Origin of the sequence: Xanthomonas sp. LMG 12461, from assembly GCF_009192935.1 — a bacterium.
In the GTDB taxonomy this organism is placed as follows: domain Bacteria; phylum Pseudomonadota; class Gammaproteobacteria; order Xanthomonadales; family Xanthomonadaceae; genus Xanthomonas_A; species Xanthomonas_A sontii.
This window is the reverse complement of the sequence record NZ_NQYT01000031.1, coordinates 1-46,664: the sequence shown is the minus strand read 5'-3', so window position 1 is coordinate 46,664 and position 46,664 is coordinate 1. Positions and strand designations below refer to the sequence as shown.

The following is a 46,664-nucleotide window of genomic DNA, read 5'->3' as shown; positions in this document are numbered from 1 at the left end:
CAGGCGGGCGACAACGCGGGCTTGCTGCTGCGCGGCACCAAGCGTGACGACGTGGAGCGCGGCCAGGTGCTGTGCAAGCCGGGTTCGATCAAGCCGCACACCGAGTTCGAAGCCGAGGTGTACGTGCTGTCGAAGGACGAGGGCGGCCGTCACACCCCGTTCTTCAAGGGCTACCGTCCGCAGTTCTACTTCCGCACCACCGACATCACCGGTGCGGTGCAGCTGCCGGAAGGCGTGGAAATGGTGATGCCGGGCGACAACGTCAAGATGGTGGTGACGCTGATCAACCCGGTGGCGATGGACGAAGGCCTGCGCTTCGCGATCCGCGAGGGCGGCCGTACCGTCGGCGCCGGCGTGGTGGCCAAGATCATCAAGTAATGCCTTCCGGCGGCGAAGGCCGCCGGCTGGAATCGCCAGCGACCTCGGTCGCCGGCATCGCGAGGGGTCGGCGTAAGCCGGCCCTTCGTCGTTTTCGAGTGTGCGAACGTTCTGGCGATTTGTTGGCGCGAGGTGTTGCGGAGGCGTGAAGTCGTCGCTATAATGCGCGGCTCGGCGTTCCTGGGTAGGGCGCCGGTAAGACAGCGAAAAGAGAGGCAGGACGCCGCTCGTGTTCGCAGGACCGGGAAGGTCGCGTTGCATGGAGCACTCAACAGCCCTGGGTTGTTGACGCTGCTCTAGCTGCGCATTATACTTTTCCGTCTGGGCAGGCCGGGTCGACTGGTCTGCCCCAGTTTTTGGGGCGGAGGAATGCCCCCGCCGAGCCGGATGCTCTGCGGTACGACATCAGGAAACAACCGGGGCAGGTATCCCAGAGGCCTTGCCCGTCGCTCTTTTAACGAAGGAACCCACCGTCATGGCGGACCAAAAGATCCGGATTCGGCTGAAGGCGTTCGATCATCGTTTGATCGACCGTTCGGCCAGCGAGATCGTCGAGACGGCCAAGCGGACCGGCGCGCAAGTGCGTGGCCCGATCCCGCTGCCGACCAAGATCGAACGCTACACCATCCTCGTTTCCCCGCACGTCGACAAGGACGCGCGTGACCAGTACGAGACCCGCACGCACAAGCGCGTGCTCGACATCGTCGACCCCAACGACAAGACCGTGGACGCGCTGATGAAGCTCGAGCTCGCGGCTGGCGTCGATGTCCAGATCAAGTTGACCTGAGGACTACGACCATGACGAAGAAGTATTCGTTGGGCTTCGTGGGCCGCAAGGCCGGCATGAGCCGCGTCTTCACCGAAGACGGCCGCTCCATCCCGGTCACCCTGATCGAAGCGACCCCGAACCGCATCACCCAGCTCAAGACCGTCGAAGCCGACGGCTACAGCGCCGTGCAGATCACCGTGGGCGCCCGTCGCGCCGCGCTGGTCAACAAGCCGGCGTCCGGCCATTTCGCCAAGGCGAAGGTCGAAGCGGGTCGCGGCCTGTGGGAGTTCCGCGTCGAGGACGCGCAGCTGGGCGAGTTCGCCGTCGGCGGCGAAATCAAGGCGGACATCTTCGCCGTCGGCCAGAAGGTCGACGTCCAGGGCGTCACCAAGGGTAAGGGCTTCCAGGGCACCATCAAGCGGCACAACTTCCGCATGGGCGATGCCACCCACGGTAACTCGCTGTCGCATCGCGCGCCGGGTTCGCTGGGTCAGCGCCAGACCCCGGGTCGCGTTTTCCCGGGCAAGAAGATGTCCGGCCACATGGGCGCGGTGCAGCAGAGCACGCAGAATCTGGAAGTGGTCAAGGTCGACGTCGAGCGTGGCCTGATCGCCATTCGCGGCGCTGTGCCTGGCGCTGCCGGTGGCGACGTGATCGTGCGTCCGGCTAGCAAGGCATAAGGAGAGATGACGATGGAACTCGTTATCACGGGTAGCAACAACAAGGTCTCGGTCTCCGACGCCGTGTTCGGCCGCGATTTCAGCGAGGATCTGGTTCACCAGGTCGTCGTCGCCTATCGCAACGCCGGCCGCGCCGGCACCAAGGCGCAGAAGACGCGTTCGGAAGTCAACGGCACCACCAAGAAGTCGAAGAAGCAGAAGGGCGGTGGCGCTCGCCACGGCGCGCTGACCGCTCCGATCTTCGTCGGCGGTGGCGTGACCTTCGCGGCCAAGCCGCGCAGCTTCGAGCAGAAGGTCAACCGCAAGATGTACCGCGCGGCCATCTGCGCGATCCTCTCGGAACTGAACCGCCAGGGCCGCCTGATGGTCGTCGACGCGTTCGACGTCGAGGCCAGCAAGACCAAGGGCCTGGTCGAGAAGCTGAAGGGTCTGGAAGTGGGCAAGCGCCCGCTGATCGTGACCGAAGAAGCGTCCGAGCATCTGTACCTGTCCGCCCGCAACCTTCCCTACGTGGAAGTGCGCGACGTGCAGGGCCTGGATCCGGTGTCGCTGGTCGGGGCCGATACGGTCGTGATCACCGCCGATGCGGTCAAGAAGGTCGAGGAGTGGCTGGCATGAGCAGCAACGAAAAAATCTTCAGCGTGCTGCGCGCTCCGCGTGTCTCCGAAAAGACCGCGCGCCTGCAGGAACTCTCCAATCAGTACGTCTTCGAGATTTCGAACGAAGCCACCAAGGCCGATGTCAAGGCCGCGGTCGAGCAGCTGTTCGACGTCAAGGTCGAGTCGGTCAACGTGTTGAACGTCAAGGGCAAGAACAAGTCCTTCCGTTCGCGCAGCGGTCGTCGCGGCGATTGGCGCAAGGCGTACGTGCGTCTGGCCGAAGGCCAGTCCATCGACGTAACGGCCAAGGCCTGAGGTACATCCCATGCCATTGATGAAATTCAAGCCCACCTCCGCAGGCCGTCGTTCGGCCGTGCGCGTGGTCACGCCCGATCTGCACAAGGGCGCCCCGCACGCTGCACTGGTGGAAAAGCAGAGCAAGTCCGGTGGTCGTAACCACCACGGCCGCATCACCACCCGCCACGTCGGCGGTGGCCACAAGCAGCACTACCGCGTCATCGACTTCAAGCGCAACAAGGAAGGTATCCCGGCGCGCGTGGAGCGGATCGAATACGATCCCAACCGCACCGCCCATATCGCCCTGCTGTGCTACGCCGACGGCGAGCGCCGCTACATCATCGCGCCGAAGGGCCTGAAGGCCGGCGATCAGGTGATCGCGGGTTCGGATGCGCCGATCAAGACCGGCAACACCCTGCCGCTGCGCAACATCCCGGTCGGTACCACCGTCCACGGGATCGAGCTGAAGCCGGGCAAGGGCGCGCAGATCGCGCGTGCCGCCGGCGCCGCGGTGCAGCTGGTCGCGCGTGAAGGCATCTACGCCACCCTGCGTCTGCGCTCCGGCGAAATGCGCAAGGTGCCGTCCGAGTGCCGCGCCACCATCGGCGAAGTCGGCAACGACGAGCACAACCTCGAGAAGCTGGGCAAGGCGGGCGCCAAGCGCTGGCGCGGCGTGCGTCCGACCGTTCGCGGTGCGGCCATGAACCCGGTCGACCACCCGCACGGTGGTGGTGAGGCGAAGGCCGGTCAGGGTAATCCGCATCCGGTCACCCCGTGGGGTGTCCCGACCAAGGGTTACAAGACGCGCCATAACAAGCGCACCGAACAATTCATCGTCCGCGATCGTAGGGGCTAATCGACCATGGCACGTTCACTCAAGAAGGGCCCGTTCGTCGATCACCACCTCGTCAAGAAGGTGGAGGCCGCGGCCGGTAGCAAGCGTCCGATCAAGACCTGGTCGCGTCGCTCGATGATCCTGCCGGAGATGGTGGGTTTCACCATCGCCGTGCATAACGGCAAGAACCACGTTCCGGTGCTGGTCAACGAGAACATGGTCGGCCACAAGCTCGGCGAATTTGCCGTCACCCGGACCTTCAAGGGTCACGGTGGCGACAAGAAGTCGGGCCGGTAAGGAGAGATGACGATGGAAGCGAAAGCAATCCTGCGCACCGCGCGCATCTCCCCGCAGAAGGCCCGCCTGGTCGCCGACCAGGTCCGTGGTCTTTCCGCCGAGCGGGCGGTCAACCTGCTGAAGTTCTCGGACAAGAAGGCTGCCCACCTGATCAAGAAGGTGGTGGAGTCGGCGATCGCCAATGCCGAGAACAATCAAGGCGCGGATGTCGACGAGCTGAAGGTCAAGACCATCATGGTTGATGAAGGTCCGACCCTGAAGCGTTTCATGGCGCGGGCGAAAGGCCGCGGTACCCGCATCCTCAAGCGCACCAGCCACATCACTGTGGTTGTGGGCGCCGCCAAGTAAGCGGAAAGGAAAAGACGATGGGTCATAAAGTTCATCCGATCGGAATCCGCCTGGGTATCGCCAAGGACTGGAATTCCAAGTGGTACGCCAACAAGGCCGAGTTCGCCGGTTACCTGGCAGCCGACCTCAAGGTCCGCGAAATGCTGCGCAAGAAGCTGGCGCAGGCGGGCATCAGCAAGATCCTGATCGAGCGTCCGGCCAAGACCGCGCGCGTGACGATCCACACCGCCCGTCCGGGCGTGGTGATCGGCAAGCGCGGTGAGGACATCGAGAAGCTGCGCAAGGAAGTGAGCGAGATGATGGGCGTCCCCGCCCACATCAACGTCACCGAAGTGCGCAAGCCGGAGCTGGACGCGCAGCTGGTCGCCGAGTCGATCGCGCAGCAGCTGGAGCGTCGCATCATGTTCCGCCGCGCGATGAAGCGCTCGGTCGGCAACGCGATGCGCCTGGGTGCCCTGGGCATCAAGGTCAACGTCGCCGGCCGCCTGAACGGTGCGGAAATCGCCCGTTCCGAGTGGTACCGCGAGGGCCGCGTGCCGCTGCACACGCTGCGTGCCGACATCGACTACGGCTTCGCCGAAGCCAAGACGACCTACGGCATCATCGGCATCAAGGTCTGGATCTACAAGGGCGAGATCTTCGATTTCTCCCAGGTTGGCCAGGAAAAGCAGGACGATTCCCCGCGCAACGATCGTAACGATCGCGGCGACCGTGGCGACCGTCCGTCGCGTCCGGCCCGTGAAGCGAGGTAACGGCAATGTTGCAACCCAAGCGAACCAAATACCGCAAGATGCACAAGGGTCGTAACGACGGCCTGGCGTGGAGCGGAAACGCCGTCAGCTTCGGCGAGTACGGGCTGAAGGCCACGGCGCACGGTCAGCTGACCGCGCGCCAGATCGAAGCGGCGCGCCGCTCGATCAGTCGCTACGTCAAGCGCGGCGGCAAGATGTGGATCCGCGTGTTCCCGGACAAGCCGATCACCAAGAAGCCGATCGAAGTGCGAATGGGCTCCGGTAAGGGTAACGTCGAGTACTGGGTCGCGCAGATCCAGCCCGGTCGCATGATCTATGAAATCGAAGGCGTCGGCGAAGATGTCGCGCGCGAGGCGTTCCGCCTGGCCGCTGCCAAGCTTTCGGTGACCACCACCTTCGTGACCCGGACGGTACGCTGATGGACATCAAACAACTCCGCGAGAAGTCGGCCGACGATCTGAAGGCCCACCTGACCGATCTGCGCAAGGAGCAGTTCGCCCTGCGCATGCAGCAGGTCACCGGGCAGCTGCCGAAGACTCACGAAACCCGCCGGGTGCGCCGCGAGATCGCTCGCGTCAAGCACCTGCTCGGCAGCACGAAGTAAGGATGGCCGCGATGAGCGACAATAACGAAAGCAAGACGCTGCGCACGGTCGAAGGCCGTGTGGTCAGCAACAAGATGGACAAGACCGTCACCGTGCTGGTGGAGCGTCAGGTCAAGCATGCGCTGTACGGCAAGTACATCAAGCGCTCGACCAAGCTCCACGCCCACGACGCCGACAACGCCTGCAACGAAGGCGATGTCGTGCGCGTGACCGAGATTGCGCCGATGTCCAAGACCAAGAACTGGCGGGTGGTGGAAATCGTCACCCGCGCGGCCGAATAAGGGAGATCTGAATCATGATCCAGATGCAGAGCTACCTCGACGTCGCCGACAATTCCGGTGCCAAGGAAGTGATGTGCATCAAGGTGCTCGGCGGCTCCAAGCGCCGCTACGCGCACATTGGCGACATCATCAAGGTCACCGTCAAGGACGCGATCCCGCGCGGCAAGGTCAAGAAGGGCGAAGTCTACGACGCCGTCGTCGTGCGTACCCGCAAGGGTGTGCGTCGTCCGGACGGTTCGTTGATCCGCTTCGACGGCAACGCCGCGGTGTTGCTCAACAACAAGCAGGAGCCGATCGGCACGCGCATCTTCGGGCCTGTGACCCGCGAGCTGCGGTCCGAGAAGTTCATGAAGATCGTCTCGCTCGCTCCCGAAGTGCTGTGAGCGGAGGACATACACATGGCTAACCGTATCAAGAAGGGCGACCAGGTCGTCGTCACCACCGGCAAGGACAAGGGCAAGCAGGGCGAAGTCGTCCGCGTCGACGGCGACCGCGTGGTCGTCTCCAACGCGAACATCGTCAAGCGCCACACCAAGCCGAACCCGCAGGCGGGCGTCGCCGGCGGCGTGGTCGAGCGCGAAGCGTCGATCCATATTTCCAACGTGGCGATCCTCAACCCGGCCACGGGCAAGGGCGACCGCGTTGGCTTCAAGGTGCTGGAGGATGGACGCAAACTGCGTGTGTTCCGCTCCAGCGGTGAGGCGCTCGACGCCTGAGGAATGACACAATGACTTCCCGTCTCGAAAAGATCTACAAGGAAGAAGTGGTACCGGCTCTGATGAAGAAGTTCGGTTACACCAATCCGATGGAAGTGCCGAAGCTGGTCAAGGTCACGCTGAACATGGGCGTGGGCGAGGCCGCGACGAACAAGAAGATCCTGGAAAACGCCGTCGCCGACATGGCCAAGGTCTCCGGCCAGAAGCCGGTGGTGACCAAGTCGCGCATCTCGGTGGCGTCGTTCAAGATCCGCGATGGTTGGCCGATCGGCTGCAAGACCACGCTGCGTCGCGCCAAGATGTACGAGTTCCTGGACCGCCTGATCAACATCTCGCTGCCGCGCGTGCGCGACTTCCGTGGTGTCTCGGGGCGTTCGTTCGACGGCCGCGGCAACTTCAACATGGGCGTGAAGGAGCAGATCATCTTCCCGGAAATCGACTTCGACGCCGTCGACGCGATCCGCGGTATGGATATCGCCATCACCACCACCGCCAAGACCGACGCCGAAGCCAAGGCGCTGCTCGAAGCGTTCAAGTTCCCGTTCCGTAACTGATTGACAGACGGGATTCGGGATTCGGGATTCGGGATGGAAGGGCGCTGCGCCCGTCACATCCCGGGTTCTGGAAATCTCCAATCCCCAATCTCGAATCCCGAGGATTTACAGATGGCAAAGACCTCCATGGTCAACCGCGACATCAAGCGCAAGAAGCTGGCGAAGAAGTTCGCCGACAAGCGTGATGCGCTGAAGAAGATCATCGCCTCCGGCACCGCCTCGTACGACGAGAAGGCCGAGGCCGTGACCAAGCTGCAGAAGCTGCCGCGCGATTCGTCGCCGAGCCGCCAGCGCACCCGTTGCGAACTGTCCGGCCGTCCGCGTGGCGTGTACGGCAAGTTCGGCCTGGGCCGCAACATGCTGCGCAAGGCGACCATGAACGGCGACGTTCCGGGCCTGCGCAAGGCCAGCTGGTAATGCCAGCGGCGCCGGTCCCGTTCGCGGGGCCGGGCAGGGCGGTCTAGCCGCCCGCGTGTCGTTCAGACAACGAGTCCGACGCAAGTCGGACTTTTTGTCGTATACTCCCGCTCCTTGCCTCGCGGCAGGGACGGGTATGGCAGCCGCCGCGGGTTCCTCCGGCGGCTGCGCGCTTCACCCCCTGCGTCATTCCACCGCTCCACCACACAAGATTTTCGCGAAAGCGGATATCGGTGCACTCAAAGGTAGACACCATGAGCATGACTGATCCCATCGCCGACCTGCTGGTCCGCATCAAGAATGCGGCCGCGGTTGGTAAGCCGACGGTGAAGATGCCGTCCTCCAAGATCAAGGTTGCGATCGCCGAAGTGCTGAAGGCCGAAGGCTATATCAGCGATCTGCGCGTCAACGCGATCGAAAACAACAAGTCCGAACTGGAAATCGTGCTGAAGTATTTCGAGGGCCGTCCGGTCATCGATACGCTCAAGCGCGTTTCGCGTTCGGGTCTGCGCCAGTATCGCGGCAAGACCGAGCTGCCGAAGGTTCTCGGCGGTCTGGGCGTTGCCATCATTTCCACGTCCAAGGGCATCATGACCGATGCGCAGGCCCGTCAGGCCGGCGTCGGTGGCGAAGTCCTGTGCTTCGTGGCCTAAGGGAAGGAGTACTCACATGTCCCGCGTAGCCAAGAAGCCGATCTCCCTCCCGAAGGGCGTCGAACTCACCGTCCAGGCCGATCAGGTCAGCGTCAAGGGCCCGAAGGGCACCCTGTCGCTGCCGAAGCCGGCCGGCGTCGAAATCAAGCAGGAAAACGGTGTCGCCACGCTGTCGGCGAACGATCCGTCGCACATCGCCATCACCGGCACCGTCCGCGCCATCCTGGCGAACATGGTGCAGGGCGTGTCCGCGGGCTTCGAGCGCAAGCTCGAGCTGGTGGGCGTCGGCTACCGTGCCACGATGCAGGGCAAGGACCTGAGCCTGGCGCTCGGTTTCTCGCACCCGATCGTGTTCAGCGCGCCGGAAGGCATCACCCTGGCCGCTCCGACCCAGACCGAGATCCTGGTGCAGGGCGCCGACAAGCAGCGCGTCGGCGAAGTCGCCGCCAAGATCCGCGGTTTCCGTCCGCCGGAGCCCTACAAGGGCAAGGGTGTGAAGTACGCCGGTGAAGCCATCATTCGCAAGGAAGCCAAGAAGGCCTAAGGCAGGTCCTTCTGCGAGGAGCCCGGCCATCCATGGCCGGACTCTCCACTGCAAAAGCCTGTTCCCCTTCAGCTTTCCTAGGACACATACCATGAGCATCAACAAGAACATCGCCCGCCTGCGTCGCGCCAAGTCGACCCGCGCCCACATCCGCGAGCTCGGCGTCGCCCGCCTGTCGGTGCTGCGCACCGGCCAGCACCTCTACGCGCAGGTCTTCACCGCCGACGGCTCCAAGGTCCTCGCCGCGGCGAACACCCTGCAGGCCGACGTCAAGGACGGCCTGAAGAACGGCAAGAACAGCGACGCCGCCGCCAAGGTGGGCAAGCTGATCGCCGAGCGCGCCAAGGCCGCGGGCGTCGAGAAGGTCGCCTTCGACCGCTCGGGCTACCGCTACCACGGCCGCATCAAGGTGCTGGCCGACGCCGCGCGCGAAGGCGGCCTGCAGTTCTGATCCTTGCGGGCGCGGCGATGCCGCGTCCGTCCTGCCGATGCGGGCTGCATCGGACCTTGGCGCGCCTTCTGCGCGCGTCCGGGGAACACGGCTCCAGACCACAACCACAAGCGGCAACGAAGCCGTAAATCTTTTCCTCTATCAAGGACATCACAATGGCTGAAGAACAGCGTGCACCGCGGGGTCGTGATCGCGACCGCAACCGCGAAGAGAAAGTCGACGACGGCATGATCGAGAAGCTGGTCGCGGTCAACCGCGTCAGCAAGACGGTCAAGGGCGGTCGCCAGTTCACCTTCACCGCGCTGACCGTGGTCGGCGACGGCAACGGCAAGATCGGCTTCGGTTACGGCAAGGCGCGCGAAGTGCCGGTCGCGATCCAGAAGTCGATGGAGTATGCACGCAAGGGCATGCTCAACATCGATCTGAACAACGGCACCCTGTGGCACCCGGTGAAGTCCGGCCACGGCGCTGCGCGCGTGTTCATGATGCCGGCCTCGGAAGGTACCGGCGTGATCGCCGGCGGCGCCATGCGCGCCGTGCTGGAAGCGGTGGGCGTGAAGAACGTGCTGGCCAAGGCCGTCGGTTCGCGCAACCCGATCAACCTGGTGCGCGCCACCCTGCGCGGCCTGGAAGACATGCAGTCGCCGGCCCGCATCGCGGCCAAGCGCGGCAAGAAGGTGGAGGATCTGACCCATGGCTAATGAATCCACCAAGACCGTCAAGGTGCGCCTGGTGCGCGGCCTGCGTGGTACCCAGTCGCGTCACCGCCTGTCGGTGCGTGCCCTGGGCCTGAACAAGCTCAACGATGTGCGCGAACTGAAGGACAGCCCGCAAGTGCGCGGCCTGATCAACAAGGTTCAGTACCTCGTCCAGGTTGAGGAGTAATCGACCATGACTTTGCATCTGAATGATCTGAAGCCCGCACCGGGCGCGCGTACCGAGCGCACCCGCGTCGGTCGCGGCATCGGTTCCGGCCTGGGCAAGACCGCCGGCCGCGGCCACAAGGGTTCGTTCGCGCGCAAGGGCGGCGGCAAGATCAAGGCTGGCTTCGAAGGCGGCCAGACCCCCATGCAGCGCCGTCTGCCGAAGATCGGCTTCCGTTCGAAGATGGCCAAGGACACCGCCGAAGTGCTGTCCTACCAGCTCGACAACCTGCCGGCCGGCGAGATCGATTTCGCTGCGCTGCGCGCCGCGAAGCTGGTCCCGAGCACCGCGAAGAAGGCCAAGGTGGTCCTGAAGGGCGAACTGACCAAGAAGTTCGTGCTGAAGGGCGTTGCGGCGACCGCCGGTGCCAAGGCGGCAATCGAAGCTGCCGGCGGCAGCGTGCAGGAGTAACACGCAGATGGCGCAGGCTGGCATGGGTAACCTCGGCGGCGGGCTCGGCAAGTTCACGGAACTTCGCCAGCGCCTGTTGTTCGTTCTCGGCGCATTGATCGTCTATCGCATCGGCTGCTACGTGCCGGTGCCGGGCGTCAATCCCGAAGCCATGCTTGCGCTGATGCAGGCGCAGGGCGGCGGCATCGTGGACATGTTCAACATGTTCTCGGGCGGCGCCCTGCACCGTTTCAGCATCTTCGCGCTGAACGTGATGCCGTACATCTCGGCGTCGATCGTGATCCAGCTGGCCACGCACATCTTTCCGTCGCTGAAGGCGATGCAGAAGGAAGGCGAGTCGGGTCGGCGCAAGATCACCCAGTATTCGCGCATCGGCGCGGTGCTGCTGGCGGTGGTGCAGGGCGGCAGTATCGCCCTGGCGCTACAGAACCAGACTGCACCGGGCGGCGCGCCGGTCGTCTACGCCCCCGGCATGGGCTTCGTGCTCACCGCAGTGATCGCGTTGACCGCCGGCACCATCTTCCTGATGTGGGTCGGCGAGCAGGTGACCGAGCGCGGCATCGGCAACGGCGTCTCGCTGATCATCTTCGCCGGCATCGTCGCCGGCCTGCCGGCGGCGGCGATCCAGACCGTGGAAGCCTACCGCGACGGCAACATGAGCTTCATCTCGCTGTTGCTGATCGTCCTGACCATCCTCGCCTTCACCCTGTTCGTGGTGTTCGTCGAGCGCGGACAACGGCGGATCACGGTGAACTACGCGCGTCGCCAGGGCGGTCGCAACGCGTACATGAACCAGACCTCGTTCCTGCCGCTGAAGCTCAACATGGCCGGCGTGATTCCGCCGATCTTCGCTTCAAGCATCCTCGCCTTCCCGGCAACGCTGTCGATGTGGTCGGGCCAGGCCGCTTCCAACAGCACGTTCGGTATGTGGCTGCAGCGCATCGCCAACGCGCTGGGCCCGGGCGAGCCGGTGCACATGATCGTGTTCGCCGCGCTGATCATCGGCTTCGCGTTCTTCTACACCGCGCTGGTGTTCAACTCGCAGGAAACCGCGGACAACCTGAAGAAGTCCGGCGCGCTGATTCCGGGCATCCGTCCGGGCAAGGCCACCGCCGACTATGTCGACGGCGTGCTGACCCGCCTGACCGCGGCCGGCTCGGTGTACCTGGTGATCGTGTGCCTGCTGCCGGAAGTGATGCGTGCCCAGCTCGGCACCTCGTTCCACTTCGGTGGCACCTCGCTGCTGATCGCGGTCGTGGTGGTGATGGACTTCATCGCGCAGATCCAGGCGCACCTGATGTCGCACCAGTACGAAAGCCTGTTGAAGAAGGCCAACCTCAAGGGCGGCTCGCGCGGCGGCGGTTTTGCCCGCGGTTGATTGCTATACTGTTTGAATCCTTCCGCGAAGACGCCCCCGGCTCCCGGGCGCAGTCTTCCGACTTGAAGGGCGGCCCGTGCAGCGGTCTCGTGCGCGGGTGAGACGTGGTGGTCCTGCGCTGGAGTAGCGCGGGCGGCAAGGTGGATACATCGCCTCGCCAACGACGTCCGGCGCCGGAGCATGGGCACACTCCCCATGCCGGGCTTGCGGAACCTTGCGGTTCCGCGGGCTTCCATGTAACCCGAGACCTTGCTAGACTTACAAGTTCACTTTTTGATCCATCCTGCCGGATGGCGCCGTGGTGCGCCGTCGGGCCATCACTCAGTTGGAGAACCGCGTCATGGCGCGTATTGCAGGCGTCAACCTGCCAGCCCAGAAGCACGTCTGGGTCGGGTTGCAAAGCATCTACGGCATCGGCCGTACCCGTTCGAAGAAGGTCTGCGAAGCCGCAGGCGTGACCTCGACCACCAAGATCCGCGACCTGTCCGAGCCGGAAATCGAGCGCCTGCGTCTCGAAGTCGGCAAGTACATCGTCGAAGGCGACCTGCGTCGCGAAATCGGCATCGCCATCAAGCGACTGATGGACCTGGGCTGCTACCGCGGCCTGCGTCACCGTCGTGGCCTGCCCCTGCGCGGTCAGCGCACCCGTACCAACGCCCGCACCCGCAAGGGTCCGCGCAAGGCGATCAAGAAGTAAGGGACCGACATGGCTAAGCCCGCAGCAGCAAAGACCAAGAAGAAGATCAAGCGCGTCGTCACCGACGGCGTCGCCCACGTCCACGCTTCGTTCAACAACACCATCGTGACCATCACCGACCGTCAGGGCAATGCGTTGTCCTGGGCGACCTCCGGTGGCGCCGGTTTCCGCGGTTCGCGCAAGTCCACGCCGTTCGCGGCGCAGGTGGCCGCCGAGAAGGCCGGGCGCGCTGCGCTCGACTACGGCGTGAAGTCGCTGGAAGTGCGCATCAAGGGCCCGGGTCCGGGTCGCGAGTCCGCCGTCCGTTCGTTGAACAACGTCGGATACAAGATCACCAACATCATCGACGTGACGCCGATCCCGCACAACGGGTGCCGTCCGCCGAAGAAGCGTCGCGTCTAAAGGAGCGATAAGAAATGGCTCGTTATATCGGTCCTACCTGTAAGCTCGCGCGCCGCGAAGGCGCCGATCTTTCCCTCAAGAGCCCGGCGCGTGCGCTGGACTCCAAGTGCAAGCTGGAGCAGAAGCCCGGCCAGCACGGCGCGACCGCCCGCAAGGGCAAGCTGTCCGACTACGCCACCCAGCTGCGCGAGAAGCAGAAGGTCAAGCGTATCTACGGTCTGCTGGAGCGTCAGTTCCGCAACTACTACAAGAAGGCCTCGACCAAGAAGGGCAACACCGGCGAGAACCTGCTGCAGCTGCTGGAAACCCGCCTGGACAACGTCGTCTATCGCATGGGCTTCGCCGTCACCCGTCCGGCCGCGCGCCAGCTGGTGTCGCACCGTGGCGTGCTGGTGAACGGCAAGTCGGTGAATCTGGCCTCGTACCAGGTCAAGGCCGGCGACGCGATCGCCCTGTCGGAAAAGGCGCAGAAGCAGCTTCGCGTGCAGGAAGCGCTGACCGTTGCCGAAACGCACGACCTGAACCCGTCGTGGGTCGAGGTCGATTCGAAGAAGTTCAGCGGCATCTTCAAGGCCGTGCCGGACCGTGCGGACCTGCCTGCCGACATCAACGAAGCGCTGATCGTCGAGTTGTATTCGAAGTAATCACATCGGAGAGCCTCCGGTCCACGGAGGCTCGTCAGGAGAACCCGCAACATGACGGTTACCGCCAACCAGGTTCTGCGCCCGCGTGGGCCGCAGATCGAACGCCTTACCGACAACCGCGCCAAGGTCGTGATCGAGCCCTTGGAGCGCGGGTATGGGCATACGCTGGGCAACGCCCTGCGTCGCGTGCTGCTGTCCTCGATTCCCGGCTTCGCGATCACCGAAGTCGAGATCGACGGCGTGCTGCACGAGTACACCACGGTCGAAGGGCTGCAGGAGGACGTGCTGGAAGTCCTGCTGAACCTCAAGGACGTGGCCATCCGCATGCATACCGGTGACAGCGCCACGCTGTCGCTGTCCAAGCAGGGTCCGGGCACGGTCACTGCCGCCGACATCAAGACCGACCACAACGTCGAGATCCTCAACAACGACCACGTGATCTGCCACCTGACCAAGGACACGGCGATCAACATGCGTCTGAAGATCGAGCGTGGCTTCGGCTACCAGCCGGCCGCTGCGCGTCGCCGTCCGGACGAAGAGACCCGCACCATCGGTCGTTTGGTCCTGGATGCCTCGTTCTCGCCGGTGCGCCGCGTCGCTTACGCGGTCGAATCGGCCCGCGTCGAGCAGCGTACCGACCTGGACAAGCTGGTCCTGGACATCGAAACCAACGGCACGATCGATGCCGAGGAAGCCGTGCGCACCGCCGCCGACATCCTCAGCGACCAGCTGTCGGTGTTCGGCGACTTCACCCATCGCGACCGTGGCGCGGCCAAGCCGGCCAGCAACGGCGTGGATCCGGTGCTGCTGCGTCCGATCGACGATCTGGAACTGACCGTGCGTTCGGCCAACTGTCTGAAGGCCGAGAGCATCTACTACATCGGCGATCTGATCCAGAAGACCGAAGTCGAGCTGCTCAAGACCCCGAACCTGGGCAAGAAGTCGCTCACCGAGATCAAGGAAGTGCTGGCCCAGCGTGGCCTGTCGCTCGGCATGAAGCTGGAGAACTGGCCGCCGGCCGGCGTCGCCCAGCACGGCATGCTCGGCTGAGTTTTGCGCATCCGGCCGGTGCCGCAAGGCATCGGCCGCGTGTCGTTCGCTTCATCCGCATCACCACGTCGACGGGTCGCCAAGCCCGCGGCGTCGCCCGGTCAGGGACGGCCGGCACGGACCATCCGCAGTCCACTTTCAACGCCAGGACGGCGACAGCGATCTCCAACAGTCACACTCTTCCATAGGAATCCCAACCCATGCGTCACCAGAAATCCGGCCGCAAGTTCAGCCGCACCAGCGCCCACCGCGAAGCGATGTTCAAGAACATGGCGGCGTCGCTGATCAAGCACGAGCTGATCAAGACCACCCTGCCGAAGGCCAAGGAACTGCGCCGCGTCGCCGAGCCGCTGATCACCCTGGCCAAGGTCGACAACGTCGCCAACCGCCGCCTGGCGTTCGCCCGCCTGCGCGACAAGGAAGCGGTCGGCACCCTGTTCACCACGTTGGGCCCGCGCTACCAGGCGCGCCCGGGTGGCTACCTGCGCATCCTCAAGTGCGGCTTCCGCGCCGGCGACAACGCGCCGATGGCGTACGTCGAGCTGGTCGATCGCCCGGCCGTGGCCGAGGAAGTGGCCGAGTAATCGGTTCGCATCTGCAGCAGCAAGAAGCCCGGCATGTCCGGGCTTTTTTGTTTTTGGGGGATCGCGGAGTCGGGATTGGGGATTTGGGAGAGCGCGGTCGCGGCGCGGGCTAGGGCGGACGACAGCGCCATGACACATGGTGATGGAGCGCACGATCGCGGATAATGCGTGGATCGTCGATGCGAGTTCGAGTCCGATGAATCCGTTACGTTGGGGTTTCCGCGCGCAGTTCCTGCTCGGCTTTCTGATCTGTGCCGGCCTGCTGGGCTATGCGATCTTCGTGCAGCTGCAGCTGGGCATCGAGCCGTGCCCGCTGTGCATCTTCCAGCGCATCGCGTTCGCCGCGCTGGGCGTGCTGTTCCTGCTCGGTGCCCTGCACGGGCCGCGCAGCGCCGGCGGGCGCAAAATTTATGGCGTCCTGGCGTTCCTGGCCGCGCTCGTGGGAGCCGGCATCTCCACCAAGCATGTCTCGGTGCAGCTGTTCCCGGACCCGATGGCGTCCTGCGGCCCGCCTCTGAGCTTCCTGCGCGAGACCATGGGACCGTTCGAGGTGCTGCGCCGGGTGCTGACCGGCACCGGCGACTGCGGCAACATCGACTGGCGCTTCCTCGGCCTGTCGATGCCGATGTGGTGCCTGATCTGTTTCGTGTTGCTGGCGGTGTTCGCGCTGTATGCCGGGTTCAAGAGCCGCAAGCGCACGCTGATCTGACCGTCTTGCCGCTGCGCGTCGGTCACTTGGTCTGATGGCGACCGTCGGCAACCCGCCGGGCGCTGCTGCAGTCGTCGCGGGCAGCGCTGACGTATGCCGCTGACGCGCACCGACGTTGCCCATCCTGTCCGTCCGGCGCCCCCGGTGTTTGTGCAGTGCCGGGCTGTCGGTCAGCGCGACGCGCTGGCCGACGCCCGCGCTCCGTCGGCCTGCGGAACCACCTGGGCGAGGAATGCCGCCACCGGCCTGGCCCAGACCGACGGATCGGCCTGCGCGAAGGTCTTGTGGCCATCGTCGCCGAACGGCGGCAGATCGACGAAGGTCACCGGCGGGGTCGAGCCCGCGCGGTAGGCCTCGTACATGCGATGCGCCAGGTCGCGCCGGAAGAAGTGATCGTTCTCGGCGTACAGCCACAGCTGGGGCAGCGTATTCGCCGCGCCCAGCGTCTTCTCCGCCTCGACCAGGCGATCCTCGCCGGCGCAGATGACCTCCTTGCCGTTGCTGCCGCGCCCGCCGGCGAAGCTGATCACGCCACGCACGCCGGGTGGCGGCGCATCGGCCAGCGCCACCGCGCCGAGGCCGCCGGCGGACTGGCCGACCACGACGATGCGTTGCGGGTCCACGTCGGGAAGATGTGCGGCGGCGTCGACGATCGCCGCTTCGGCCGCCGCGATCTTGCGCCCGGCGACGACGAAATCGACGTCGTGGCAGTTGCCCGCGCCTTCCAGGTAGGTGCCGCTGGAACCGCCGTAGCCAGGCCGTAAGGCCAGTACCACCATGTCGCCGCGGGCGGCGAACCAGCGCGCGGCGCGGGCGAAACCAAGCCGGGTGTCGGCGAGCTTGCGCTTGTCCGCCGGTGTGCCGTGATGGATGACGATCAGCGTGAACGGGCCGGGGCCTGTCGGTCGATACACGCGCGCGGCGAGATCGTAGTCGACGCCTTGCACGACCACCGGCATTCGGAAGTCGGTGACGCGTTCGGCGTGCGCCGGCGGCGGTGCGGCGAGGGTGAGGATGGCGGCCGCGAGGGCGGCGGCGAACAGATGTCGACGCATGGCTGGCACCTGCCTGGACGGATGCGTGGCAACGCGTCGTGGCGGTCCGGGCGCGGGGATGCCGCTGCGGGGCGCCTCCCTCGGGCGCGGCGACGCCATGGCCACGACGCGGCACATGGTGCCACGGTAGTGCCGGACGGGCCACGGCGTGTTGCCGGACCCGTCACCTGCGGCTGAACGCGAGGCCTGCGGCGTGCCAGGTGGCACGCCGCAGGCCGTCGCCGTGGCTGGCTCAGAAGTCCTGCTGCAGGCTCAGGTAGACGCCGCGGCGCGGCGCCCACTGCGGCGCGAACACACCGATGCCGCCGCCGTCGCGCAACTGGTAGTGGCGGTCGAGCACGTTGAGCACGGCCAGCTGTGCGTGCAGCGGGTGGCTGCTGGCCAGGGCGAAGTCGTGGCCGGCGCTGAGGTTGAGCTGGAAGTAGGCCGGCAGCTCGCCGCCGTTGGGTACGCCGTCGGCGTCGGTGCGCAGGCCGCTGCCGAACAGGTAGTCGGCGCCGATGCGGCTGTCGTCGGCCAGGGCGTAGTTGATGCCGCCGGAGGAGGTCAGCTTCTGGTCGTGGTCCAGGTGGATCCAGTGGTCGTAGGCGTAGGCCAGCGCGTCCGGGTCGAAGTTGTACAGGCTGGTCATCACCCGCTTGCCCATGGCCTTGCTGTAGGCCGCGTTGAAGTAGGCGTTGATCGGGCCGTTGCTGTAGTCGGCGCTGAACTCGGCGCCGCGGATGCGGCCGTAGCGGTAGTTGAAGGTGGAGTAGACGTAGGCGGCGCCGAACTGGCCTTCGTCCTGCAGGCGATCGGCCTTGCGGTAGTAGGTGTCCAGGCCCAAGGTCAGGTGGTCGCCGACCATCTGCGAGATGCCCAGGTCGTAATAGTCGCTGCGCTCGCTCAGCGGCTTGGTCGGGCCGCCCGCCGCCGACTGCTGGTTGGTGGTGCCGTCGTACAGGGCGATGTCGCTGGTGGAGATCAGCTCGGTGGCCGGCGGGGTGAAGTAGCGCGCATAGCCGGCGTGCAGGGTGGTGCTGTCGCTGGCGTGCCAGACCACGCCCAGGCGCGGGCTGAGCTGGCCCTCGGTGGTGCCGAAGGCCTTGTAGCGGTCGCCGCGCACGCCGTAGTTGATGGTCCAGGCGTCGCTCGGCTGCCATTCGTCCTGCAGGTAGACCGCGTAGGTGCTGGCGTGGAAGCGGCTGCTGTCGGGAATGAACAGCGGCACGTCGCTGCTCTGGCTGCCGTCGTCGTTGGCCGGGAACACATAGGCGTTGTTGCTGGCGTTGGCGTGTTCGAAGTTGCCGTACACGCCGTAGCGCAAGGTGTGGGTGCTGCCCCACGGCGTGGAGAAGTCGGCCTGCAGGGTGCTGGCGCGGTTGGCGCGCTGCACCTGCGAGGCGATGCCGTTGAAGATCAGGTCGCCGGCGATGTCCGGGGAGAAGGCGACGCTGCTGTAGCGCTGGCCGGCCGACAGCTGGTAGCTGGTGTCGCCGAGCGCGCCCTGTAGCACCAGGGTGCCGAAACGGGTGTTCTCGCGCTGGTTCTCGTCGAGCTGCGCCGAATCGAAGGTGCTGTTGCCCTGGTAGGTGAACGCCGGCGTCTGTCCCGGGTTGTTGGGGATCTGGAAGCGGTTGTTGGCGTAGCCGACCAGCAGGCTGAGCCGGGTGTTCTCGTTCAGCAGATAGCTGAGGTCGGCGAAGCCCTTGCCCTGGTGGGTCTTGTCGTGGATCGGGTTGTCGCTGTCGGTCGGGTTCTCCATGCCGATGCGGTTCTGCAGGTAGTTGCCGCTGGCGAACCAGCTGAAGCGACCGTCGCTGCCCCACCACGAGGCGTTGGGGTTGAGCGTGCCGTAGGAGCCGCCGGTGATGCCGACGCTGCCGCCGTTGCCCAGTTCCACGCCGTTCTTGGTGGTGATGTCGACCACCGCCGCGGTGCGGTCGCCGAACTGCGCCGGCAGCGCGCCGTCGAGCAGGCGGATGTTCTTGATCGTGCGCGGATCCAGGGTCTGGCCGAAGCCGGAGATGGATTCGGGGATCATCACGCCGTTGATGCGGTACTGCAGGTTGGCGTGGTCGCCGCGCACATGGATGCCGCCATAGGAATCCTGGACCACGCCCGGCGCCTGCAGCAGCACCTGGTTGAGCGGGGTGGAAGCGCCCAGCGGCAGGCGCGCGATGTCCTCGGCGCTGATCGCGTACTGGCTGCTGCCGATGTCCGGCGACAGCGCGTTGCGCGCGGCTTCCAGCTTGGCGGTGACGGTGACCGGATCGAGATCGACGGTCGGCTCGGCGGCAGCGGTGCTGTCGGCGGCCGCATCTGCGGCGAGGGCGAGGCCGGGGGCGACCAGGAGGATCAGGGCGATGGCGGAGGAGAGGGGGCGACGTGTCATGGCGAGGTGGACCGAATGGAAAAGAATTGTTACTTAATAACAGTGTGCTTTCGCAAAAACGCCGGCGTAGGCCGGAAGTCATGGTGGCATCGCGATGTTGCTTGCCGTTCATGTCCTGGCGCTGCCAGCGTGACCGGCGTGCGGCGCTATGCGGCGCGCCCCGGCTCTGCGAACATCGCACACTGCCAAGGAGTCCTTTCATGAATCTGTCCGCCGCCGCCGTGTCCGCATCCGCCTCGTCGTCCTGGTTACCTGCCAGTTGGCGTGACAGGCCGGCGCTGCAGATGCCGGTGTATCCGGACCCGCAGGCGCTGGAGACCGCGCTGACGGAACTGCGGCAGTTGCCGCCGCTGGTGACCTCCTGGGAGATCTTCGCGCTGAAGAAGCAACTGGCCGAGGCGCAGGAAGGCAAGCGCTTCCTGCTGCAGGGCGGCGATTGCGCGGAGAACTTCAGCGATTGCGAATCCGGCACCATCTCCAACCGGCTCAAGGTGCTGCTGCAGATGAGTCTGGTGCTGGTGCACGGCCTGCGCCTGCCGGTGGTGCGGGTCGGTCGCTACGCCGGGCAGTACGCCAAGCCGCGCTCGGCCGATACCGAGACCCGCGACGGCGTGACCCTGCCCAGCTACCGCGGCGACGTGGTCAACGGTCCGGAGTTCACCGCGCAGGCGCGGGTGCCGGACCCGCGGCGCATGATCACCGCGCACTCGCGTTCGGCGATGACCATGAACTTCGTGCGCGCGCTGATCGACGGCGGCTTCGCCGACCTGCACCATCCCGAGTACTGGAACCTGAGCTGGGTCGGCTGCTCGCCGCTGGCCGAGGACTACCAGAAGATGGTGGCCTCGATCGGCGATGCGGTGCGCTTCATGGAGACCCTGTCCGGCGCGCAGCTGTACAACCTCAATCGCGTCGATTTCTACACCTCGCACGAGGCCTTGCTGCTGCCCTACGAGGAAGCGCTGACCCGAGAGGTCCCGCGGCAGTGGGGCTGGTTCAACCTCAGCACGCACTATCCGTGGATCGGCATGCGCACCGCGGCGCTGGACGGCGCGCATGTGGAGTACTTTCGCGGCATCCGCAATCCGATCGCGATCAAGGTCGGGCCGTCGGCGCAGCCGGACCAGTTGCTGCGCCTGATCGACGTGCTCAATCCGGAAGACGAGCCGGGCCGGCTGACCTTCATCCACCGCATGGGCGCGGCGCAGATCGCCGAGAAGCTGCCGCCGCTGCTGGACGCGGTGAAGCGCGACGGCCGCCGCGTGCTGTGGGTGTGCGATGCGATGCACGGCAACACCGAAAGCACCAGCAACGGCTACAAGACCCGGCGCTACCAGAACGTCCTGGGCGAGGTGGAGCAGTCGTTCGACATCCACGCCGCGGCCGGCACCCGCCTGGGCGGCGTGCATCTGGAACTGACCGGCGAGGACGTCACCGAGTGCACCGGCGGCGCGCGCGAACTCACCGAGCGCGACCTGGAGCGGGCCTACCGTTCCAGCGTCGACCCGCGCCTGAACTACGAGCAGTCGCTGGAGATCGCGATGGCGATCGTGCGCAAGCAGAACGGACGCAACGTCGCCACGCCGCTGGCGTAGTCGGTTGGTGTAGTCCGCCGCGCGTGCCGCTGCCGCACGTGCGGCGCCTTGTCGTGCCGTGGCCCGAGGGCTGCGGCATCGCTGCGTGCGATGCCGCGCATCGGCTTCGCGTCGCCAGCGGCATGCGCCGCTTTTCGGACGCGTTTGCACGCGCGCCTGTATGCCATGCGGCTGCCGTCGCTCGGCGCCGCTGCGCGTGCTCGACATCGCGCTAATCCCTCCACTGCCAGACTGTCGCGACTCCTCCCCCCGACAAAGGAGCGCATCTTGACCCTCGATCTTCATTGGGTGCCCTGGCGTGCCTATACGCTGCCGATCGGCGCCGCACTGATTCTCGGTTTCCTGGCCTGGTGGCTGCTGTTGCGCATCGCCCAGCGCATGCGCGGCCGCGACTACCGGCGTGCGCGCATCGTGCGCGTGATCAGCGTGCCGGTCGCCTTCCTGCTGCCGATGCTGATGCTCAGCTTCGCGCTCGAATCCACGCCGCTGGACGCGAAGGCGCTGACCGACCTGCAGCACCTGCTGCACATCGGCATGATCGGCTGCGTGACCTGGCTGCTGGTGCGCGGCGTGGCGGCGCTGGAAACGGCGATCCTGCGCAGCCATCCGATCGAGGTGGCGGACAACCTCACCGCACGCCGCGTGCAGACCCAGACCCGGGTGCTGGCGCGGGTGGCGATGGGCACGATCATCCTGGTGGGCACCTCGATCGTGCTGCTGACCTTCCCGGCGGTGCGGCAGATCGGCACCACCTTGCTGGCCTCGGCCGGCATCATCGGCCTGGTCGCCGGTATCGCCGCCAAGCCGGTGTTCGGCAATCTGATCGCCGGTCTGCAGATCGCGCTGACCCAGCCGATCCGGCTCGACGACGTGGTCATCGTCGAAGGCGAGTGGGGCCGCATCGAGGAGATCGGCAGTTCCTACGTGGTGGTGCGGATCTGGGACGAGCGGCGCATGGTGGTGCCGCTGACCTGGTTCATCGAGAACCCGTTCCAGAACTGGACGCGCAACAGCGCCGACCTGCTCGGCACCGCGTTCCTGTGGCTGGACTACCGCACGCCGATCGCACAGGTGCGCGCCGAACTGGAGCGGATCTGCAAGAGCGAGCCGCTGTGGGACGGGCGGGTCTGCGTGACCCAGGTGACCGACACCAGCGAGCGCACGATCCAGGTGCGCCTGCTGGTCAGTGCGCGCAACTCCGGCGACGCCTTCGACCTGCGCTGCATCGTGCGCGAACGCATGCTGGATTTCCTGGTGCGCGAGCATGCCTACGCGTTGCCGCTGCTGCGCGCGGAAGTGGCGCCGGAGCCGGTGCGGCTGTCGCACCCGCCGGTGCGCGCCAGCGACTCGGAGGCGATGCGTTCGCCCGGTGCCGAGGATGGGGCGCCGGCAGTGAATGCGACAGCGGGCGAGGCGCGCGCGTCTCGCTGATCGCTGAGCGGTCTTGCCGCATGGTCATACTGCGTGGGACGGATTCTCTGCGCGACCGCCAGCGGTGCCCGCCGAATGCCAGGAACACCAATGCGCCCACCGGTGACTGGCAGGCGCAGATCGCTTGAAGAAAGCCGGCACCGCCGCGGCGCGGGGTGCGGCTAGGCCGCAGGAGGATGCCGGCGCCGCCGCACCAAATCGCGGGCGAGGATGCCGACCACGGCGAGATTGATCGCCAGCACCGCCCACGACGCCCAGCCGGGGTGGCGCACGATCGCGTAGACGTCGAAGGGCAGATAGATCGCCGCGGAGATGCAGCCCAGCAGCGAGGCCCAGGCCTTGGCGCGCCACAGGCCCCAGGCCTCGATGATGTGCAGCACGCCGTAGGCGAGCATGCCGGCGGCGGCCAGGTGCACCGCGCCGGGGTTGATCATGGTCAGCAGCGAGGGCAGGGCGCCGTGGTCCGGGTCCAGGCTGAAACGCACGATCAGCTTGTCCACCCCCGCGCGCAGTGGGGCCGGACCCATCAGTTCCAGCCCCGTGGCCGCCAGCACCGCGAGCAGACCCTTGCCGGCCTCCAGCAGTGCGATCAGGTGCAGACCCGGATGCGCGTGCGGATCCGGGTTGTACGCCTTGTCGGCGGCCATGGGCGTGCGCTATCCCTTAACCCGCGCGACCGGCGCGCTTGCGCTCGTTTTCGGTCAGGTGCTTCTTGCGCAAGCGGATCTCCTTCGGGGTGACTTCGACCAGTTCGTCGTCCTCGATGAAGTCCAGCGCCTGCTCCAGCGTGTACTTGATCGCCGGAGTCAGCTTGATCGCATCGTCCTTGCCCGAGGCGCGCATGTTGGTCAGCGGCTTGGTCTTGATCGCGTTGACGGTCAGGTCGTTGTCCTTGGAGTGGATGCCGACCAGCTGCCCTTCATACACGTTGTCGCCTTCGGCGGCAAACAGGCGGCCGCGCTCTTCCAGCGGGCCCAGCGCGTAGGCGGGGGTGGCGCCCGGCGCATTGGCGATCATCACGCCGTTCTGGCGCTTGGCGATGGCGCCCTGCTCCTTCGGGCCGTAGTGGTCGAACACGTGGAACAGCAGGCCCGAACCCTGGGTCAGGGTGCGGAACTCGTTCTGGAAGCCGATCAGGCCACGCGCCGGGATCATGTAGTCCAGGCGCACGCGGCCCTTGCCGTCCGGCTCCATGTTCTTCAGCTGGCCCTTGCGGATGCCCAGCTTCTCCATCACGCCGCCCTGGTGCTGCTCCTCGATGTCCACCACCAGCTGCTCGACCGGCTCCATCAACTGCCCGTCGATCTCCTTGATGATGACTTCCGGGCGCGACACGGCCAGTTCGAAGCCCTCGCGGCGCATGTTCTCGATCAGCACCGACAGATGCAGTTCGCCGCGGCCGGAGACCAGGAACTTGTCGGCGTCTTCCAACTGCTGCACCTTCAGCGCCACGTTGTGCACGGTCTCGCGCTCCAGCCGGTCCTTGAGCTGGCGGCTGGTCAGGAACTTGCCGCCGGACAGGTCCTTGTTGCCGGCGAACGGCGAGTTGTTGACCTGGAAGGTCATCGAGATGGTCGGCTCGTCCACGGTCAGCGGCGGCAGCGCCTCGGGGGCTTCCAGCGCGCACACGGTGTCGGAGATGGTCAGCTCCTGGATGCCGGAGATGGCGACGATGTCGCCGGCCTGCGCGCTGTCCTGCTCGATGCGCTCCAGGCCCAGGAAGCCCAGCACCTGCAGCACCTTGCCCTGGCGCTTCTTGCCTTCGCGGTCGATCACCGCCACCGGCATGTTCTTCTTCAGCACGCCGCGCTGGATGCGGCCGATGCCGATCACGCCGACGAAGTTGTTGTAGTCCAGCTGGCTGATGCGCATCTGGAACGGGCCGTCCGGGTCCACATCCGGCTTCGGCGCGTGCTGCATGATCGCTTCGTACAGCGGGGTCATGTCGCCGTCGCGCACGCTGTCGTCCAGCGAGGCGTAGCCGTTCAGCGCCGAGGTGTAGACGATCGGGAAGTCGAGCTGCTCGTTGGTGGCGCCGAGCTTGTCGAACAGGTCGAACACCTGGTCGATCACCCAGTCCGGGCGCGCGCCGGGGCGGTCGATCTTGTTGACCACCACGATCGGCTTGAAGCCCATCGCGAACGCCTTCTGGGTCACGAAGCGGGTCTGCGGCATCGGGCCGTCCATCGCGTCGACCAGGATCAGCACGGTGTCCACCATCGACAGCACGCGCTCCACCTCGCCGCCGAAGTCGGCGTGTCCGGGGGTGTCGACGATGTTGATGCGGTTGCCCTGCCAGGTGATGGCGGTGTTCTTGGCCAGGATGGTGATGCCGCGTTCCTTTTCCTGGTCGTTGCTGTCCATCACGCGCTCGGCCAGCACCGTGCGCTCGGACAGGGTGCCGGACTGCTTCAGCAGGCAGTCGACGAGGGTGGTCTTGCCGTGGTCGACGTGGGCGACGATGGCGATATTGCGAAGATTTTCGATGGACATGCGAAAGGGGGCCAGCCGGCGCCAGAAGGAAGGAAAGGAAGCCACCTAGTATACCCGGATCCCGTGACGCCTGCCGGCGGCCGGCGGCGGTGGGCCGGGCGGGGGCATTCAGGCGCCGGCGGCGGGCGCGGGCAAAGCCTGAACGAAGCGACGTGTATCCTATGCGCCCCTCATGACGCCCCCGTTTCCAAGGAATCCCATGTCCCTGATCGCCCATTTCGACACCGCCCGCGGCCCGATCAAGATCGAGCTGTATCCCGACAAGGCCCCGCTGACCGTGGCCAACTTCGTGAACCTGGCCAAGCGCGGCTTCTACGACGGGCTGAACTTCCACCGCGTGATCGCCGACTTCATGATCCAGGGCGGTTGCCCGGAAGGCTCCGGCCGCGGCGGCCCGGGCTACCGCTTCGAGGACGAGACCAACAACGGCGTGCGCCACGAGCGCGGCGTGCTGTCCATGGCCAACGCCGGCCCCAGCACCAACGGCAGCCAGTTCTTCATCACCCACACCGCCACCCCGTGGCTGGACGGCAAGCACACCGTGTTCGGCAAGGTGCTCGAGGGCCTGGACGTGGTCGACAGCGTCGCCCAGGGCGACGTGATCAACAAGATCACCATCGAAGGCGACGCCGACGCGGTGCTGGCGGCCAAGGCCGACCGCGTCGCCGAGTGGAACCGCACCCTCGACGCCTGATCCGGCGCTGTCCGCGCGACCGGTCCTGCGGCCGGGCGCGCGGAACCTGCGTGCTACCATTTTCCCGATTGATTGCCGCACCCGACCGCCGATGACGATGCGCCCCCTTGTGTTGTGCCTGCTGCTGCTCGTGATCGGCGGCGGCGTGCACGCGTGGTGGCGCAGTGCGGCCTCGACACCGTCGGCCGCACTGGCCGCCGGCGACCCGCGGTTGCTGACCGGCGAGGCCGGCATCGTCATGCTCGCCGCCGACTGGTGCGGCTACTGCCGCCGGCAACAGGCCGATTTCGCCCGCGCCCAGGTCCGCTACACCGTCCTGGACGTGGAGCAGGAGGCCGGCCGCCAGGCCGCCGCCGCGCTGGGCCTGGAAGGCGTGCCGATCACCGTGATCGGCCAGCATGTGGTCGAAGGCTACGACACCACCGCCCTGGACCTGCACCTGCAGCCGCTGGGCTATCGCGTCTACTGATCCACCCCACCCACTTTCTTAGCAGAGGAATCCCCCATGAAAGCACCCGTTCGTGTTGCCGTGACCGGCGCCGCCGGCCAGATCGGTTATGCCCTGCTGTTCCGCATCGCCTCCGGCGAAATGCTGGGCAAGGACCAGCCGGTGATCCTGCAGTTGCTGGAACTGCCGATGGAGAAGGCCCAGGCCGCGCTGAAGGGCGTGATGATGGAGCTGGAAGACTGCGCGTTCCCGCTGCTGGCCGGCATGGTCGGCACCGACGACGCCGAAGTCGCGTTCAAGGACGCCGACATCGCCCTGCTGGTCGGCGCGCGTCCGCGCGGCCCGGGCATGGAGCGCAAGGACCTGCTGCTGGAGAACGCCAAGATCTTCACCGCGCAGGGCGCGGCGCTGAACAAGGTGGCCAAGCGCGACGTCAAGGTGCTGGTGGTCGGCAACCCGGCCAACACCAATGCCTACATCGCCATGAAGTCGGCGCCGGACCTGAACCCGAAGAACTTCACCGCGATGCTGCGCCTGGACCACAACCGCGCGCTGAGCCAGCTCTCGCTCAAGCTCGGCAAGCCGGTCGGCGGCATCGAGAAGCTGGTGGTGTGGGGCAACCACAGCCCGACCATGTACCCGGACTACCGCTTCGCCACCGCCGACGGCGCCTCCATCGCCGATGCGATCAACGACCAGGAATGGAATGCCGGCACCTTCATCCCGACCGTGGGCAAGCGCGGCGCGGCGATCATCGAAGCGCGCGGCCTGTCCTCGGCCGCCTCGGCCGCCAACGCCGCCATCGACCACGTGCGCGACTGGGTGCTGGGCAGCAACGGCAAGTGGGTGACGATGGGCGTGCCGTCCGATGGCTCCTACGGCATTCCCGAAGGCGTGATCTTCGGGTTCCCGGTCACCACCGAGAACGGCGCCTACACCATCGTCAAGGATCTGCCGATCGACGACTTCAGCCAGAAGTACGTCGACAAGACCCTGGCCGAGCTGGAAGAAGAGCGCAGCGGCGTGGCCCACCTGCTGGGCTGATCGCCAACGCGATCGCGTCGTCACGGAACGCCGGGCCCCGCCCGGCGTTTCGCGTTGTGGGAGTCCGACATGATGAATCTGATCCACTGGCGGCTGTACGTCGCCGTGGTCGAGTGCGGCAGCATCAGCGCCGCTGCCGCGCGCTGCGGCATCACCCAGTCCGGCGCCAGCCAGGCCATCGCGCAGATGGAGCACGTGCTGGGCGCAGCGCTGCTGCTGCGCGAGCGCGGGCGGGTCCGGCCGACCCCGTTCGGCGTGCGGGCGCTGGCGCATGCACGGGCGATGCTGGCCGAGCTGGGGCAGATCCAGGCCCTGGCCAGGGCGCAGCGTGCAGCGGGTGCGACCTCGCTGCGGGTGGCAGGCTTCGCCTCGTCGCGGCCGTGGCTGGCGCCGCGCCTGCGCGCGTTCGAGCGGGCGCATCCGGACACGGGTGTGGTCTGGCTGGAAGGCAGCGACGAGGAGGTCGAGGCCTGGCTGGCCGCCGGGACGGTCGACCTGGGCGTGGTACTGGATCCGGCGCCGGAGCGCGACGCCATGGTGTTCGGCATGGACGAGTGGCTGGCGGTGCTGCCGCCGGCGCTGGCGCGTCCGCAGGCGCGCGACATCGCCCTGGCGGAACTGCTGGCGCTGCCGTTCGTGCTGGCCACCGGCGGTTGCTGGCTGCATGCGCAACGCCTGGCCGAACGCGCTGGGCTGGCGATCGCCGACCTGCGCCTGCAGGTGCGCGACTGGTCCAGCGCCTGGGCGCTGGTGCGCGACGGCGCGGGCGCCAGCCTGCTGCCGGCGTCGGTGCTGCCGGCCGAGCGCGACGGCGTGCAGGTGCTGCCGTTGCAGCCGCGGCTGCAGCGCCGCTTCGCGCTGGTCGCCGCTGCACACGCGGCGCCGGCCGCGCTGCAACTGCGCCGGTTCCTGGGCGAGGCCATTAGCGGCGCTACTGACCCGGCCTGACATTCTTGTTTCTCCGCAGGGCGCCGTGCCGCGCACACTGCGCGCGCCGACTGTCCGGCGCCCCTGCGAGACCGTTCCGATGCTCCTCTATGCCGCTCCTGGCGCCTGTTCCCTGGCGCCGCACATCGTGCTGCGCGAACTGCAGTTGCCGTTCCGGTTGGTGCACGTGGACAACCGCAGCAAGCGCACCGACGAGGGCGAGGATTACCTCGCGATCAACCCCAAGGGCTACGTGGCCGCGCTGCAACTGGAGGACGGCCAGGTGCTGACTGAGGGGCCGGCGATCCTGCTGTACCTGGCCGACCGCTGCCCACAGGCGGCGCTGGCGCCACCGGCGGACGCAGACACTTTGCCGCGCTACCGCCTGTACGAGTGGCTGGCCTTCATCAACAGCGAACTGCATGCCGGCAGCGTGCCGCTGTTCGATGCCGGGCTGGCACCGGCGCGGCGCACCGCGGTCGCCGCTCGCCTGCTGCAGCGCTATGCCCATGCCGAGGCCGCGCTGCGCACGCAGCCGTACCTGCTCGGCGAGCGCTTCGGCGTGGCCGATGCCTATCTGTTCACCGTGCTCGGCTGGCTGCCGCGGTTCGGCCTGTCGCTGGACGCGCTTCCGGCGTTGGCGGCGTACGCGGCGCGCATCGCGCAGCGTCCCAGCGTGGCGGCGGCGCTGGCCGCCGAGCAGGCGCTGCGCCCGGCCTGAGCGCGGCGCGCTGGCGGGGAGAGCATGACCTTCGGCGCTCGGCCGCGGCGCGGCGGCCGTGCTAGGTTGCCCGGGCCATTCGAAAGGGGATTTCGACCATGCTCATGCCGTTCCGCTGGATCGGCGCCCTGGCGCTCGCCAGTGCGTTGCCTGTCGCCGCCCACGCCGCCACCGCCGACAGCGGTTACCGGCAACCGCCCGAGCCGCTGCTGGGCGTGATGCGCGCCCCGCTCAATCCGACGCCGCGGCTGGACCCGACCGGGCGCACCCTGTTGCTGGTGGAGCGCCAGGCCTACCCGCCGATCGCGCGCGTCGCCGAGCCGTACCTGAAGCTGGCCGGGGTGCGCGTGGAACCGCGCACCCACGCCCGCCACGACATGTCCAACGGCTACGGCATCCGCGCCTGCCTGGACGGCTTCAGCCTGGTCGACGTGGCCAGCGGCAAGCAGACCGCGGTGACCCTGCCGGCCGGCGCCTGCCCGGCGCAGCCGGTGTGGTCGCCGGACGGGCGTCGCTTCGCCTTCAACAACACCGCGGCCGACCGCGTCGAACTGTGGCTGGGCGACGTCGCCACCGGCGCGGTGCATCGCATCGACGGCGTGCAGCTCAACCCGGTACTGGGCGGCGAGATCCAGTGGCTGGGCGGCAGCGACACGCTGCTGGTGCGTGCGGTGCCGCAGGACCTCGGCCCCGCGCCTGTGAAGGCGGCGGTGCCGCCGGGGCCGGAGGTCAAGGAAGCGATCCGCGGCAAGGGCGAGAGCAGTACCTACGAGGCCCGCGACACCCTGTCCAGTCCCGAGGACGAGGCCCAGTTCACCTACTACGCCACGGCGCAGCTGGTCACCGTGGATGCCGCCAGCGGCAAACTGCGCACGGTCGGCAAGCCGGCGGTGTACTCGGTGGTCGACGGTGCGCCGGACGGCCGCCACGTGCGCGTGGAGCGCCTGCAGCGCCCGTACTCCTACGTCACCACCTACGGCCGCTTCGCCCACGACGTGGCGGTGCTGGACCTGGCCGACGGCAGCGAGCGGGTGCTGGCGAACCTGCCGGTGGCCGATCGCGTGCCGGTACACGGCGTGCCCACCGGGCCGCGCGCCTACGGCTGGCGCGCCAACCAGCCGGCCACCCTGGTCTGGGCCGAGGCGCTGGACGGCGGCGACTGGAAGACCACTGTGCCGGCGCGCGACAAGCTGCTGACCCTGTCGGCACCGTTCACCGGCAAGCCGCGCGAACTGGCCAAGGTGACCCAGCGCTACGCCGGCCTGAGCTGGTTCGCGCAGGGCGGGCAGGCGCTGCTGGACGAGTACGACGAGAACCGCCACTGGCGCCGCACCACGCTGCTGGACGCGGACCGCCCCGGCAGCGCCGGGCGGGTGCTGTTCGACCTGTCCACCGACGACCTCTACGCCGATCCCGGCACGCCCGAGCTGCGTCGCCTGGCCAACGGCGAATACGTGCTGCGCGAGGACAACGGCGCACTGTTCCTGAGCGGGCAGGGCGCCACCCCGGCCGGCGACCTGCCGTTCCTGGATCGCTATGATCTGGCGAGCGGCAAGACCCAGCGTCTGTTCCGCAGCGGCGCCGACGTCGATGAGGCCTTCGCCGGGTTTGCCGGCGAGGACACCACCCGCCTGCTGACCTGGCGGCAGTCGCCGAGCGACCCGCCGAACGTCTACCTGCGCACGCTGGGCCAGCCGCAGCCGGCTGCGGCAGCCGGCGAGGCGGTGGTCGCCTCCACCCTGGCGCCGGTGACTCGCTTCCCCGATCCGACCCCGGTGGTGCGGCAGATCAAGAAGCGGCTGGTGACCTACAAGCGCAAGGACGGCGTGGAACTGTCCTTCACCCTGTACACGCCGCCCGGCTACAAGGAAGGCACGCGGGTGCCGGCGATCCTCTACGCCTATCCGCTGGACTACGCCGATGCCTCCAAGGCCGGCCAGGTCAGCGGCGCCAACGACCGCGACTTCACCCGCCTGCATTCCTACCAGCTGTTGCTGCTGGCCGGCTACGCGATCATCGACGATGCCGCGTTCCCGATCGTCGGCGATCCCAAGACCGCCTACGACACTTACCTGCAGCAGCTGGTGGAGAACGCGCAGGCGGCGGTGGACAAGGCGGTGGCGCTGGGTGTGGTCGACCGCGACCGCATCGGTGTCACCGGCCACAGCCACGGCGCGCTGATGGCGGCCAACCTGCTGGCGCACACCGACCTGTTCCGCGCCGGCGTGGCGACCAGCGGCAGCTACAACAAGACCCTGACCCCGTTCGGCTTCCAGAACGAGCGGCGCTCGTTCTGGGCCGCACCGGAGGTGTACGCGCAGGCGTCGGCGTTCTTCCACGCCGACAAGATCAACGAGCCGCTGCTGCTGGTGCACGGCATGGACGATGCCAACCCCGGCACCGAGACCACCCAGGCCCCGCGCATGTTCCAGGCCATCCGCGGCCTCGGCGGCACCGCACGGCTGGTGCTGCTGCCGTTCGAACCGCACTGGTACACCGCGCGCGAATCCAACGAGGACGTGGTGGCGGAAATGCTGGAATGGTTCGACCGCTACGTGAAGCAGGCGCCGCCGCGTGCGGCGTCGGCGGACAAGGCGAAGGCGCAATAGTCGGCCGACCTGGGAGCGCACGATGACATGGCGTTTGCTCTGCGCGCCGGTGTTGCTGGCGCTCACTGCATGCGGTGCGGTCGACACGGTGAAGAATGCGTACGCGTATTCGCGGGAGGTGGCTGCCGACTTGGAGAAATCGGTCGGCAGCTTCAGCAGGCGCCGGCGAATGTGGTAGTGATGTTTGCGGTGCCGGGGAAGTAGGTCCGTCTCCGGGGATTCATCCAGCTGACGCCACGTTGCGGCGCAACGTTGCTACCCGTAGTGCTACTACACGCATGTTTTTGCGAGACTAAGCTATGTCAGAGCAAAGTTGGCTTGCTTATGCTGGATCAATTGCAGGCATGGTAGGAGGAGTGACCGGCGTTATAGGAGCAGTGGTTGCAATTCTGGCATTTCGCCGAACCGGCGAAATCAAAGCTCTTGATCTCCGTGTGGAGCTTAGACGCATGGAGAGCACACTGCGATCCGACATCCAAGGCTTAGTTCCGCTTCTTGAGCGCGCAAAGAAATCCCATACAAGGTTAGCCGCTGCTCAAGGTTGCTACCGATCAGGCGCCGTGGTCCATTGGCTGTCCGAGTGGGATATAGACTTCGCTGAATCTAATCAATTGGTCGCCGGCGCTTCTGTACTGGACCTAGACTGTTCTAAGTTCTCTCAAAAAGACCTTGAGACAAGGCTGGTCACTGTTTACAAGCTGCAGCGCCAGGTTGCTGAACTTTCTGACAAGTATCGAACATGTCTTGCAACTGATGATGCGGATCGGCAGCAGCTTCGAGCAGATCAGAGGCTAATCACTCAAGCGCGCCTCGACGGAAAGCTATAGATCGGCATCCTTCGACCAAGGTCGGAACGACGCCCTCCCCGCCGAAGGACTATGCTCGGAGCCGGTGCACCGGCCTTGGGAGGGGCGGCATGGACTACGCGACGCTGTACCGACGTTCGATCGAGCGGCCCGAGGAGTTCTGGGCCGAGCAGGCCAGGGCGATCCACTGGGAGCGGCCGCCGCAGGCGATCCTGGAGTACGACACGCCGCCGTTCCGGCGCTGGTTCGTCGGCGGGCTGACCAATCTGTGCCACAACGCGGTGGACCGGCATCTGCCCGAACGCGCCACGCAACTGGCGCTGGTCGCGGTGTCCAGCGAAACCGGGCAGACCCAGGAGATCACGTATGCGCAGCTGTACCGTGAGGTCAACGCCTTCGCCGCGGTGCTGCAGCGGCTGGACGTGCAGCGCGGCGACCGCGTGGTCATCTACATGCCGAACATGGCCGAGGCGGTGTACGCGATGCTGGCCTGCGCGCGCATCGGCGCGGTGCACTCGGTGGTGTTCGGCGGCTTCGCCGCGCACAACCTGGCGCTGCGTATCGACGATGCGCGGCCCAAGCTGTTGATCGCCGCCGATGCCGGCAGCCGCGGCGGCAAGCGCATTCCCTACAAGCCGCTGGTCGATGCCGCCTGCGCGGAGGCCAGTGCGCCGCCGCCGACGGTACTGATCGTCTCGCGCGGGCTGGATCCGGCGCAGCCGCGCGTGCCCGGGCGCGACGTCGACTATGCCGAGCTGCGCGCCGAGGTCGGCGATGCGCAGGTGCCGGTGGTGTGGCTGGAATCCAACGAGCCCAGCTACCTGCTGTACACCTCCGGCACCACCGGCAAGCCCAAGGGCGTGCAGCGCGATGTCGGCGGGCATGCGGTGGCGCTGGCGTTGTCGATGCGCACGGTGTTCGACTGCGGCCCGGGGCAGACCATGTTCTCCACCTCCGACGTGGGCTGGGCGGTGGGGCATTCGTACAACGTGTACGGCCCGCTGATCGTCGGCGCGACCTCGCTGCTGTACGAAGGCCTGCCGGTGCAGCCGGATCCCGGCGTGTGGTGGGCGCTGTGCGAGAAGTACCGGGTGCGCACCATGTTCTCTTCGCCGACCGCGATCCGCGTGCTGAAGAAACATCCGGCGCGCTACCTGCGCGAGCGCGACCTGAGCGCGCTGCGCTATCTGTTCCTGGCCGGCGAGCCGCTGGACGAGCCGACTGCGTTGTGGATCGGCGAAGCGCTGGGCAAGCCGGTGATCGACAACTACTGGCAGACCGAAACCGGCTGGCCGGTGCTGACCCTGTTGCCGGGCGTCGAGTTGCGGCCGGTGAAACCGGGATCGCCCGGCTTTCCCAATCTTGGGTACCGCACGCGCATCGTCGACGAGCACGGCGTCGAGGTGCCGGCCGGGCGCAAGGGCGTGCTGGTGATCGAGCCGCCGTTGCCGCCGGGCTGCATGACCACGGTGTGGAACGACGACGCGCGCTTCCTGCGCAGCTACTTCAGCCATTTCGATACGCTGCTGTACAGCTCGCTGGATTGGGCGATCCGCGACGAGGACGGCTATACCTTCATCCTCGGTCGCACCGACGACGTGATCAACGTGGCCGGACATCGCCTGGGCACGCGCGAGATCGAGGAAGCCATCGCCGGCCATGCCGACGTGGCCGAGGTCGCGGTGATCGGCATGCACGACGAATTGAAGGGGCAGGTGCCGGTGGTGTTCGCGACGCTGAAGCAGGTCGCGCCGGATGCGGCGGCAGTGATCGAGGAACTGCGCCAGTGCGTGGTGGAGCGTCTTGGCGCGGTGGCCCGGCCGGCGCAGGTGTATCTGGTGCAGGCCTTGCCGAAGACGCGGTCGGGCAAATTGTTGCGGCGCTCGCTGCAAGCGCTGGCCGAGCAGCGCGATCCGGGCGATCTGTCGACGCTGGACGATCCCGGCGCGCTGGAGGAAATCCGCCGCGCCTTGCGCGGCTGACGTGCGACCGGCGACGCCGGCGCAGCCGCGCCGGCGTTCGCATCATCGCTTAGCTCAGGCCTTCGGCTTGCAACGCCGCCTGCACCTGCGGATCGGCGGACATGCGTTCGAAATGCAGCTGCAGATTGGGACCGAGCGCGATCTGCTGCGCGCGCGCCCAGCGCAGGGTGACGAACAGGTAGGCATCGGCGATGGAACGGCGCGCGCCGCCCAGCCAGGTCTGCTGTTCCAGCGCAGCTTCCACGCGCGCGTACAGCGTGCGCACGCGTTCGCGTGCATGTTCCTGGGTGCGGGCGATCACCGCGGCATCGTCGAGATAGCGGGTGCTGCCGAACAGCGGATGAAACGCCGGGTGCAGATCGGCGTTGAGGAAGGCCAGCCAGCGCTGCACTTCGGCACGGCTGCGCGGGCTGCCGTCGCCGGCCAGGTGCGCGTCGGGCGCGAGATCGGCGATGTAGTTGAGGATCGCCGAGTTCTGGGTGAGCACCCAGTCGTCCATCTGCAGCGCAGGCACCGCGCCGGCCGGATTGATCGCCAGGTACGCCGGCGCCTTCATCGCCGCGGCATCCAGCAGCTTCAGTTCGAACGGCAATCCGGCCCAGCGCAGCGCGATGTGATCGGCCAGCGAACAGGCGCCGGGCTTGGAATACAGTTTCATGGCAGGCGGCTCCGCATCGGTCAGGACGGCAGAGCGTACCTGCTGTGCGGGGCGCTTGGCGATGAAGACGCGCCATGCGTGGCGCGCGCGCCTGCGTCAGGGCATCCTGTGTGGCGAACGATCAGGACGCGTTGCGCGGGCGCAGCTTCTGCACGCGATAGAACGTGTGGTCGCCGATGGTCGCGACCTGATAGGCATTGCGCCAACTCGGGCTGGCGATGGCATGCGCGGCGAAGTGGCTGGCGCCCGGCACGATCTCCTTGCGCTGGCCCTGCGGCAGCGCCCAGTTGCGCTCGGCGGCGAAGGCGACCTTGACCGCATCGGCCCAGGCGTCGTCGTTCTTCAGTTCGGTGCCCGGCTTCACCAGGCCTGGCGCGAACTGTTTGCGTGCGGTGACCACCTGGCACATCGAATCGCCCCAGAGGCCACTGTCCAGGCGACGCAGCGCCACTTCGGCGACGGCTTGTTGTCCGCGCAGCGTCTGGTCGCGCGCTTCCAGGTACACGGTGGTGCTGAGGCAAAGCGAATCGGCAGCGGGTTGCGGCAACAATTGCGAGAGCCAGAGAATCCAGGCCAGTTTCATCGTACTCCTTGCTCCGTATGGGCCGTTGTCGTGGCGCTGCGCCGGGATGGCGCGGCAAGCGATGCGGCTTGGCGTCATGGGGAGGCGGCCTGTCACGGGCCGCCCGGATGCCGGCAATCTGAAGTCCGGCGGATCCGCCAAGATGGGCGGATCGAGAAGAGGCGCGAACGATAGGGGCCGGTTCCCGAATCGCAACTGAATCCCGAGTGTTGACAGGGTTCACATCTCGCTGTGTCGAGATGCCGTCGTGCCTGGCCGCACGACGGCATTGTGCAGCGCCGCACTGCGGCGCATGAGGCTCAGGGAAACTGCTTGCGCTGCATCAGCATGGCGTACACCTTCACCACCGGATCGGCGTGTCCGCTCAGTTGCGCCAGGCGTTGATCGCGATCCGGCCAACGCTGCGCCTGATCGGCGAGCACGCGCAGATCGCCGAACCAGATGTCGTGATCGCGTGCGTAATACGGGCCGCTCAGCAGCGTGGCGAGCAGGTTCATGCCGCGGTCGCGCGCCGCGCCCGCCGGCGCGTACTCGAGATAGCGCAACAGTTCGCGCAGGCGCGCGCGCTGCACGCGGCCGCTATCGTCGCTGGCTGCGGTCTGCTGCAGCACGCCGTGGTCGAGTTGGTCGAGGAACTCGATCGATGCTTTTTCCGTCGCCGCATCGCCTGCACCAGCAGCCGCATCCAGCAACTGCGTGCGGATGTTGTAGCCGGCCTGGCGGATCAGCGAGATCGCATCGGAGTCGATCGACTGCGCGGGGAGCTGCGGTGCCGGCACGATGCGCTCGGCCGGCAGCTCGGCGACGAAGCGCTGTTCCAGCAGCCAGTGGTTGCCGAGCACGCTGGAAGGGCAGCGCGTCTGCGCAAGATGCGCGGCGACGTAGCCGCGGTAGGCGGCGTGCAGGCGCTCGCGCAGGGCGCTGTCGGACATTTGTTGCAGCACCAGCGGCATGTCGCCGGCCACGCTGAGTTCGGTGGCGGTGAAACCGGCGTCGTCGCCGCGGATGCGTTCGAACATGCGCACCAGGCTGTCGGCGAGCTGTGCCTGTCCCGCGCTGTCCAGCGGCGCCGCGGCGAGCGCCATCTTCAGCGCCGGGGCGGTGTCGGTTTCGTGTTGCGCCGCGTCCAGGCGTGCGGCGATTGCGCTGGCGCGCGCTGCCGGTGACGCCGGCTGCAATGCGCTGGCCAACGCATAGGTCGGGCTGGGGTCGTCGAGATAGTCCGCATCGCAACTGCCGGCGTGCGGCGTCGGCAGTGCGGCGAACACCGTCTGCGCCTGCGCCGGTGTGGCGCGCTGTGCGGCGCGTGTCTGCAGCGTCAGCCGATCCAGACCAGCGGTGCGCGGTGAGCGCAGTTCGTCGTCGTGCTCTTCGTCGATGCTGCCGACGCGGGCCAGGCCAGGCAGGCGCCGTTGCGCGCGCTCGGCCAGTGCCACAGCCTGTTGGGTCAGCCGCTGCGCGGCAGCGGCCCGGTTGCCGTCGGCTGGAAGATCGGCGGATGCAGCCAAGCGCAGCAGCACATCGGCCTGGAAGTCGGCAGGCAGCGCCTGCGCCGCGGCCAGCACCGCACTCGCAGGTGGCCCGGGCACGGCGCTACCGTTCATCGAATCGGCGCCAGTGGACGGCGGCGTCTGCGCACTGGCCGGGCCGGCAGGCGGGTGTGTTGCGAGGGAAGCCGGCGCTGCGGGTTGCGCGCCGTGGGCGGTGGCCGCGCGTTGCAGCAGCGGCACGCACGCGCCGGCGACCAGCAGCGCGAGAAGCAGATGGCGGGGACGTGGGGCGGAACGCATGGGAACTCCTGAAGGCGGGCGACGGACTGCACGGCGCATGGGCGCCGTGCAGGACCGGGGAGCGCACTCCCCGGGCGACCATCCAGTGGTCAGTTGTAGCGCGCGGTGTTGCGCGGCACGTTGGCGCGAATCACCCCGAGCGGATCGTCGGTGATGATGCTGGTGAAGCCGGCAGTGACCTGTGCGCGGAAGTCCGGACGGTCGTCGGCGGTCTCGTTGCCGAAGTACTTGGTACGGGTCAGGTAATCGTCGAGCGAGGCACAGCAGGTGCCATTGCTGCGCACGTAGTGCTGGCCGTCATGACTGCTGAGGCGGTACTCGGGCACCGGCGAGAACGCGCCGATCGCGCGTTTCTGCGCCTGGTTCTCGGCCAGCAGTTCGGCGGTCGGGTCGCCGCGGCGGGGCTGCTTGTTGCCGATTTCCAGCCAGGCGAAGCCGTTTTGGCGACGCGCCTCGTTGATCCAGGCGTTGACCCGGCACGCCGGCGTGTCGCCGCGCCCCGAGCCGCACTCGCCGACGTAGCCGCCGTCGGCCAGCCTGTCCATGTCGCCGGCGTAGATGGTCGGCGCGAATGGCACACCCTTGGTGAAGCGGGTGATCTCGCTGGGCGTCTTCGGCAGCAGCGAGGCGCTGAATTTCAGCACCACCTGGTTCTCCATGCGGAACGCATGGACCTGGTCGGCCGCGCGCGAGACTGCATCCAGGTTCTTCAGATCAAGCACCACTACCATGTGGTTGGCGTAGGTCACCACGGTGTTCAGCGCCTTGGCCAGCGAGGTCGGATTGTCGTTGGTCTTGGCGAAGTTCTTGTCGCGCAGGAACGAGTTGACCAGATCATGACTGGTCAGGGTGCTGATGTCCGGATTCCAGCCCTTCGGATTGGTTGCCGGCTGGAAGATATAGAAGCCGGGCTCGTGATACACCACGCGACCGGCGTTCTGGTCGTGGAACAGCCAAAGGATGCCGTCGGAGGCTTGCTTGACATCGAGTTCGATCGCTTCGATGTTGTTGTTGTAAGTGCTGAGGATCGAGCAGGTGGAGTTTTCCGCGCAGCCGTTGCCGACCAGCCCGCGATGCGAGATCACCACGACATCGGCGTGATTCCCCTGGTAGGGATTCTTCATCACGTTGAGGATATGTTGCGGGTTCCAGTTGCTGGCGGCCGACGCCATGCCGGACAGCGTGGCCAGCGACGCGCAGGCCAGCGCCAGGGCGAGAACCTTGGCGGGTTTCTTGGGCAGTTTCATGTGCTCTCTTCCGTTCGGGGTTGATGGAATGAAGTGAAGCAGCGCAGCGCGCGGCAACCGCCGCGCCCATGGGCGCGGTTGTCTGCAGCGCAATGCTCGAAGCGACGGGGATCGTCCTGGCGTTGCATGCCACCCGTCTGAAACTGGACTCCCGGCGACACCGCGCGTGGGCCACCGCGCGGTGTCGCCGGGATTTGGACCGAGGCCCGCTACCGGGGCGTGTCCGTGCCGTGCAGGTAGCGTTGCAATGCCAACGGCTCGTCGGTTTGGATCATGCTGACGCCATGCTTGCGCAGCCCGCCCCAGACCGCGGCCGGATCGCGCAGCGCGCGCTGGTCGGTGTAGTGCGCGGACAGCCGCATCGGTCTGCCGCTGGCGATGTCGTTGGTCATGGTGTTGACGAACAGGCGCACGTGCGGCGCCAGTTCGCGCTGCGCGATGTCCAGCACCACCGGGTCGTCGAACATCAGCTGCACCACCGCCGGCTGCAAGCTGGCGGCGCGGCGCAGGGCCTGCTCGGGCGGCAGCGTCGACGCGCGCTGCAGGTACAGCGCCTGCACCGCGATGTCGGCCTTGCGCGCGCGCTGCAGCGCCGCGTCGGGCACGTCCAGCGGCACGTTGAGCAGCACGTCGCGTTGCGCGCCGGCCGCGTCCACCGCGTCGATCACCTGGTCCAGCGCCGCGGCCTTGACGTCCAGGTTCACCAGCACCTTGCCGCGCGCCACGGCCAGCGCCTGCGCCAGCGTCGGCGGATGCCGCGCGGTGAGCGTGCTGTCGCGGCCGCCACCCCGGCTGCGCACGCGCAAGGCGGCGATCTGCGCCGCGTCCAGATCGGCCACCGCGCCGTGCCCGTCGGTGGTGCGGTCCACCGTCTCGTCGTGCATCAGCACCAGCGCGCCGTCGCGGGTGGTACGCACGTCGATCTCGACCATGTCCACGCCGCGCGCGATGCACGCGGCGATGCCGTCCAGGGTGTTCTCCGAGGCGAACGTCCAGCAGGCGCGGTGCGACACCACCAGCGCCGGCCCATGCGGGTCGCGCAGCCGGTCGGGCAGGCTCGGCGTTGCCGCCATGGCCAGGACCGGCATCGACAGCACGGCGCTCATCAGCAGTCTCCGGCAGCGCATGCTCACCATCTCCAGGTCAGCGACGCGTTGTAGTTGCGGCCGAAGATCGGCCGCGCGTAGATCGCGTCGGCGGTGCCCTGGCCGGACAGCGTGTCCACGCGCGCATTGCCTTCGGTCAGGCCGAGCGCGTTGCCGACGTTGGCGGCGTGCAGCTGCAGCTCCAGGTGCTCGCTCAACCGCGCGAACAGGCCCAGGTCGTAGGTGGTGTAGGCGGGCAGGGCGGTGGCGTTGGTGTAGTCCACATAGCGCTGGCCCATGCGATAGGCGGTGGCCGACAGTTCCAGCGGCCGACCGTCGATGTCGAAGTACAGGGTCGGGCTGAGCGAGGCCATGAACTTGGGAATGCGCGAGATCTGCTTGCCGTCCAGGTCGCCGTAGCTGAGGCCGGTGGTCGCGTTGCTCAGGCCGCGTGTCTGCGGATCCTGCAGCGTCGCCGAGCCGGTGATGCCGAACAGCGGCGACGGCCGCCAGGTGAACTCCGATTCCAGGCCCAGCGTGCGGGTCTTGCCGACCAGCGCCAGGCTCTGCACCGCACCGCTGCCGTCGAGCACGATGGCGCTGATCGACAGATCGTTGAAGCGGCTCCAGAAGCCGACCGTGGAGAACGAGAAGGTGTCGCCGAAGCTGCCGCGCAGGCCGGCCTCGGCCTGGTCGATGTCGGTGACGTCCGCGTTCTGGGTCTGGTAGACGTTCTGCAGCCGCGGCAGGCGCTGCGACTGGGTGTAGCGGGCGAAGGTCTGCAACTGCGAGGTCAGCGCGAACTCGGCACCGAGCGTCCACTGCGTGGCGTGGCGATGATCGGTGCGCGGACTGAACGCACCGCTGAGCCCGCCGACGTTGTCGTCGGCGAGCGTGGTCGGATCGCCGAGATTGCGCGTGGTGTTGGCGTAGACGCCGCCGCTGGCGTTGTAGCGGGTGTAGCGCACGCCGGCATCCAGGCCGAGGCGGCCGAAGCGCACCGAATCCCACAGGTACGGCGACAGGTAGGTGCCGTTGGCGAAGCCGCTGGTGACGCCATTGCCGTAGCGCACGAAGCCGTTCTGGGTGACCGAACCGACCACGTTGCCGGCGGCGTCGTAGGCCAGCACGTCCAGGCGCTGCGCGTTGTTCTGCAGCGTGGTCAGCACGGTGTTCTGCAACCGGTCCTGGCGGTATTCGAAGTGCTGCACGTTGAGGCCGGCGGTGAGCGTGTGCTGGCCCAGCGCGGTGTCGTCGAACGCCTTGCTCAGGCGCAGGTCGTCGGACAGCGTGCGCAGATGCGTGCGCGCATTCCACAGGCCGCTCTCCAGCACCAGGCCGTCGGCCGCGGCTGGATCGTAGGCGGCGCCGTTGCGGCTGGCGACGTAGCCGACCCGCGCCACCCGCGTGCCGAAGCCGCTGCGCGCACGGCCGAGTTGCGTGTTGAGGTAGGTGCCGGCGTCGTAGGGTGCGGCGCCGGAGAACAGCGCGGTGTAGTCCACCTCCGCATCGACGAAGCGCATGCGGTTGTTGAGGGTCAGGCCGTCGCCCAGATCCCACTCCAGGTGCGTGCCGAGTTGCTTGACCTTGCTGTGGATGCCGTCGGCCAGGTCGAGGTTGCGCGCCAGCGTGCCGTTGCCGTCGAAGCTCAGCGCGGTGGTGTGGCGCAGGTCGTTGGACAGCAGGGTGCCGTCCAGCGGATCGATCAGCGCCGACAGCGATTGCGACGGGTTGCGCGGGTCGGCCAGCGGGATCGGGTTATAGAAGGCGGTGCGGTCGTTCAAATACTTGGCGTCGACGTCGAGCACCGCATCGCCCATCAGGAAGGTCAGGTTGCCGCGCAACTGGCCGCCCTGGTCGGCGGTGTAGCCGGTGCGGCGCAGGCCGTCGTCGCTGCGGTGGTAGCCGCCGATGCTGTACAGCACGTTCTCGCTGAGCGGGCCGGCGCTGTAGGCGTCCTCGCGGCGCAGGCCGTCGCTGCCGACGCTCATGCGCACCGCGCCTTCGGGCGTGGCGGTGCCGTGGCGGGTGATGGCATTGACCGTGCCGCCCGGCGCGTTGGTCGCGAACAGCGGCGAGGTGCCGCCGCGCACCACCTCCAGGCGCTCGGTCATCATGTCCAGCGCGAACAGGGTGTCGACGTTGAAGAAGCTTTCCTGCGGCTCGTCGAACAGGGTCAGGCCGTCTTCCTGGTACTGCACGTAGTACCAGCCGCCGGCCGGCAGGCCGCGCACGTAGAGGTTCTGGCCGCCGCCCTGGCCGCCGGAGGGTTCGGCGGAGAAGCCGGGGACCGCCCGCAGCATGTCCACGCTGCTGCTCGGGGTGCTGCGCTCCAGGCGTTCCTTGGACACCACGCTGATCGCGAAGGGGGCGTCCTTCTGCGACTGGCCCTGCGGCGTGCCGGTGACCACGATCTGGTCCAGCGTGGTGGTGGCGTCTGCCGGGGGTGCTGGCGCGTCCTCGGCATGGACGGTCGCGGCGCTGCCTAGGATGGACGCGAGCGCCAGTGCCAGCAGGCTCGGGTGCGGATGAACGGTACGCATGAAGACCCCCAGTAAAAGAATGTGTTGTTAATACTATTTGTTATGTATGAAACTTAGATGTCCATGTGCTAGGTTGTTGCGGTTCGTGCATCCATCACGCTTTGCGCCCGCCTATGCCGCATCCCGATTTCCCGCCGCGCGTCAGTGCCGGCGGCCGCCAATTGCTCGACCGTGTGTTCAAGACCGGGGTGCAGACCCAGGCGGCGCTGAGCCGCGACCTGGCTCTGTCGCAGCCCACCGTGGCGCGCCTGCTGCAGGGCTTCGTGCAGGACCGCATGGTCCAGCTCAGCGCCCGTGCCGCCGAGGGGCGCGGCAACCCCAGCGTCGATGTGCGGCTGGCGCCGGATTACGCCTACGCCTTCGGCATCGGCCTGATGGGCGACGTGGTGGCGCTGGCGCTGGTGGATTTCGCCGGCACCGTGCGCGGCCAGCGCCGCGTGGGCCTGGCCGACATGCGCCGCGCGCCGGTGCTGGCGCAATTGCAGCGATTCCGTGCGGAGTTGCTGGCCGAGACCGGCGTGGACCCGGCGCGGGTGGTCGGCATGGGCATGGCGATTTCGGCGTTCTTCACCGGGCAGGGCCGGCAGATGGCCGGGCCGCCGGCGCTGGAGGACTGGACCCAGGTGGACCTGGTGCCGATCCTGGAAGAAGCCCTGGGCTGCGCGGTCACCATCGAGAACGATGGCGCGGCGGCGGCGGTGGCCGAGAGTCTGTACGGGGTCGGCCGCGACTGCCGCGACTTCGTCTACCTGCACCTGACCAACGGCTTCGGCGGCGGCATCATCGCCGATGGCCGGCTGTTCCGCGGCCACCGCGGCAATGCCGGCGAGTTCGGCGGCATCTGGACCGTCGGCGGCATGGCCTATCCGAACCTGGACGCGCTGCTGTCGCTGGTGCGGGCCGCCGGCCAGGACTACGCCGGAGTCGAGCAGATGCTCGGCGCGATCGACGCGCACACGCCGGGCGTGGACGCCTGGCTGGACATGGCCGAGGCACCGTTCTCGCAGCTGTGCGCGTATCTGGCCTATGCGCTGGATCCGCAGGCGATCGTGATCGGCGGGCGCCTGCCGGCCGCGATCGGCGCACGCCTGATCGAGCGCATCCGCATCCCGCGCGCGCCCAACCGGCACGGCCTGGCGCCGCCGCTGCCGCAACTGTGCATCGCCCGCACCGTCGGCGACGCGGTGACCCTGGGCGCGGCGTTGATGCCGCTGCAGCGGGCGTTTTTCGCCTGAGACATGCAGCGGCGGGCGCAGTGCGTCGCGCCGCGGTGCAGGTGTTGCTGAGCAGACGCTAGCCCGCGTTGCAGCGCGGTGGCGTCGACTGTGCGCCGCTGTCTCAGCCGCTGCTCGCGTTCGCCGCCAGGCCGGCACCGATCGGATGCGATCGCCGGCGTCCCGTCAACAGCGCCAGCAGCAGGCATAGCGCCCCGCACAGCAGCGGGCCGGCCGCCATCGCCCAGCACAGCAGCAGGCAGTGCCCGTCGCGGTAGTCCAGCGCATCCAGCAGCACGCCGATCAGTACCACCCCGGCGGCCAGCGCGATCTGTGCGGCGGCGGTCAGCGCGGCGAAGCACAGCGCATGCTCGGCGACCGCCCGGGTCGCGGTGCACTGCGCATGCCAGGCCCACACCAGTTGCCCGCCGCTGCCGCCGATGGCGCCGATGCAGGCCGCTGCGGCCAGGCTCAGCAGCGGCTGCGCCGGCAACGCCAGCGCGAACAGCGGCGCGCACAGCAACAGGGCGCCGCCGAGCCAGGCCAGCCGTTGCGTCGGCGTGCGCTGTCGGCCCCAGCGCGCAGCCAGCGGCTGCACCAGGACCGTGCCGAGCGCATAGGCGATCAGGACCGCGCTGCCCCAGCCGGGTGAGAGCAGGCCGTAGGCGGCCACGTACGGGGCGAGCTTGGTGAACGCGGGCAGGGTCAGCGAGACCGCCGCGATCAGTGCCAGCGGCTGCCAGGGAATCGCGCGCCACGAGGGCGCTCGGTCGATCGCGATCACGGCGGTGGCGTCGGCCGGTGTCGGGTGCGCATTAGCGGGATGGCGCAGCACCCGCTGCAACTGCCAGGCGCACAGCATCGCCACCGCCGCCAGCACCGCGCTGGCCTGCAGCGCCAGGCTTCCGCCATCGGTCCCGCGCGCCAGCACCGCACCGACCACGCTGCTGATCAGCAGCGCCGCCGCGCCGCTGCCGGCCAGGCGCAGCGCGCTGGCGCCGTCGTGGCCGCGCCAGGGCCACTGCGCCAGGCTCAGCAAGGTGTTCTGGGCCACGTCGCAGGCGGCGTAGGCCAGCCGGAACAGCAGGCTCACCGCCAGCACATAGCCCAGCCGCCATGGCGGCGGCAGCAAGGGTGCGGCGAATACCAGCAGCAGCGCCAGCGCCGCAGCGGCCAGGCCGTGCCATTGCAGGCGCCCGGCGCTGCGCACGTCGCGCAGGCGCCGGCGCAGGCCCCAGCCGGCGCCGAGGCCGATCGCGGCGCTGAGCAGCAGGCCCAGCGCCAGCACCAGCCCGGCCGTGATCGCGCGCAGACCGGCGTGTTCGGTCAGCGAGTAGATCAGCAGCAGTTCGCCGGCGTACCACAGCAGGCTCTTGCCGAAATGCGCGCCGACATACGCCGCCAGCGCCGTTTGCGGCAAGCGGGGCAGGGCTGGCAGGGCGGGCAGGGGCGAGGGGTGCGGCATGCCCAGGCTTATAGCCGCGCGATGCGACAGCACCAAGTCCGCTCCTTTGGCCGGCGGCCTCCCGGCTACCGGCTGACCACGCCTACAGTTGCGCCGCCAGCCGGCTGCCCTGGGCGATGGCGCGCTTGGCGTCCAGTTCGGCGGCGACATCGGCACCGCCGATCAGGTGAGCGTTGCGGCCGGCGGCCTGCAGCGCCGCCTGCAGGTCGCGCCGCGGTTCCTGGCCGGCGCAGACCACCACGGTGCCCACCGGCAACAGTTGCTCGGCGCCGTCCACCCGGATGCGCAGGCCGCTGTCGTCCACGCCCAGGTATTCGACGCCGCCTAGCATGGTCACGCCCTTGGCCTTGAGCGTGGCGCGATGGATCCAGCCGGTGGTCTTGCCCAGCCGCGCGCCGGGCCGGCCCGGGCTGCGCTGCAGCAGCCACACGCTGCGCGCCGGCGGCTCCGGGCGTGGCTTGCACAGCGCGCCACGGCCTTCGAATTGCGGGTCCACGCCCCATTCGGCCATCCAGCGCGCCGGGTCCAGCGCGGTCGACTCGCCGGCGTGCACCAGGAACTCGCCGACATCGAAGCCGATGCCGCCGGCGCCGATGATCGCGACCTTGTCCGCGGCCTGCACCCGGCCCTGCAGCACGTCAAGGTAGCTGACCACGCTGGGATGGTCGGCGCCGGGGAAGTCCACCGCGCGCGGCACGATACCGGTGGCCAGCACCACCTCGTCGAAGTCGGCCAGCAGTGCCGCATCGGCGGTGGTGTGCAGGCGCAGTTCCACGCCGGTGGCGTCGATCTGGTGGCGGAAGTAGCGCAGCGTCTCGTGGAATTCCTCCTTGCCGGGAATGCGCTTGGCCACGTTGAACTGGCCGCCGATCTCGCTGGCGCTGTCGAACAGGGTGACGCGGTGGCCGCGCTGTGCGGCCACGGTCGCGCAGGCCAGACCGGCCGGGCCGGCGCCGACCACGGCGATGCGCTTGGGCGCGCGGGTCGGCAGGTAGTTCAGTTCGGTCTCGGCGGCCGCGCGGGGATTGACCAGGCAACTGGCGGTCTTGTTCTCGAACACGTGGTCCAGGCAGGCCTGGTTGCAGGCGATGCAGGTGTTGATCGCCTGCGCCTGGCCGCGCTGCGCCTTGTTCGCCCATTCCGGGTCGGCCAGCAGCGGCCGCGCCAGCGACACCATGTCGGCGCCGCCGCCGGCGAGGATGCGCTCGGCCACGTCGGGCATGTTGATGCGGTTGGTGGCGATCAGCGGCAGCCGCACGTGCGGCTTGAGCTTGGCGGTCACTGCCGCGAACGCCGCGCGCGGCACCGAGGTGGCGATGGTCGGCACGCGTGCCTCGTGCCAGCCGATGCCGGAGTTGATGAGGGTCGCGCCGGCGGCCTCGATCGCCTGCGCCTGCAGCACGATCTCCTGCCAGTCGCTGCCGTCCTCGACCAGGTCCACCAGCGACAGCCGGTAGACGATGATGAAGTCCGGCCCGCAGGCGGCGCGGATGCGGCGCACGATCTCCACGGCGAAGCGCATGCGCTTGGCCGCGTCGCCGCCCCAGGCGTCGTTGCGGCGGTTGCTGCGCGGGGCGATGAACTCGTTGATCAGATAGCCTTCCGAGCCCATCACTTCGACGCCGTCGTAGCCGGCCTCGCGCGCCAGCTTGGCGGCATGGGCGTAGGCATCGATCTGGCGTTCGACGCCGCGCGCCGACAGCGCACGCGGGGTGAACGGATTGATCGGCGCCTTCAGTTTCGACGGCGCCACCGACAGGGGGTGGTAGGCGTAGCGCCCGGCGTGCAGCAGTTGCAGGCAGATCTTGGCGCCGTGCGCATGCACCGCGGCGGTGACCTGCCGGTGCGGGCGCACTTCCCACGGCCAGGACAGCTTGCCGCCGAACGGCTTCAGCCAGCCGACCACGTTCGGCGGCAAGCTGTCCT

General features: G+C 67.7%; 51 protein-coding genes and 1 pseudogene. 40 read left to right on the top strand and 12 right to left on the bottom strand.

Annotated features, from left to right (window positions below; genetic code table 11):
* From CEK68_RS08695 to CEK68_RS08550, 29 genes and pseudogenes are all read left to right on the top strand, one after another.
* Window positions 1-378: pseudogene (locus CEK68_RS08695) on the top strand (elongation factor Tu); the annotation flags it as partial.
* A gap of 475 nt (window positions 379-853) precedes the next feature.
* Window positions 854-1,165 carry a 30S ribosomal protein S10 gene (rpsJ, locus tag CEK68_RS08690; RefSeq protein WP_010341589.1) on the top strand — a complete coding sequence of 104 codons (312 nt, stop codon included), beginning with the start codon at window positions 854-856 and terminating at the stop codon, window positions 1,163-1,165.
* Between the two features lie 11 nt (window positions 1,166-1,176).
* Entirely contained in the window at window positions 1,177-1,827 is a 651-nt protein-coding gene (gene rplC / locus CEK68_RS08685; protein WP_010341590.1) for a 50S ribosomal protein L3, read from the top strand.
* Between the two features lie 12 nt (window positions 1,828-1,839).
* Complete coding sequence (gene rplD, locus CEK68_RS08680; RefSeq protein ID WP_010341591.1) at window positions 1,840-2,445, top strand: 50S ribosomal protein L4; 606 nt, start codon at window positions 1,840-1,842, stop codon at window positions 2,443-2,445.
* Window positions 2,442-2,741 (top strand): 50S ribosomal protein L23, encoded by a 300-nt coding sequence (rplW, locus tag CEK68_RS08675; RefSeq protein ID WP_010341592.1) that lies wholly within the window; start codon window positions 2,442-2,444, stop codon window positions 2,739-2,741. Before rplD ends, rplW begins: the two co-directional genes overlap by 4 nt.
* A 10-nt stretch (window positions 2,742-2,751) precedes the next feature.
* Complete coding sequence (gene rplB, locus CEK68_RS08670) at window positions 2,752-3,579, top strand: 50S ribosomal protein L2 (protein ID WP_010341593.1); 828 nt, start codon at window positions 2,752-2,754, stop codon at window positions 3,577-3,579.
* A 6-nt stretch (window positions 3,580-3,585) separates the two neighbouring features.
* Window positions 3,586-3,855 (top strand): 30S ribosomal protein S19, encoded by a 270-nt coding sequence (gene rpsS, locus CEK68_RS08665; protein WP_010341594.1) that lies wholly within the window; start codon window positions 3,586-3,588, stop codon window positions 3,853-3,855.
* A gap of 12 nt (window positions 3,856-3,867) precedes the next feature.
* The gene (gene rplV, locus CEK68_RS08660) at window positions 3,868-4,203 is read left to right on the top strand and encodes a 50S ribosomal protein L22 (protein ID WP_003470663.1); all 336 of its coding nucleotides are present in this window, start codon (window positions 3,868-3,870) and stop codon (window positions 4,201-4,203) included.
* A gap of 17 nt (window positions 4,204-4,220) precedes the next feature.
* On the top strand, window positions 4,221-4,955 hold the full coding sequence (rpsC, locus tag CEK68_RS08655) for a 30S ribosomal protein S3 (protein ID WP_010341595.1): 735 nt from the start codon (window positions 4,221-4,223) through the stop codon (window positions 4,953-4,955).
* 5 nt (window positions 4,956-4,960) lie between these two features.
* Window positions 4,961-5,374 (top strand): 50S ribosomal protein L16, encoded by a 414-nt coding sequence (rplP, locus tag CEK68_RS08650; RefSeq protein WP_003470657.1) that lies wholly within the window; start codon window positions 4,961-4,963, stop codon window positions 5,372-5,374.
* Window positions 5,374-5,559 carry a 50S ribosomal protein L29 gene (rpmC, locus tag CEK68_RS08645; protein ID WP_010341597.1) on the top strand — a complete coding sequence of 62 codons (186 nt, stop codon included), beginning with the start codon at window positions 5,374-5,376 and terminating at the stop codon, window positions 5,557-5,559. The genes rplP and rpmC overlap by 1 nt, the downstream gene beginning before the upstream one ends.
* Before the next feature lie 11 nt (window positions 5,560-5,570).
* Window positions 5,571-5,840 carry a 30S ribosomal protein S17 gene (rpsQ, locus tag CEK68_RS08640; protein WP_010341599.1) on the top strand — a complete coding sequence of 90 codons (270 nt, stop codon included), beginning with the start codon at window positions 5,571-5,573 and terminating at the stop codon, window positions 5,838-5,840.
* A 14-nt stretch (window positions 5,841-5,854) separates the two neighbouring features.
* Window positions 5,855-6,223, top strand: coding sequence for a 50S ribosomal protein L14 (gene rplN / locus CEK68_RS08635; protein WP_003486699.1), 369 nt, complete (start codon window positions 5,855-5,857; stop codon window positions 6,221-6,223).
* A 15-nt stretch (window positions 6,224-6,238) separates the two neighbouring features.
* Window positions 6,239-6,556, top strand: coding sequence for a 50S ribosomal protein L24 (rplX, locus tag CEK68_RS08630; protein WP_010341604.1), 318 nt, complete (start codon window positions 6,239-6,241; stop codon window positions 6,554-6,556).
* 11 nt (window positions 6,557-6,567) lie between these two features.
* A complete protein-coding gene (gene rplE / locus CEK68_RS08625; RefSeq protein WP_010341606.1) occupies window positions 6,568-7,110 on the top strand; it encodes a 50S ribosomal protein L5 in 543 nt (180 codons plus the stop codon).
* A gap of 111 nt (window positions 7,111-7,221) precedes the next feature.
* A complete protein-coding gene (rpsN, locus tag CEK68_RS08620; protein ID WP_010341607.1) occupies window positions 7,222-7,527 on the top strand; it encodes a 30S ribosomal protein S14 in 306 nt (101 codons plus the stop codon).
* Window positions 7,528-7,781: 254 nt separating this feature from the next.
* Window positions 7,782-8,180 carry a 30S ribosomal protein S8 gene (gene rpsH / locus CEK68_RS08610; RefSeq protein ID WP_010340446.1) on the top strand — a complete coding sequence of 133 codons (399 nt, stop codon included), beginning with the start codon at window positions 7,782-7,784 and terminating at the stop codon, window positions 8,178-8,180.
* Window positions 8,181-8,196: 16 nt separating this feature from the next.
* Window positions 8,197-8,724, top strand: a complete 528-nt coding sequence (rplF, locus tag CEK68_RS08605; protein WP_017908703.1) for a 50S ribosomal protein L6 — start codon at window positions 8,197-8,199, stop codon at window positions 8,722-8,724.
* Window positions 8,725-8,815: 91 nt separating this feature from the next.
* Window positions 8,816-9,175 (top strand): 50S ribosomal protein L18, encoded by a 360-nt coding sequence (rplR, locus tag CEK68_RS08600; RefSeq protein WP_152239145.1) that lies wholly within the window; start codon window positions 8,816-8,818, stop codon window positions 9,173-9,175.
* 155 nt (window positions 9,176-9,330) lie between these two features.
* The gene (rpsE, locus tag CEK68_RS08595) at window positions 9,331-9,876 is read left to right on the top strand and encodes a 30S ribosomal protein S5 (protein WP_010340449.1); all 546 of its coding nucleotides are present in this window, start codon (window positions 9,331-9,333) and stop codon (window positions 9,874-9,876) included.
* Window positions 9,869-10,060, top strand: coding sequence for a 50S ribosomal protein L30 (gene rpmD / locus CEK68_RS08590; RefSeq protein WP_010340450.1), 192 nt, complete (start codon window positions 9,869-9,871; stop codon window positions 10,058-10,060). The genes rpsE and rpmD overlap by 8 nt, the downstream gene beginning before the upstream one ends.
* Window positions 10,061-10,066: 6 nt before the next feature.
* Complete coding sequence (gene rplO / locus CEK68_RS08585) at window positions 10,067-10,510, top strand: 50S ribosomal protein L15 (protein WP_010340451.1); 444 nt, start codon at window positions 10,067-10,069, stop codon at window positions 10,508-10,510.
* 7 nt (window positions 10,511-10,517) lie between these two features.
* A complete protein-coding gene (gene secY, locus CEK68_RS08580) occupies window positions 10,518-11,888 on the top strand; it encodes a preprotein translocase subunit SecY (protein ID WP_026143874.1) in 1,371 nt (456 codons plus the stop codon).
* 340 nt (window positions 11,889-12,228) lie between these two features.
* Window positions 12,229-12,585: a 30S ribosomal protein S13 gene (gene rpsM / locus CEK68_RS08575; protein WP_010340453.1), complete on the top strand. Its 357-nt coding sequence runs from the start codon at window positions 12,229-12,231 to the stop codon at window positions 12,583-12,585.
* 9 nt (window positions 12,586-12,594) lie between these two features.
* The gene (gene rpsK / locus CEK68_RS08570; protein ID WP_003470632.1) at window positions 12,595-12,987 is read left to right on the top strand and encodes a 30S ribosomal protein S11; all 393 of its coding nucleotides are present in this window, start codon (window positions 12,595-12,597) and stop codon (window positions 12,985-12,987) included.
* A gap of 14 nt (window positions 12,988-13,001) precedes the next feature.
* On the top strand, window positions 13,002-13,631 hold the full coding sequence (gene rpsD, locus CEK68_RS08565) for a 30S ribosomal protein S4 (RefSeq protein WP_010340454.1): 630 nt from the start codon (window positions 13,002-13,004) through the stop codon (window positions 13,629-13,631).
* Between the two features lie 51 nt (window positions 13,632-13,682).
* Window positions 13,683-14,681 (top strand): DNA-directed RNA polymerase subunit alpha, encoded by a 999-nt coding sequence (gene rpoA / locus CEK68_RS08560; RefSeq protein ID WP_010340455.1) that lies wholly within the window; start codon window positions 13,683-13,685, stop codon window positions 14,679-14,681.
* A gap of 200 nt (window positions 14,682-14,881) precedes the next feature.
* A complete protein-coding gene (gene rplQ / locus CEK68_RS08555) occupies window positions 14,882-15,265 on the top strand; it encodes a 50S ribosomal protein L17 (protein ID WP_010340456.1) in 384 nt (127 codons plus the stop codon).
* 196 nt (window positions 15,266-15,461) lie between these two features.
* Complete coding sequence (locus CEK68_RS08550; protein ID WP_043095224.1) at window positions 15,462-15,974, top strand: disulfide bond formation protein B; 513 nt, start codon at window positions 15,462-15,464, stop codon at window positions 15,972-15,974.
* Window positions 15,975-16,144: 170 nt separating this feature from the next.
* Here CEK68_RS08550 and CEK68_RS08545 read toward each other — a convergent pair whose 3' ends face one another.
* Both CEK68_RS08545 and CEK68_RS08540 read right to left on the bottom strand, forming a co-directional pair.
* Window positions 16,145-17,029 (bottom strand): dienelactone hydrolase family protein, encoded by an 885-nt coding sequence (locus tag CEK68_RS08545; RefSeq protein ID WP_152239144.1) that lies wholly within the window; start codon window positions 17,027-17,029, stop codon window positions 16,145-16,147.
* Between the two features lie 232 nt (window positions 17,030-17,261).
* The gene (locus CEK68_RS08540; protein ID WP_152239143.1) at window positions 17,262-19,403 is read right to left on the bottom strand and encodes a TonB-dependent receptor; all 2,142 of its coding nucleotides are present in this window, start codon (window positions 19,401-19,403) and stop codon (window positions 17,262-17,264) included.
* Window positions 19,404-19,603: 200 nt separating this feature from the next.
* Here CEK68_RS08540 and CEK68_RS08535 point away from each other — a divergent pair, with 200 nt between their 5' ends.
* Window positions 19,604-20,998 (top strand): 3-deoxy-7-phosphoheptulonate synthase class II, encoded by a 1,395-nt coding sequence (locus CEK68_RS08535; protein ID WP_152239142.1) that lies wholly within the window; start codon window positions 19,604-19,606, stop codon window positions 20,996-20,998.
* A 267-nt stretch (window positions 20,999-21,265) separates the two neighbouring features.
* Window positions 21,266-22,429, top strand: a complete 1,164-nt coding sequence (locus tag CEK68_RS08530; protein ID WP_152239141.1) for a mechanosensitive ion channel domain-containing protein — start codon at window positions 21,266-21,268, stop codon at window positions 22,427-22,429.
* 161 nt (window positions 22,430-22,590) lie between these two features.
* On the opposite strand, the gene CEK68_RS08525 is transcribed toward CEK68_RS08530, so the two are convergent.
* Together CEK68_RS08525 and typA are read right to left on the bottom strand one after the other, a co-directional pair.
* Window positions 22,591-23,076, bottom strand: coding sequence for a DUF2127 domain-containing protein (locus tag CEK68_RS08525; RefSeq protein ID WP_017913015.1), 486 nt, complete (start codon window positions 23,074-23,076; stop codon window positions 22,591-22,593).
* Between the two features lie 16 nt (window positions 23,077-23,092).
* Window positions 23,093-24,922 carry a translational GTPase TypA gene (typA, locus tag CEK68_RS08520; RefSeq protein WP_010340464.1) on the bottom strand — a complete coding sequence of 610 codons (1,830 nt, stop codon included), beginning with the start codon at window positions 24,920-24,922 and terminating at the stop codon, window positions 23,093-23,095.
* A 199-nt stretch (window positions 24,923-25,121) separates the two neighbouring features.
* On the opposite strand from typA, the gene CEK68_RS08515 reads away from it, so the two are divergent.
* From CEK68_RS08515 to prpE, 8 genes are all read left to right on the top strand, one after another.
* On the top strand, window positions 25,122-25,616 hold the full coding sequence (locus CEK68_RS08515; RefSeq protein ID WP_010340465.1) for a peptidylprolyl isomerase: 495 nt from the start codon (window positions 25,122-25,124) through the stop codon (window positions 25,614-25,616).
* A 91-nt stretch (window positions 25,617-25,707) separates the two neighbouring features.
* Window positions 25,708-26,085 carry a glutaredoxin family protein gene (locus CEK68_RS08510; RefSeq protein ID WP_152239140.1) on the top strand — a complete coding sequence of 126 codons (378 nt, stop codon included), beginning with the start codon at window positions 25,708-25,710 and terminating at the stop codon, window positions 26,083-26,085.
* A 36-nt stretch (window positions 26,086-26,121) separates the two neighbouring features.
* Entirely contained in the window at window positions 26,122-27,108 is a 987-nt protein-coding gene (locus CEK68_RS08505; RefSeq protein WP_026144781.1) for a malate dehydrogenase, read from the top strand.
* Between the two features lie 69 nt (window positions 27,109-27,177).
* Window positions 27,178-28,056 carry a LysR family transcriptional regulator gene (locus CEK68_RS08500; RefSeq protein WP_152239139.1) on the top strand — a complete coding sequence of 293 codons (879 nt, stop codon included), beginning with the start codon at window positions 27,178-27,180 and terminating at the stop codon, window positions 28,054-28,056.
* Window positions 28,057-28,135: 79 nt separating this feature from the next.
* Window positions 28,136-28,756, top strand: coding sequence for a glutathione transferase GstA (gene gstA / locus CEK68_RS08495; protein ID WP_152239138.1), 621 nt, complete (start codon window positions 28,136-28,138; stop codon window positions 28,754-28,756).
* 98 nt (window positions 28,757-28,854) lie between these two features.
* Window positions 28,855-31,365, top strand: coding sequence for a prolyl oligopeptidase family serine peptidase (locus CEK68_RS08490; RefSeq protein WP_152239137.1), 2,511 nt, complete (start codon window positions 28,855-28,857; stop codon window positions 31,363-31,365).
* Between the two features lie 299 nt (window positions 31,366-31,664).
* A complete protein-coding gene (locus tag CEK68_RS20965; protein WP_148828354.1) occupies window positions 31,665-32,192 on the top strand; it encodes a hypothetical protein in 528 nt (175 codons plus the stop codon).
* 89 nt (window positions 32,193-32,281) lie between these two features.
* A complete protein-coding gene (gene prpE / locus CEK68_RS08485; protein WP_152239136.1) occupies window positions 32,282-34,153 on the top strand; it encodes a propionate--CoA ligase in 1,872 nt (623 codons plus the stop codon).
* Between the two features lie 49 nt (window positions 34,154-34,202).
* Here the strand turns inward: prpE and CEK68_RS08480 are convergent, their stop codons facing one another.
* The 6 genes from CEK68_RS08480 to CEK68_RS08455 form a co-directional block, all read right to left on the bottom strand.
* Complete coding sequence (locus CEK68_RS08480) at window positions 34,203-34,811, bottom strand: glutathione binding-like protein (protein ID WP_017911124.1); 609 nt, start codon at window positions 34,809-34,811, stop codon at window positions 34,203-34,205.
* Between the two features lie 121 nt (window positions 34,812-34,932).
* A complete protein-coding gene (locus CEK68_RS08475) occupies window positions 34,933-35,394 on the bottom strand; it encodes a cell wall hydrolase (protein WP_019797714.1) in 462 nt (153 codons plus the stop codon).
* 299 nt (window positions 35,395-35,693) lie between these two features.
* On the bottom strand, window positions 35,694-37,184 hold the full coding sequence (locus tag CEK68_RS08470) for a hypothetical protein (RefSeq protein ID WP_226977815.1): 1,491 nt from the start codon (window positions 37,182-37,184) through the stop codon (window positions 35,694-35,696).
* A gap of 89 nt (window positions 37,185-37,273) precedes the next feature.
* Entirely contained in the window at window positions 37,274-38,431 is a 1,158-nt protein-coding gene (locus CEK68_RS08465; RefSeq protein WP_017911121.1) for a glycerophosphodiester phosphodiesterase family protein, read from the bottom strand.
* A gap of 209 nt (window positions 38,432-38,640) precedes the next feature.
* Window positions 38,641-39,537 carry a glycerophosphodiester phosphodiesterase family protein gene (locus tag CEK68_RS08460; protein WP_152239135.1) on the bottom strand — a complete coding sequence of 299 codons (897 nt, stop codon included), beginning with the start codon at window positions 39,535-39,537 and terminating at the stop codon, window positions 38,641-38,643.
* Window positions 39,538-39,560: 23 nt separating this feature from the next.
* Window positions 39,561-42,059: a TonB-dependent receptor gene (locus tag CEK68_RS08455; RefSeq protein WP_152239134.1), complete on the bottom strand. Its 2,499-nt coding sequence runs from the start codon at window positions 42,057-42,059 to the stop codon at window positions 39,561-39,563.
* 113 nt (window positions 42,060-42,172) lie between these two features.
* Here CEK68_RS08455 and CEK68_RS08450 point away from each other — a divergent pair, with 113 nt between their 5' ends.
* Complete coding sequence (locus tag CEK68_RS08450) at window positions 42,173-43,294, top strand: ROK family protein (RefSeq protein WP_152239133.1); 1,122 nt, start codon at window positions 42,173-42,175, stop codon at window positions 43,292-43,294.
* Window positions 43,295-43,397: 103 nt separating this feature from the next.
* Here CEK68_RS08450 and CEK68_RS08445 read toward each other — a convergent pair whose 3' ends face one another.
* On the bottom strand, window positions 43,398-44,771 hold the full coding sequence (locus tag CEK68_RS08445) for an MFS transporter (protein WP_226977814.1): 1,374 nt from the start codon (window positions 44,769-44,771) through the stop codon (window positions 43,398-43,400).
* A gap of 49 nt (window positions 44,772-44,820) precedes the next feature.
* A partial coding sequence (locus CEK68_RS08440) for an NADPH-dependent 2,4-dienoyl-CoA reductase (protein WP_152239132.1) occupies window positions 44,821-46,664 on the bottom strand: 1,844 nt, incomplete at its 5' end.

Excerpts from the sequence above, each read along its gene's own strand:
- rplF (WP_017908703.1), top strand. The coding sequence starts at position 8,197 with ATGTCCCGCGTAGCCAAGAAGCCGATCTCCCTCCCGAAGGGCGTCGAA.
- rpsS (WP_010341594.1), top strand. The coding sequence starts at position 3,586 with ATGGCACGTTCACTCAAGAAGGGCCCGTTCGTCGATCACCACCTCGTC.
- rpsE (WP_010340449.1), top strand. The coding sequence starts at position 9,331 with ATGGCTGAAGAACAGCGTGCACCGCGGGGTCGTGATCGCGACCGCAAC.
- CEK68_RS08455 (WP_152239134.1), bottom strand. The coding sequence starts at position 42,059 with ATGCGTACCGTTCATCCGCACCCGAGCCTGCTGGCACTGGCGCTCGCG.
- typA (WP_010340464.1), bottom strand. The coding sequence starts at position 24,922 with ATGTCCATCGAAAATCTTCGCAATATCGCCATCGTCGCCCACGTCGAC.
- CEK68_RS08545 (WP_152239144.1), bottom strand. The coding sequence starts at position 17,029 with ATGCGTCGACATCTGTTCGCCGCCGCCCTCGCGGCCGCCATCCTCACC.
- rpsC (WP_010341595.1), top strand. The coding sequence starts at position 4,221 with ATGGGTCATAAAGTTCATCCGATCGGAATCCGCCTGGGTATCGCCAAG.
- CEK68_RS08475 (WP_019797714.1), bottom strand. The coding sequence starts at position 35,394 with ATGAAACTGGCCTGGATTCTCTGGCTCTCGCAATTGTTGCCGCAACCC.
- CEK68_RS08450 (WP_152239133.1), top strand. The coding sequence starts at position 42,173 with ATGCCGCATCCCGATTTCCCGCCGCGCGTCAGTGCCGGCGGCCGCCAA.
- CEK68_RS08540 (WP_152239143.1), bottom strand. The coding sequence starts at position 19,403 with ATGACACGTCGCCCCCTCTCCTCCGCCATCGCCCTGATCCTCCTGGTC.
- CEK68_RS08465 (WP_017911121.1), bottom strand. The coding sequence starts at position 38,431 with ATGAAACTGCCCAAGAAACCCGCCAAGGTTCTCGCCCTGGCGCTGGCC.
- CEK68_RS08505 (WP_026144781.1), top strand. The coding sequence starts at position 26,122 with ATGAAAGCACCCGTTCGTGTTGCCGTGACCGGCGCCGCCGGCCAGATC.
- rplP (WP_003470657.1), top strand. The coding sequence starts at position 4,961 with ATGTTGCAACCCAAGCGAACCAAATACCGCAAGATGCACAAGGGTCGT.
- CEK68_RS08535 (WP_152239142.1), top strand. The coding sequence starts at position 19,604 with ATGAATCTGTCCGCCGCCGCCGTGTCCGCATCCGCCTCGTCGTCCTGG.
- CEK68_RS08500 (WP_152239139.1), top strand. The coding sequence starts at position 27,178 with ATGATGAATCTGATCCACTGGCGGCTGTACGTCGCCGTGGTCGAGTGC.
- CEK68_RS08480 (WP_017911124.1), bottom strand. The coding sequence starts at position 34,811 with ATGAAACTGTATTCCAAGCCCGGCGCCTGTTCGCTGGCCGATCACATC.
- rpsJ (WP_010341589.1), top strand. The coding sequence starts at position 854 with ATGGCGGACCAAAAGATCCGGATTCGGCTGAAGGCGTTCGATCATCGT.
- rpsQ (WP_010341599.1), top strand. The coding sequence starts at position 5,571 with ATGAGCGACAATAACGAAAGCAAGACGCTGCGCACGGTCGAAGGCCGT.
- prpE (WP_152239136.1), top strand. The coding sequence starts at position 32,282 with ATGGACTACGCGACGCTGTACCGACGTTCGATCGAGCGGCCCGAGGAG.
- rplB (WP_010341593.1), top strand. The coding sequence starts at position 2,752 with ATGCCATTGATGAAATTCAAGCCCACCTCCGCAGGCCGTCGTTCGGCC.
- rplV (WP_003470663.1), top strand. The coding sequence starts at position 3,868 with ATGGAAGCGAAAGCAATCCTGCGCACCGCGCGCATCTCCCCGCAGAAG.
- rplR (WP_152239145.1), top strand. The coding sequence starts at position 8,816 with ATGAGCATCAACAAGAACATCGCCCGCCTGCGTCGCGCCAAGTCGACC.
- rpmD (WP_010340450.1), top strand. The coding sequence starts at position 9,869 with ATGGCTAATGAATCCACCAAGACCGTCAAGGTGCGCCTGGTGCGCGGC.
- rplQ (WP_010340456.1), top strand. The coding sequence starts at position 14,882 with ATGCGTCACCAGAAATCCGGCCGCAAGTTCAGCCGCACCAGCGCCCAC.
- gstA (WP_152239138.1), top strand. The coding sequence starts at position 28,136 with ATGCTCCTCTATGCCGCTCCTGGCGCCTGTTCCCTGGCGCCGCACATC.
- CEK68_RS08510 (WP_152239140.1), top strand. The coding sequence starts at position 25,708 with ATGACGATGCGCCCCCTTGTGTTGTGCCTGCTGCTGCTCGTGATCGGC.
- rpsM (WP_010340453.1), top strand. The coding sequence starts at position 12,229 with ATGGCGCGTATTGCAGGCGTCAACCTGCCAGCCCAGAAGCACGTCTGG.
- secY (WP_026143874.1), top strand. The coding sequence starts at position 10,518 with ATGGCGCAGGCTGGCATGGGTAACCTCGGCGGCGGGCTCGGCAAGTTC.
- rpoA (WP_010340455.1), top strand. The coding sequence starts at position 13,683 with ATGACGGTTACCGCCAACCAGGTTCTGCGCCCGCGTGGGCCGCAGATC.
- CEK68_RS08460 (WP_152239135.1), bottom strand. The coding sequence starts at position 39,537 with ATGAGCGCCGTGCTGTCGATGCCGGTCCTGGCCATGGCGGCAACGCCG.
- rplN (WP_003486699.1), top strand. The coding sequence starts at position 5,855 with ATGATCCAGATGCAGAGCTACCTCGACGTCGCCGACAATTCCGGTGCC.
- rpsK (WP_003470632.1), top strand. The coding sequence starts at position 12,595 with ATGGCTAAGCCCGCAGCAGCAAAGACCAAGAAGAAGATCAAGCGCGTC.
- CEK68_RS08490 (WP_152239137.1), top strand. The coding sequence starts at position 28,855 with ATGCTCATGCCGTTCCGCTGGATCGGCGCCCTGGCGCTCGCCAGTGCG.
- rpsD (WP_010340454.1), top strand. The coding sequence starts at position 13,002 with ATGGCTCGTTATATCGGTCCTACCTGTAAGCTCGCGCGCCGCGAAGGC.
- rplO (WP_010340451.1), top strand. The coding sequence starts at position 10,067 with ATGACTTTGCATCTGAATGATCTGAAGCCCGCACCGGGCGCGCGTACC.
- CEK68_RS20965 (WP_148828354.1), top strand. The coding sequence starts at position 31,665 with ATGTCAGAGCAAAGTTGGCTTGCTTATGCTGGATCAATTGCAGGCATG.
- CEK68_RS08525 (WP_017913015.1), bottom strand. The coding sequence starts at position 23,076 with ATGGCCGCCGACAAGGCGTACAACCCGGATCCGCACGCGCATCCGGGT.
- rpsH (WP_010340446.1), top strand. The coding sequence starts at position 7,782 with ATGAGCATGACTGATCCCATCGCCGACCTGCTGGTCCGCATCAAGAAT.
- rplW (WP_010341592.1), top strand. The coding sequence starts at position 2,442 with ATGAGCAGCAACGAAAAAATCTTCAGCGTGCTGCGCGCTCCGCGTGTC.
- rpmC (WP_010341597.1), top strand. The coding sequence starts at position 5,374 with ATGGACATCAAACAACTCCGCGAGAAGTCGGCCGACGATCTGAAGGCC.
- rplC (WP_010341590.1), top strand. The coding sequence starts at position 1,177 with ATGACGAAGAAGTATTCGTTGGGCTTCGTGGGCCGCAAGGCCGGCATG.
- rplE (WP_010341606.1), top strand. The coding sequence starts at position 6,568 with ATGACTTCCCGTCTCGAAAAGATCTACAAGGAAGAAGTGGTACCGGCT.
- CEK68_RS08515 (WP_010340465.1), top strand. The coding sequence starts at position 25,122 with ATGTCCCTGATCGCCCATTTCGACACCGCCCGCGGCCCGATCAAGATC.
- rplX (WP_010341604.1), top strand. The coding sequence starts at position 6,239 with ATGGCTAACCGTATCAAGAAGGGCGACCAGGTCGTCGTCACCACCGGC.
- CEK68_RS08550 (WP_043095224.1), top strand. The coding sequence starts at position 15,462 with ATGAATCCGTTACGTTGGGGTTTCCGCGCGCAGTTCCTGCTCGGCTTT.
- rpsN (WP_010341607.1), top strand. The coding sequence starts at position 7,222 with ATGGCAAAGACCTCCATGGTCAACCGCGACATCAAGCGCAAGAAGCTG.
- rplD (WP_010341591.1), top strand. The coding sequence starts at position 1,840 with ATGGAACTCGTTATCACGGGTAGCAACAACAAGGTCTCGGTCTCCGAC.
- CEK68_RS08470 (WP_226977815.1), bottom strand. The coding sequence starts at position 37,184 with ATGCGTTCCGCCCCACGTCCCCGCCATCTGCTTCTCGCGCTGCTGGTC.